Source organism: Sanguibacter sp. Z6_81 (genome assembly GCF_057180625.1).
In genome coordinates, this window is the sequence record NZ_JBXUFV010000001.1 from 619,330 (window position 1) to 676,054 (window position 56,725).

50 protein-coding genes, 3 tRNA genes and 1 pseudogene (2 of these 54 running past the window's edge) are annotated in these 56,725 nt (G+C 70.2%); 33 read left to right on the top strand and 21 right to left on the bottom strand.

Annotated features, from left to right (window positions below):
- From gyrB to AC2AXK_RS02985, 6 genes are all read left to right on the top strand, one after another.
- A protein-coding gene (gene gyrB, locus AC2AXK_RS02960; RefSeq protein WP_484343843.1) for a DNA topoisomerase (ATP-hydrolyzing) subunit B crosses the window boundary here: on the top strand, nt 1-1,935 show its 3' portion. 138 nt of this gene lie to the left of the window's left edge; the window shows 1,935 of its 2,073 coding nt (coding positions 139-2,073); its start codon lies beyond the left edge, outside the window; it ends in the stop codon at nt 1,933-1,935.
- A gap of 86 nt (nt 1,936-2,021) precedes the next feature.
- Complete coding sequence (gyrA, locus tag AC2AXK_RS02965) at nt 2,022-4,715, top strand: DNA gyrase subunit A (RefSeq protein WP_484343844.1); 2,694 nt, start codon at nt 2,022-2,024, stop codon at nt 4,713-4,715.
- Entirely contained in the window at nt 4,712-5,503 is a 792-nt protein-coding gene (locus AC2AXK_RS02970; protein WP_484343845.1) for a DUF3566 domain-containing protein, read from the top strand. Before gyrA ends, AC2AXK_RS02970 begins: the two co-directional genes overlap by 4 nt.
- Nucleotides 5,504-5,658: 155 nt before the next feature.
- Nucleotides 5,659-5,732: transfer RNA gene (locus tag AC2AXK_RS02975), tRNA-Ile, on the top strand.
- 27 nt (nt 5,733-5,759) lie between these two features.
- Complete coding sequence (locus AC2AXK_RS02980; RefSeq protein WP_484343846.1) at nt 5,760-5,879, top strand: DLW-39 family protein; 120 nt, start codon at nt 5,760-5,762, stop codon at nt 5,877-5,879.
- A 35-nt stretch (nt 5,880-5,914) separates the two neighbouring features.
- Nucleotides 5,915-5,990: transfer RNA gene (locus AC2AXK_RS02985), tRNA-Ala, on the top strand.
- Nucleotides 5,991-6,189: 199 nt separating this feature from the next.
- On the opposite strand, the gene AC2AXK_RS02990 is transcribed toward AC2AXK_RS02985, so the two are convergent.
- Entirely contained in the window at nt 6,190-7,308 is a 1,119-nt protein-coding gene (locus tag AC2AXK_RS02990) for a hypothetical protein (protein ID WP_484343847.1), read from the bottom strand.
- Between the two features lie 123 nt (nt 7,309-7,431).
- On the opposite strand from AC2AXK_RS02990, the gene AC2AXK_RS02995 reads away from it, so the two are divergent.
- Nucleotides 7,432-7,971, top strand: a complete 540-nt coding sequence (locus AC2AXK_RS02995; protein ID WP_484343848.1) for a peptidylprolyl isomerase — start codon at nt 7,432-7,434, stop codon at nt 7,969-7,971.
- A 285-nt stretch (nt 7,972-8,256) separates the two neighbouring features.
- On the opposite strand, the gene AC2AXK_RS03000 is transcribed toward AC2AXK_RS02995, so the two are convergent.
- Nucleotides 8,257-8,523: a cell division protein CrgA gene (locus tag AC2AXK_RS03000; protein WP_484343849.1), complete on the bottom strand. Its 267-nt coding sequence runs from the start codon at nt 8,521-8,523 to the stop codon at nt 8,257-8,259.
- Nucleotides 8,524-8,673: 150 nt separating this feature from the next.
- On the opposite strand from AC2AXK_RS03000, the gene AC2AXK_RS03005 reads away from it, so the two are divergent.
- From AC2AXK_RS03005 to AC2AXK_RS03020, 4 genes are read left to right on the top strand one after another with little or no spacing between them, the layout of a single operon-like run.
- Nucleotides 8,674-9,363, top strand: a complete 690-nt coding sequence (locus AC2AXK_RS03005; RefSeq protein ID WP_484343850.1) for a DUF881 domain-containing protein — start codon at nt 8,674-8,676, stop codon at nt 9,361-9,363.
- Nucleotides 9,360-10,115, top strand: a complete 756-nt coding sequence (locus AC2AXK_RS03010) for a class E sortase (protein WP_484343851.1) — start codon at nt 9,360-9,362, stop codon at nt 10,113-10,115. Before AC2AXK_RS03005 ends, AC2AXK_RS03010 begins: the two co-directional genes overlap by 4 nt.
- Entirely contained in the window at nt 10,115-10,273 is a 159-nt protein-coding gene (locus tag AC2AXK_RS03015; RefSeq protein ID WP_484343852.1) for a hypothetical protein, read from the top strand. The genes AC2AXK_RS03010 and AC2AXK_RS03015 overlap by 1 nt, the downstream gene beginning before the upstream one ends.
- Nucleotide 10,274: 1 nt before the next feature.
- Complete coding sequence (locus AC2AXK_RS03020) at nt 10,275-10,910, top strand: aminodeoxychorismate/anthranilate synthase component II (protein ID WP_484343853.1); 636 nt, start codon at nt 10,275-10,277, stop codon at nt 10,908-10,910.
- A 187-nt stretch (nt 10,911-11,097) separates the two neighbouring features.
- Here AC2AXK_RS03020 and pknB read toward each other — a convergent pair whose 3' ends face one another.
- The 7 genes from pknB to AC2AXK_RS03055 are packed head-to-tail and all read right to left on the bottom strand — an operon-like array spanning nt 11,098 to nt 20,566.
- A complete protein-coding gene (gene pknB / locus AC2AXK_RS03025) occupies nt 11,098-13,182 on the bottom strand; it encodes a Stk1 family PASTA domain-containing Ser/Thr kinase (protein WP_484343854.1) in 2,085 nt (694 codons plus the stop codon).
- Nucleotides 13,182-14,957, bottom strand: a complete 1,776-nt coding sequence (locus tag AC2AXK_RS03030) for a serine/threonine-protein kinase (RefSeq protein ID WP_484343855.1) — start codon at nt 14,955-14,957, stop codon at nt 13,182-13,184. Before AC2AXK_RS03030 ends, pknB begins: the two co-directional genes overlap by 1 nt.
- A complete protein-coding gene (locus AC2AXK_RS03035; protein WP_484343856.1) occupies nt 14,954-16,423 on the bottom strand; it encodes a peptidoglycan D,D-transpeptidase FtsI family protein in 1,470 nt (489 codons plus the stop codon). Before AC2AXK_RS03035 ends, AC2AXK_RS03030 begins: the two co-directional genes overlap by 4 nt.
- Nucleotides 16,420-17,940: an FtsW/RodA/SpoVE family cell cycle protein gene (locus AC2AXK_RS03040; protein WP_484343857.1), complete on the bottom strand. Its 1,521-nt coding sequence runs from the start codon at nt 17,938-17,940 to the stop codon at nt 16,420-16,422. Before AC2AXK_RS03040 ends, AC2AXK_RS03035 begins: the two co-directional genes overlap by 4 nt.
- The gene (locus tag AC2AXK_RS03045; protein WP_484343858.1) at nt 17,940-19,346 is read right to left on the bottom strand and encodes a PP2C family protein-serine/threonine phosphatase; all 1,407 of its coding nucleotides are present in this window, start codon (nt 19,344-19,346) and stop codon (nt 17,940-17,942) included. Before AC2AXK_RS03045 ends, AC2AXK_RS03040 begins: the two co-directional genes overlap by 1 nt.
- Nucleotides 19,347-19,352: 6 nt before the next feature.
- A complete protein-coding gene (locus tag AC2AXK_RS03050) occupies nt 19,353-19,838 on the bottom strand; it encodes an FHA domain-containing protein FhaB/FipA (protein ID WP_484343859.1) in 486 nt (161 codons plus the stop codon).
- 11 nt (nt 19,839-19,849) lie between these two features.
- Nucleotides 19,850-20,566 (bottom strand): FhaA domain-containing protein, encoded by a 717-nt coding sequence (locus AC2AXK_RS03055; RefSeq protein ID WP_484343860.1) that lies wholly within the window; start codon nt 20,564-20,566, stop codon nt 19,850-19,852.
- Nucleotides 20,567-20,705: 139 nt separating this feature from the next.
- On the opposite strand from AC2AXK_RS03055, the gene AC2AXK_RS03060 reads away from it, so the two are divergent.
- Both AC2AXK_RS03060 and AC2AXK_RS03065 read left to right on the top strand, forming a co-directional pair.
- A tRNA-Leu gene (locus tag AC2AXK_RS03060) sits at nt 20,706-20,788 on the top strand.
- Between the two features lie 125 nt (nt 20,789-20,913).
- A complete protein-coding gene (locus AC2AXK_RS03065) occupies nt 20,914-21,741 on the top strand; it encodes a hypothetical protein (RefSeq protein ID WP_484343861.1) in 828 nt (275 codons plus the stop codon).
- A gap of 302 nt (nt 21,742-22,043) precedes the next feature.
- On the opposite strand, the gene AC2AXK_RS03070 is transcribed toward AC2AXK_RS03065, so the two are convergent.
- The 3 genes from AC2AXK_RS03070 to AC2AXK_RS03080 are packed head-to-tail and all read right to left on the bottom strand — an operon-like array spanning nt 22,044 to nt 26,470.
- Nucleotides 22,044-22,349: a hypothetical protein gene (locus AC2AXK_RS03070; RefSeq protein WP_484343862.1), complete on the bottom strand. Its 306-nt coding sequence runs from the start codon at nt 22,347-22,349 to the stop codon at nt 22,044-22,046.
- The gene (locus tag AC2AXK_RS03075) at nt 22,282-24,918 is read right to left on the bottom strand and encodes a hypothetical protein (RefSeq protein ID WP_484343863.1); all 2,637 of its coding nucleotides are present in this window, start codon (nt 24,916-24,918) and stop codon (nt 22,282-22,284) included. Before AC2AXK_RS03075 ends, AC2AXK_RS03070 begins: the two co-directional genes overlap by 68 nt.
- Nucleotides 24,919-24,952: 34 nt before the next feature.
- Complete coding sequence (locus tag AC2AXK_RS03080) at nt 24,953-26,470, bottom strand: hypothetical protein (RefSeq protein ID WP_484343864.1); 1,518 nt, start codon at nt 26,468-26,470, stop codon at nt 24,953-24,955.
- A 111-nt stretch (nt 26,471-26,581) separates the two neighbouring features.
- Between AC2AXK_RS03080 and AC2AXK_RS03085 the strand changes: the two are divergent.
- Nucleotides 26,582-26,701, top strand: a pseudogene (locus AC2AXK_RS03085) (IS3 family transposase); the annotation flags it as partial.
- Between the two features lie 171 nt (nt 26,702-26,872).
- On the opposite strand, the gene AC2AXK_RS03090 reads toward AC2AXK_RS03085, so the two are convergent.
- Nucleotides 26,873-27,616, bottom strand: a complete 744-nt coding sequence (locus AC2AXK_RS03090) for a helix-turn-helix domain-containing protein (protein ID WP_484343865.1) — start codon at nt 27,614-27,616, stop codon at nt 26,873-26,875.
- 211 nt (nt 27,617-27,827) lie between these two features.
- On the opposite strand from AC2AXK_RS03090, the gene AC2AXK_RS03095 reads away from it, so the two are divergent.
- The 6 genes from AC2AXK_RS03095 to AC2AXK_RS03120 all read left to right on the top strand — a co-directional run bounded on the left by AC2AXK_RS03095 (nt 27,828) and on the right by AC2AXK_RS03120 (nt 37,018).
- Nucleotides 27,828-29,384 (top strand): amino acid permease, encoded by a 1,557-nt coding sequence (locus tag AC2AXK_RS03095; protein ID WP_484343866.1) that lies wholly within the window; start codon nt 27,828-27,830, stop codon nt 29,382-29,384.
- Entirely contained in the window at nt 29,381-30,319 is a 939-nt protein-coding gene (locus AC2AXK_RS03100; RefSeq protein ID WP_484343867.1) for an urea amidolyase associated protein UAAP1, read from the top strand. Before AC2AXK_RS03095 ends, AC2AXK_RS03100 begins: the two co-directional genes overlap by 4 nt.
- Nucleotides 30,316-30,996, top strand: coding sequence for an urea amidolyase associated protein UAAP2 (locus AC2AXK_RS03105; RefSeq protein WP_484343868.1), 681 nt, complete (start codon nt 30,316-30,318; stop codon nt 30,994-30,996). Before AC2AXK_RS03100 ends, AC2AXK_RS03105 begins: the two co-directional genes overlap by 4 nt.
- Entirely contained in the window at nt 30,993-34,706 is a 3,714-nt protein-coding gene (uca, locus tag AC2AXK_RS03110; RefSeq protein ID WP_484343869.1) for an urea carboxylase, read from the top strand. The genes AC2AXK_RS03105 and uca overlap by 4 nt, the downstream gene beginning before the upstream one ends.
- Before the next feature lie 10 nt (nt 34,707-34,716).
- Nucleotides 34,717-35,559 (top strand): GIY-YIG nuclease family protein, encoded by an 843-nt coding sequence (locus AC2AXK_RS03115; RefSeq protein ID WP_484343870.1) that lies wholly within the window; start codon nt 34,717-34,719, stop codon nt 35,557-35,559.
- Between the two features lie 274 nt (nt 35,560-35,833).
- Nucleotides 35,834-37,018 (top strand): hypothetical protein, encoded by a 1,185-nt coding sequence (locus AC2AXK_RS03120; protein WP_484343871.1) that lies wholly within the window; start codon nt 35,834-35,836, stop codon nt 37,016-37,018.
- Nucleotides 37,019-37,127: 109 nt separating this feature from the next.
- Here the strand turns inward: AC2AXK_RS03120 and AC2AXK_RS03125 are convergent, their stop codons facing one another.
- On the bottom strand, nt 37,128-38,075 hold the full coding sequence (locus AC2AXK_RS03125; protein WP_484343872.1) for a ketopantoate reductase family protein: 948 nt from the start codon (nt 38,073-38,075) through the stop codon (nt 37,128-37,130).
- Nucleotides 38,076-38,171: 96 nt separating this feature from the next.
- Between AC2AXK_RS03125 and AC2AXK_RS03130 the strand changes: the two genes are divergently transcribed.
- Nucleotides 38,172-38,744, top strand: a complete 573-nt coding sequence (locus tag AC2AXK_RS03130) for a TetR/AcrR family transcriptional regulator (protein ID WP_484343873.1) — start codon at nt 38,172-38,174, stop codon at nt 38,742-38,744.
- A gap of 196 nt (nt 38,745-38,940) precedes the next feature.
- Here the strand turns inward: AC2AXK_RS03130 and AC2AXK_RS03135 are convergent, their stop codons facing one another.
- Nucleotides 38,941-39,330, bottom strand: a complete 390-nt coding sequence (locus AC2AXK_RS03135; protein WP_484343874.1) for a VOC family protein — start codon at nt 39,328-39,330, stop codon at nt 38,941-38,943.
- Nucleotides 39,327-39,608: an ArsR/SmtB family transcription factor gene (locus AC2AXK_RS03140; RefSeq protein WP_484343875.1), complete on the bottom strand. Its 282-nt coding sequence runs from the start codon at nt 39,606-39,608 to the stop codon at nt 39,327-39,329. The genes AC2AXK_RS03135 and AC2AXK_RS03140 overlap by 4 nt, the downstream gene beginning before the upstream one ends.
- 150 nt (nt 39,609-39,758) lie before the next feature.
- On the opposite strand from AC2AXK_RS03140, the gene AC2AXK_RS03145 reads away from it, so the two are divergent.
- Nucleotides 39,759-40,280 (top strand): GNAT family N-acetyltransferase, encoded by a 522-nt coding sequence (locus AC2AXK_RS03145; protein ID WP_484343876.1) that lies wholly within the window; start codon nt 39,759-39,761, stop codon nt 40,278-40,280.
- A gap of 393 nt (nt 40,281-40,673) precedes the next feature.
- Here AC2AXK_RS03145 and AC2AXK_RS03150 read toward each other — a convergent pair whose 3' ends face one another.
- Together AC2AXK_RS03150 and AC2AXK_RS03155 are read right to left on the bottom strand one after the other, a co-directional pair.
- On the bottom strand, nt 40,674-41,195 hold the full coding sequence (locus AC2AXK_RS03150) for a glycosyl-4,4'-diaponeurosporenoate acyltransferase CrtO family protein (protein WP_484344244.1): 522 nt from the start codon (nt 41,193-41,195) through the stop codon (nt 40,674-40,676).
- 323 nt (nt 41,196-41,518) lie between these two features.
- A complete protein-coding gene (locus AC2AXK_RS03155; RefSeq protein ID WP_484343877.1) occupies nt 41,519-41,869 on the bottom strand; it encodes a VOC family protein in 351 nt (116 codons plus the stop codon).
- A 477-nt stretch (nt 41,870-42,346) separates the two neighbouring features.
- Between AC2AXK_RS03155 and AC2AXK_RS03160 the strand changes: the two genes are divergently transcribed.
- Together AC2AXK_RS03160 and AC2AXK_RS03165 are read left to right on the top strand one after the other, a co-directional pair.
- Nucleotides 42,347-43,264 carry a DUF2268 domain-containing putative Zn-dependent protease gene (locus AC2AXK_RS03160; RefSeq protein WP_484343878.1) on the top strand — a complete coding sequence of 306 codons (918 nt, stop codon included), beginning with the start codon at nt 42,347-42,349 and terminating at the stop codon, nt 43,262-43,264.
- Between the two features lie 35 nt (nt 43,265-43,299).
- A complete protein-coding gene (locus tag AC2AXK_RS03165) occupies nt 43,300-44,058 on the top strand; it encodes a MerR family transcriptional regulator (RefSeq protein WP_484343879.1) in 759 nt (252 codons plus the stop codon).
- Nucleotides 44,059-44,163: 105 nt separating this feature from the next.
- Here AC2AXK_RS03165 and AC2AXK_RS03170 read toward each other — a convergent pair whose 3' ends face one another.
- Complete coding sequence (locus tag AC2AXK_RS03170) at nt 44,164-44,640, bottom strand: hypothetical protein (protein ID WP_484343880.1); 477 nt, start codon at nt 44,638-44,640, stop codon at nt 44,164-44,166.
- A 212-nt stretch (nt 44,641-44,852) separates the two neighbouring features.
- On the opposite strand from AC2AXK_RS03170, the gene AC2AXK_RS03175 reads away from it, so the two are divergent.
- On the top strand, nt 44,853-46,100 hold the full coding sequence (locus AC2AXK_RS03175; RefSeq protein ID WP_484343881.1) for a PP2C family protein-serine/threonine phosphatase: 1,248 nt from the start codon (nt 44,853-44,855) through the stop codon (nt 46,098-46,100).
- 33 nt (nt 46,101-46,133) lie between these two features.
- On the opposite strand, the gene AC2AXK_RS03180 is transcribed toward AC2AXK_RS03175, so the two are convergent.
- On the bottom strand, nt 46,134-46,844 hold the full coding sequence (locus tag AC2AXK_RS03180) for an alpha/beta fold hydrolase (protein ID WP_484343882.1): 711 nt from the start codon (nt 46,842-46,844) through the stop codon (nt 46,134-46,136).
- Nucleotides 46,845-47,045: 201 nt separating this feature from the next.
- Between AC2AXK_RS03180 and AC2AXK_RS03185 the strand changes: the two genes are divergently transcribed.
- From AC2AXK_RS03185 to AC2AXK_RS03220, 8 genes are all read left to right on the top strand, one after another.
- On the top strand, nt 47,046-48,581 hold the full coding sequence (locus AC2AXK_RS03185; RefSeq protein WP_484343883.1) for an ABC transporter ATP-binding protein: 1,536 nt from the start codon (nt 47,046-47,048) through the stop codon (nt 48,579-48,581).
- Nucleotides 48,578-49,660 (top strand): ABC transporter permease, encoded by a 1,083-nt coding sequence (locus AC2AXK_RS03190; RefSeq protein WP_484343884.1) that lies wholly within the window; start codon nt 48,578-48,580, stop codon nt 49,658-49,660. Before AC2AXK_RS03185 ends, AC2AXK_RS03190 begins: the two co-directional genes overlap by 4 nt.
- Nucleotides 49,657-50,565, top strand: a complete 909-nt coding sequence (locus tag AC2AXK_RS03195) for an ABC transporter permease (RefSeq protein ID WP_484343885.1) — start codon at nt 49,657-49,659, stop codon at nt 50,563-50,565. The genes AC2AXK_RS03190 and AC2AXK_RS03195 overlap by 4 nt, the downstream gene beginning before the upstream one ends.
- A 68-nt stretch (nt 50,566-50,633) precedes the next feature.
- Nucleotides 50,634-51,815 carry a BMP family ABC transporter substrate-binding protein gene (locus AC2AXK_RS03200; RefSeq protein ID WP_484343886.1) on the top strand — a complete coding sequence of 394 codons (1,182 nt, stop codon included), beginning with the start codon at nt 50,634-50,636 and terminating at the stop codon, nt 51,813-51,815.
- A gap of 2 nt (nt 51,816-51,817) precedes the next feature.
- On the top strand, nt 51,818-52,543 hold the full coding sequence (locus AC2AXK_RS03205; protein ID WP_484343887.1) for a cysteine hydrolase family protein: 726 nt from the start codon (nt 51,818-51,820) through the stop codon (nt 52,541-52,543).
- A 1-nt stretch (nt 52,544) separates the two neighbouring features.
- Complete coding sequence (biuH, locus tag AC2AXK_RS03210; RefSeq protein ID WP_484343888.1) at nt 52,545-53,288, top strand: biuret amidohydrolase; 744 nt, start codon at nt 52,545-52,547, stop codon at nt 53,286-53,288.
- Nucleotides 53,285-54,298: a formamidase gene (locus AC2AXK_RS03215; protein WP_484343889.1), complete on the top strand. Its 1,014-nt coding sequence runs from the start codon at nt 53,285-53,287 to the stop codon at nt 54,296-54,298. The genes biuH and AC2AXK_RS03215 overlap by 4 nt, the downstream gene beginning before the upstream one ends.
- A 147-nt stretch (nt 54,299-54,445) precedes the next feature.
- Nucleotides 54,446-55,897 carry an amidase gene (locus tag AC2AXK_RS03220; RefSeq protein WP_484343890.1) on the top strand — a complete coding sequence of 484 codons (1,452 nt, stop codon included), beginning with the start codon at nt 54,446-54,448 and terminating at the stop codon, nt 55,895-55,897.
- Between the two features lie 59 nt (nt 55,898-55,956).
- Here AC2AXK_RS03220 and AC2AXK_RS03225 read toward each other — a convergent pair whose 3' ends face one another.
- Nucleotides 55,957-56,725, bottom strand: the 3' portion of a protein-coding gene (locus AC2AXK_RS03225; protein WP_484343891.1) for a serine hydrolase domain-containing protein. The gene runs 308 nt beyond the window's last position; the window shows 769 of its 1,077 coding nt (coding positions 309-1,077); the start codon falls outside the window, past its right edge; its stop codon occupies nt 55,957-55,959.

The window sequence follows — 56,725 nt, forward strand, 5'->3', positions numbered from 1 at the left end:
GGCTCCACCGGTGAGCGTGGCCTCCACCACCTCGTCTACGAGGTTGTGGACAACTCTGTGGACGAGGCCCTCGCGGGCCACTGCGACCACATCGAGGTCACCCTCCTGGCCGACGGCGGTGTCCGCGTCGTCGACAACGGCCGTGGCATCCCGGTGGGTATCCACCCGACCGAGGGCCGACCCACCGTCGAGGTGGTCATGACGATCCTGCACGCCGGTGGAAAGTTCGGCGGCTCCGGGTACGCGGTCTCCGGTGGTCTGCACGGCGTGGGCATCTCTGTCGTCAACGCGTTGTCCTACAAGGTCGAGACCGAGGTGCGACGCGAAGGTTTCACGTGGAACCAGTCGTTCCGCGACGGGGGCAAGCCGTACGGGCCCCTGCGCCAGGGTGCTGCGACCGACGAGACGGGCACGACACAGACGTTCTGGGCCGACCCCGAGATCTTCGAGACGACGGACTACGACTTCGAGACGCTGCGCGCCCGCTTCCAGCAGATGGCCTTCCTCAACAAGGGCCTGCAGATCACGCTCACGGACGAGCGCCCGGAGCACACGGGCACCGATGACGAGGTCACGGGCGACGAGATCGCCGGCGCGACTGCCGGGGACGACGTCGCGATGCCGGAGAAGTTCCGCTCGGTGACGTACAAGTACGAGCACGGGCTCCTCGACTACGTCGCGCACCTCAACTCCGCCAAGAAGGTCGAGGTCGTCCACCCGGAGATCATCGCGTTCGAGTCCGAGGACACCGACCGCCGCATCTCTCTCGAGATCGCGATGCAGTGGACGAACGCGTATTCCGAGTCCGTGCACACCTACGCCAACACGATCTCGACGACCGAGGGTGGGACGCACGAGGAGGGGTTCCGGGCAGCGATGACCGGGCTCATCAACCGGTACGCCCGCGCGAAGGGCATCATCAAGGAGAAGGACGAGAACCTCACGGGGGACGACATCCGTGAGGGCCTCACGGCCGTCATCTCGATCAAGCTCGGCGAGCCCCAGTTCGAGGGGCAGACGAAGACGAAGCTCGGCAACACCGAGGCCAAGACGTTCGTCCAGTCCGTCGTCAACGACCGGCTCGGCGACTGGCTCGACTCCCACCCGGGCGAGGCGAAGGACATCATCCGCAAGGCGATCCAGGCGTCCCAGGCCCGCCTCGCCGCCCGCAAGGCGCGCGAGGCGACCCGGCGCAAGGGTCTGCTGGACTCGGGCAGCATGCCTGGCAAGCTCCGCGACTGCCAGTCGAACAAGCCGGAGGAGTGCGAGGTCTACATCGTCGAGGGTGACTCGGCAGGGGGTTCCGCGGTCCGCGGACGCAACCCCCGGACCCAGGCGATCCTGCCCATCCGCGGAAAGATCCTCAACGTCGAGCGCGCACGACTCGACCGCGCCCTGGGCAACCAGGAGGTCCAGGCCCTCATCACCGCCTTCGGCACGGGCATCGGTGAGGACTTCGACATCGACAAGCTCCGCTACCACAAGATCGTGCTCATGGCCGACGCCGACGTCGACGGACAGCACATCTGCACCCTGCTCCTCACGCTGCTCTTCCGGTACATGCGCCCGCTCATCGAGCACGGCATGGTCTACCTGGCCCAGCCGCCCCTCTACCGGATCAAGTGGTCGAACGCGGACCACGACTACGTCTACTCCGACCGGGAGCGTGACGAGTACATCCGCGTGGGCACGGCCGCCGGCAAGCGTCTTCCCAAGGACAACGGCGTGCAGCGGTACAAGGGTCTCGGCGAGATGGACTACTCCGAGCTGTGGGACACGACCATGGACCCCGAGCACCGCACCCTGCTGCAGGTGACGCTCGACGACGCCATGGCTGCCGACGAGATCTTCGCGGTGCTCATGGGCGAGGACGTGGAGTCCCGACGCAACTTCATCCAACGCAACGCCAAGGACGTGCGGTTCCTGGACATCTGAGTGCCGGGAGCGGGCGCGAGCCCGTTCCCTCCCCGAGCCCCAGGACCCCCGACGGCGGACGCGCCGGACATCGAACGAGGTAGACCGTGACTGACGACCAGACTCCAGACCCCAGCACTCCCGCCCCCCGCCCCTGGACGGGCGCCGCGATCGAGCACGGCAACATCGAGCGTGTCGACCTGCAGCTCGAGATGCAGCGGTCGTACCTCGACTACGCGATGAGCGTCATCGTCGGGCGTGCTCTTCCGGACGTGCGCGACGGGCTCAAGCCCGTGCACCGCCGCGTCATCTACGCGATGTACGACGGCGGTTACCGTCCCGACCGGGCGTTCTCCAAGTGCAGCCGCGTCGTCGGTGACGTCATGGGCAAGTACCACCCGCACGGTGACACGGCGATCTACGACGCGCTCGTGCGCCTCGTGCAGGACTGGTCGCTGCGCTACCCGCTCGCCGCCGGGCAGGGGAACTTCGGCTCGCCGGGGAACGACCCCGCAGCCGCCCCCCGGTACACCGAGACACGCATGGCACCCATCGCCATGGAGATGGTCCGGGACATCGACAAGGACACCGTCGACTTCCGGGACAACTACGACGGCCGCACCCAGGAGCCGTCGATCCTGCCCTCGCGGTTCCCGAACCTGCTGGTCAACGGCTCGTCCGGCATCGCTGTCGGCATGGCGACGAACATCCCGCCGCACAACCTCCGCGAGGTCGCGGAGGGCGTGCAGTGGTACCTCGACCACCCCGACGCGTCCCGTGAGGAGCTCCTCGAGGCTCTCATGGCACGCATCAAGGGACCGGACTTCCCGACGGGTGCGACGATCCTCGGTCACCGGGGCATCGAGGACACCTACCGCACGGGTCGCGGTTCCATCACGATGCGGGCGGTCGTCAACGTCGAGGAGATCCAGAACCGGATCTGCCTCGTCATCACCGAGCTGCCCTACCAGGTCAACCCCGACAACCTCGCGGAGAAGATCGCGACCCTCGTCAAGGAGGGCCGCATGCAGGGGATCGCGGACATCCGCGACGAGACGTCCGGTCGGACCGGCCAGCGCCTGGTCATCGTGCTCAAGCGCGACGCCGTCGCGAAGGTCGTGCTCAACAACCTCTACAAGCACACGCAGCTGCAGGACAACTTCAGCGCGAACATGCTCGCGCTCGTCGACGGCGTGCCGCGCACCCTGAGCATCGACGCGTTCGTCCGGCACTGGGCGGTGCACCAGCTCGAGGTCATCGTGCGACGCACGGCGTACATGCTGCGCGAGGCCGAGGCGAAGATCCACATCTTCCGCGGGTACCTCAAGGCCCTCGACGCCCTCGACGAGGTCATCGCGCTCATCCGCCGCTCGCCCGACGCCGACCAGGCTCGCACGGGCCTCATGGAGTTCCTCGACATCGACGAGCTCCAGGCGACGGCGATCCTCAACATGCAGCTGCGCCGGCTCGCTGCGCTCCAGCGTCAGGAGATCATCAACGAGCACGACAAGCTCGAGCGGGAGATCCTCGAGTACCAGGACATCCTCGCCAAGCCGGAACGTCAGCGCACGATCGTCTCCGAGGAGCTCGCGGACATCGTCGCGCGGTACGGCGACGAGCGACGCACGACGATCGTGCCCTTCGACGGTGACGTGTCCATGGAGGACCTCATCGCCGAGGAGGAGGTCGTCGTGACGATCACCCGCGGCGGGTACGTCAAGCGCACGCGCAGCGACAGCTACCGTGCGCAGAAGCGTGGCGGCAAGGGGGTCCGCGGTGCTGCGCTGCGCGAGGACGACATCGTCGACCACTTCTTCGTCACGACGACCCACCACTGGCTGCTGTTCTTCACCAACCTCGGCCGGGTGTACCGGGCCAAGGCGTACGAGCTGCCCGAGGGTGGCCGTGACGCGAAGGGTCAGCACGTCGCCAACCTCCTCGCGTTCCAGCCGGGCGAGCAGATCGCGCAGGTCCTCGACATGCGCGACTACGACGCGGCGGAGTACCTCGTGCTCGCGACCCGGCGTGGGCTCGTGAAGAAGACCCGGCTGTCGGAGTACGACTCCAACCGCAGTGGCGGCGTCATCGCGATCAACCTGCGCCAGGACGAGGACGGCCGGTCCGACGAGCTCGTCTCCGCGCGGCTCGTCGACTCGACGGACGACCTCATCCTCGTCTCCCGCAAGGGCCAGTCCATCCGCTTCACGGCGAGCGACGAGGCGATGCGCCCGCTGGGCCGTGCGACGTCGGGTGTCACGGGCATGAAGTTCCGCGGCGACGACGAGCTGCTCGCCATGGACGTCGTGCGGGAGGACGCCAACCTCTTCGTCGTGACCGAGGGCGGTTTCGCGAAGCGCACCCGGGTGAGCGAGTACCGGGTCCAGGGCCGTGGCGGGCTGGGCATCAAGGTCGCCAACCTCGTCGAGGCACGCGGGGATCTCGTCGGAGCCCTCGTCACGGAGGAGGACGACGAGGTGCTCGTCATCATGGAACGCGGCAAGATCGTCCGTTCTGCGGTGTCGGAGGTCTCGCTGACCGGTCGCACCACGCAGGGCGTGACGTTCGCCAAGCCGGACAAGAACGACAAGATCATCGCCGTCGCGCGTAACGTGGAGCGCAACCTCGGTGCAGCGCTCGAGTCGGGCGAGGTCCCCGAGGCCGCTGACGAGACCGGTGCCGTACGCCCACCGGTCGATGCCAGCACCGAGCACGCCGAGCAGGACCCCGATGCCCCGGGCACGCACGACGAGGCCGGGGCGAACGAGACAGCTGACACTGCAGAGCCCGAGGAGACCCGATGAGCCGTGAGACGACCGAGAAGGTGAGCACCGCCGACGGGGCGAAGGGCAAGGCGACCATGCCTCCCGTGCCGGCTCCCGGGCGCTCCGACGCGCCTGAGGCTGCGACGCCGCCGAACGGCACGCCCGTCGTCCGCCAGCCGGAGCGTACGGGGACGCCACCCACGATCGCTCCGGCGTCGGGTCCCGCGGCACCGAAGACGGGGGCGACCAAGACGGGATCGACCACGACGGGGTCGACCACGACGGGGGCCGTCAAGACCACGGCCACGCAGAGCGAGCCCGCGGGCACGGCGACGTCGGTGAAGGCCGGGGACGGCTCTGGAGCTGCGACCAGCACGGGGACGAGCACTCCCCGCACGGCACGCCCGGTGGGCTCCTCGGCGGCGTCGGCGGCCACCACAGCGCCGAAGAAGCTTGCTGGCGCCCCCCGCAAGGTCCGGCTCTCGATCTCCCGCATCGACCCGTGGTCGGTGATGAAGCTCTCGTTCCTGCTGTCGATCGCCATGGGCATCATGCTCGTCGTCGCCGCGGTGGTCTTCTGGCTCGTCCTCGACAGCCTGCACGTGTTCACAGAGGTCAACGACATGATCGTGCAGATCCTGCAGAGCGACAGCCAGACGCCGGACATCCTCCAGTACGTCGAGCTCAGCAGGTTCGTGTCCGTCGCGACGATCATCGCGATCGTCGACGTCGTCATCTTCACGGCGCTCGGCACGATCGGGGCGTTCCTGTACAACATCGTGGCTGCGCTGGTCGGCGGGATCCACCTGACGATGACCGACGACTGACCCAGGTCCGGTCCCCGCGGGTCGGCACGCCGCAGCGTGCCGCCCCGCGCCCACGGATCTGTGAGAGGTCGCCAGTTTGAGCCCGACCGGATCCGTGGGGTAAGGTCAAGCGCTGCGTCAGGCACGGCCCCCGGGCCTGCACGGCCGGCGTGTTGGGGCCTTTAGCTCAGGCGGTTAGAGCGCTTCGCTGATAACGAAGAGGTCGGAGGTTCAAGTCCTCCAAGGCCCACTGCTGGAACCCACCGAGGGGGAACGTGTGAAGAAGCTCGTGCTCGTCCTGTGTGCTGCTGGCGCGGCTGTCGTCGCCTGGCGGAAGTACAGCGAGCAGAGCTCGGATCGCGACCTCTGGTCAGAGGTCACGGACTCCGTGGACTGACCCGGGTTGCCCGGCATCGTGCCGGGACAGCACGCGGGGCCATGGCGCAATTGGTAGCGCACCTGCTTTGCAAGCAGGGGGTTAGGGGTTCGAGTCCCCTTGGCTCCACCACAGCACGTACGAGAGAGCCCCGGTCGACGCAGTCGACCGGGGCTCTCTTCTTCTCTTTTCACGACTCTGTCTTTCGGTGACTCTGCCCTTCCGTGACTCTGCATGGCTCCGCCCGCTGCGCTGAGTCACCCCTCCCGGACATGACGAAGGGCCCGACCACACCGCGGCCGGACCCTTCGTTGGAACGAGCTGAGCAGCCCTACTTCGTGTCGCTGCTGTCGCTGCTGTCGGGGGCGACGTCCTCACCGACGACGTCGGACTCGAGGACGGCACCAGCCTCCGTGACGACGGCCTCGTCGGCCTTGTGCTTGGGTGCGTCGCCGGAGGTGAGGATGTCTGCGGGTGCGTCGACGAGCGGAGTCGCGACGTCGTCCGTGGCGAGCTCCGCCGAGACGCTCTCGCTGGAGGCGATGTCGGGGTCGATGCCCGTCGCCGCCGGGGTGTCCGACTTCTTCGTGCGCGGTCGGGTCGTGGCCTTCTTCGCGGTGGCCTTGGCGCCGGAGATCTTGTCCGAGACCTTCTCCGAGATGTCCTCGACAGACCCGGCGACCTTCCCGGAGACCTCGCGGCTCTTTGCGACGGCCGCGCCAGCGGCCTCCCCGACGGCCTCTGCGGCGTCACCCACGGCGCCCTTGGCGTCGTCGACGGCCTCGTCGAACACGCTCGCGTCGACCTTCTCCCACGGCTCGGCCCACGGGTCCGTCGTGGGCTGCGACCGCTTCCACAGGACGTACGCGCCACCAGCGGCGGCCACGCCGCCGACGATCCACCACGCCTTGCCGGACTTCTTGTGCTGCTTCTCCGCGAGCTTGGCCGCCTCGGCGAGCTTGAGCGGACCCTTCTGGGAGGCAGCCGCCAGGGAGTTCGCCAGGTGCGTCGCGCCAGAGGTCGTCTTCGCTCCGGCGACCTCCACCCCGCGCACGGTCGCCGAGGCGGACCTCTCGGCAGCAGCGTTGATGGCCGCCACGACCTTCGGGACGATCTCGTCGACGAAGCGCTCGTGCGCGGAGTCGATGACGGGCGCGGCCTTCTCCGCTACCCGCTCGACGCGGGGTGCGGTGGCCTTGAGGGTCTCGTTCCAGGCCTGCTCGATGCGCGGGGTGGCCCAGTCGACGACGGCGTCCACCTTGGGCGCCCCCCAGTCCTTCGCGTGCACGGCAGCGCCCTTGGCCTGGCCGGCGAGCATCCCCGCGGCGTCCGCCGCGTGGTGCGCTCCGACCGTGACAGCTGCGGCGACCTCGGCCGCCTGGTTCTTGAGCTTCTCGGCGTCGATCTTGTCTCCAGCACCGCGCGCGAGCTTCTTCATACCGTCCGACATCCGTACTCCCATGGTTCGAGGGGCATACACCTGCGCCCACTCTGCCACTTCTGCACCAGGTCCGCACCGATCTTGTCTGTGTACGGGCCCGCAGGCCGGCGGTGCCCGTGGAAGAATGACGGAATGTTCGCAACCCTGCACACCACCGCTGGTGACATCCGTATCGAGCTGTTCCCCTTCCAGACGCCGAAGACGGTCGAGAACTTCACGGGTCTCGCGACCGGCACGAAGGCCTGGACCGACCCCAAGACGGGCGCTGAGCGCAACGATCCGTTCTACGACGGGCTGATCTTCCACCGCGTGATCTCCGGCTTCATGATCCAGGGTGGCTGCCCGCTCGGGACCGGGACCGGCGACCCCGGCTACAAGTTCAACGACGAGATCCACCCCGAGCTCTCCTTCTCGAAGCCGTACCTCCTGGCGATGGCGAACGCCGGGACGCGACGCAACCCGGTCACGGGCGAGGCCGAGGGCACCAACGGGTCGCAGTTCTTCATCTCTGTCGCGGCCACGCCCTGGCTGACGGGCAAGCACACGATCTTCGGCGAGGTCGCCGACGATGCCAGCCGTGCTGTCGTCGACAAGATCGCTGCCGCGCCCACGCGTCCGGGCGACCGCCCGGTCGAGGACATCACGATCACCTCGGTGACCATCGAGGACTGAGCCTCACGGGGCACCCTGCGCAGGACGGCAGCACCGACGGAGAATCACACCGGTGTAGTTATCCACAGCTGGGGACAAGCTTGTGCACAAGCGGATCCACTGTGGATCCTGCGTCACAGGCGCTCCTGCCGCCCGTGCCCCACAGGGGGGCCCCACAGCGGGGCCCCTCAGCGGGACCCCGCAGCGGAGCCTCACGCGGCGAGACGACGAACGCCCTGCTCGCCACCTCCACGGAGGGGCGAGCAGGGCGTTCGTGTGTCCGGCGGGCCGTGCGGCCGGAACCGGCTACTTCCAGCGGGTGGCGAGGATGAAGCCGGAGAGGATGAGTGCGAAGCCGACCGCGATGTTCCACTGCCCGATGGCCGGCACCGGGAGCCGCAGGCCGCCGGACGTGAGGTAGAAGATCACGACCCACAGGATCCCCACGATGAACAGCGTGAGCATCGTCGGCACGAGCCACACCGGGTTGCCGGTCGTCGTCTTCGTGATCTTCGGCGTCGCGGTCTTCCCCGCCGCCTTCTCAGGCTTCTTGCGGGACTTCGATTCGGGCACGGAACCGGCTCCTGTCGATGGGGCGAGGACGTATTCTTGTCTAGCCTAGTGGCAGACGCACGTCAGACACATCACACGGTGGGGAACATGGGGCGACAGTCGCACGGCAGGAGGACTCCACTCAGAGCGACACTCTCCGTCGCCTCCGTGATGTTCATCGCCGGCATCATGTTCACCGCCAACGCCCGGCTCGCTGGCGGTGAGGACGAGAGGCAGCCCGAGAACTTCCGCGAGCTCGTCGAGCAGGAGAGTGCCCGCGGTGACGAGCTCCTGGCCGAGGTCGAGATGCTCCGGGCCGAGGTCGAGACCCTCGGGCAGGCAGCGACCGCCGGAGTGCCGCAGATCTCTCCGGACCGGGCAGTGCCCACCGGGATCCTCACGGGCCGTACCGCCGTGCGCGGGCCAGGCCTGCGCGTCACCGTGCAGGACGCACCCGCCGACGGGTTGCAAGCCCAGCAGTGGAAGCCGGACGACCTCGTCGTGCACCAGCAGGACCTCGAGGGCATCATCAACGCGTTGTGGGCCGGCGGCGCGGAGGCCATGACGCTCGAGGGACAACGGGTCAGCTCGCTCTCAGCCTTCCGCTGTGTGGGCAACGTACTATCTCTGCACGGGCGGGTGTACTCCCCGCCGTACGACGTCGTGGCGATCGGTGATCAACAGGAGATGGTCGACGCCCTCTACGCCTCGCGCTCGGTCGGTGCCTACCTCGACTTCGTCGAGGAGGTCGGCCTCGGGTGGGAGGTCGTCGAGATCGATGACGTGACGATGCCCGCCTACACCGGGACGTCGAGTCTCACGTACGCGCAGGTCCCCGAGGGAACGGACATCTATCAGTGAGTCGTGGCACCCGCACGAAGCAGCGCCCCCCGATGTGGCTGCGCCTCGTCGGGGTGCTCGGAGAGCTCCTCATCACGCTCGGTGTGCTCGTCGCTCTCTTCCTCGTGTGGCAGCTGTGGTGGACAGACGTCCAGGCCGGCCGGAAGCAGGCCGAGGTCACGGCGAGCCTGGGCTGGGAGGCGCCGCCCACGGAGGTGGTCACCGAGGAGGAGGACCCGCCCCAGGGGGATCCGCCGATCATCGCGCAACCTGCCGACGGTGACGTCTTCGCGACGATGTACGTGCCGCGCTTCGGTGCCGACTACTCCGTGAACATCGCCGAGGGCGTGGGCAAGAAGAAGATCCTCGACGCGGGGTTCGCCGGGCACTACCCCGAGACGGCCCTGCCGGGCGCGATCGGCAACTTCTCGCTCGCGGCGCACCGGACCACGTACGCGAAGCCGTTCAACCTCATCGCCGACCTGCAGCCGGGTGACCCGATCATCGTCCGGACGGAGGAGACGTGGTACGTCTACGCGGTGACCGAGTCGAGCGTCGTCACGCCGAGCCAGGTCGAGGTCATCGCCGCGATCCCGGGAACGCTCCCCGGCGACCCCGTGGTCGAACCCACGGAACGCTTCATCACTCTCACCAGCTGCCACCCGATGTTCTCGGCGCGGGAGCGGTACGTCGTGCACGGAACCCTCGTGCGGTGGATGCCCGTCTCGCAGGGTACGCCGGCCGAGATGCAACCCCCCGCGGAAGGACTGTGATGTACGGACTCCTCTGGCGCGCGCTGCCCGGACCCTTCTGGTTCCGTGCCCTCGTCATGATCGCCCTGGCGGTCGGCGTCGTCGTCCTGTGCTTCGAGATCGTCTTCCCGGCGATCGCCGACTACATGCCCTTCAACGAACAGACCGTGGGGGAATGACATGACGCGGATCCTCGTCGTCGACAACTACGACTCCTTCGTCTACACGATCGTCGGCTACCTCAACCAGCTCGGGGCGCAGACCGTCGTCGTCCGCAACGACGCCGTGCCGTCCGCTGACGAGCGGGCGCAGTACGACGGGGTCCTCGTCTCCCCCGGGCCCGGGACCCCCGCAGATGCCGGCCAGAGCCTCCAGGTGATCCGGGACTGTGCGCGGACCGCGACACCGCTCCTGGGCGTCTGCCTCGGCCACCAGGCGCTGGGTGAGGCGTTCGGTGCCACCGTCACCCACGCCCCCGAGCTCATGCACGGGAAGACGAGCGCCGTCGATCACACGGACCGCGGGGTGCTGGCGGGGCTCGCCCATCCGTTCACCGCCACCCGGTACCACTCTCTCGCGGTCGTCGCGGACACGGTCCCGCCCGAGCTGGAGGTCACGGCAGACGTCCAGACGCCGACGGGGCGCATCATCATGGGCCTGCAGCACCGCGAGCTCCCGCTGCACGGCGTGCAGTTCCACCCGGAGTCGGTGCTCACCGACGGCGGGCACCGCCTCCTGGCGAACTGGCTCGAGATCTGCGGGGCGACGGATGCGGTCGCGCGGTCCGAGGGCCTGGCACCGCTCATCCGCCGGTAGGACCGCGAGCCGGGCGCCGAGACACCAGCACCGACATCTCCAGCACCGGCATCTCAGCACGGAGACCTCCAGCACGGAGACCTCCAGTATCGGCATCTGCCGCCCAGCGGCGTCCTGAGACCTGGCACCGGACACAGCAGAGCCCCCGACGACAACCGTCGGGGGCTCTGCTCATCACACGGGGCTGCTAGCCGGACCGGCCGTTCCCGTTGCCGTTCCCCGGGTTCGTGCCGGGTCCCGCACCCGGGCTGGGTGGGGTGCCCTCACCCTCGTCCTCGTCCTCGTCAGGAACCGCCTTGGTGCCGTCCGACACGTAGACGGTCACGGCAGACCCGACGTCGACGAGGGCGCCCGCTCCGGGATCCGTGGCCTCGACGCGACCGGCGGGCATGGTGTTGGCCGTTCCGGGCTGGACGTTGGCGACAAGCCCGAGCTGGGAGAGCGTCGCCACGGCATCCGCCTGGGTGGCGTTCACGAGGCTGTTGGGGATCGGGACCTGCTGGATCTCCGGGGCTTCCGCGACGTACAGCACCACGGTGGCTCCCTGAGCCTGGCGTCCTGCCGCGGGTTCCTGGCGGAGCACGGTCCCGGGCTCCTGGGCGTCGCTCTCCTCCTTCTCGGTGTTGACGTTCAGCCCGAGCGCGTTGAGCGCCGCACGGGCCTCCTCGAGCGGGAGGGTGGAGACGTCAGGCACGTTCACCATCCCGGAGGAGACGTAGAGCGTCACCTGGGTGCCTCGTGGGTGGACCGTGTCCGCCGCAGGGTCCGTCCGGACCACGGAGTCCTTCGGGATGGTCGGGTCGTCCTCCGTCTGGTCGCCGTTGACGACCTTGAAGCCGGCCGCCTCCAGCGCGGCGATCGCCGCCGTCCTGGTCTGCCCGGCGACGTTCGGGATCGCGCTGGCGTCAGGTCCCTGGGAGATCCACACCGACACCTCGGTGTCCGCGGGAACCTCCTTGTCCGCGCTCGGTTCGCTGCGGACGGCCTGGCCCTCGGGGACGGTGTCGCTCATCTCGTAGAGGATGTCGGGGTCCGTCGTGAAGCCCGCGTCGGTCAGCGCGGCCTCCACCTCCTCGATCGTCAGGCCAGCGAGCTGCGGCACGGCGATCGTCGGTATCGCGGGCTCCTCGCCATCACCGCGCAGCAGGAGCATCGCGGCGATCGCGGCCACCGCGATGACAGCGATGGCTACCAGGGCCCAGATGAGGCCCTTGTTGCGCCGCGAGTGGTCGTCCTCGTCGTCCTCGTCAGGTGGCAGGATGCTCGACGAGTCGGAGGCCGGTGCCCATGCCGGAGCGATCTGCGTCTGGGTCGGAGGTCCGCCGTTGGCTGCACCCAGGATCTGGGTCGTGCCAGCGCCTGCGGCCCCCGCTGCTGCGGTGACGACGCCGAGCGACGGGGCAGCGATCGCGGTCCCCCGCACAGCGGCCTCGAGGTCGGAGCGGAACTCCGCCGCGCTGCTGTACCGGGCCGTGCGCTCCTTGGCGAGCGCCTTGAGCGTGATGCGGTCGAGCGTCTCAGGGACGTCGGAGGCGATGCTGCTCGGACTCACCGGAGCCTCGCGGACGTGCTGGTACGCGACCGAGACGGGCGAGTCCCCCACGAACGGCGGCCGACCGGTGAGCAGCTCGAAGAGCAGGCACCCGGTGGAGTACAGGTCGCTGCGCGCGTCGACGCTCTCGCCGCGCGCCTGCTCCGGGGAGAGGTACTGCGCGGTACCGATGACGGCCTGCGTCTGCGTCATGGTCGCGGCGGAGTCCGCCAGCGCCCGGGCGATGCCGAAGTCCATGACCTTCACCGCACCCGTGGGGGTGAGCATGACGTTCGCCGGCTTGATGTCGCGGTGGACGATGCCGGCGTGGTGGGAGTACTCGAGCGCGGAGAGCACCCCGGAGGTGATCTCGACGGCCTCCTCGATGGGCACCGCGTTGCCGTCACGCAGGATCTCGCGGACGGTGTGCCCCTCGACGTACTCCATGACGATGAAGGGCACGTGCGCCATGGCGCCGCCGTGCTCCTGCATCATGTCCTCGCCGGTGTCGTAGACGGCGACGATCGAGGGGTGGTTGAGCGCAGCCGCGGACTGCGCCTCCCGGCGGAACCGCGCCTGGAAGGACGGGTCGCGTGCGAGGTCCGAGCGCAGGATCTTGATCGCCACGGTACGGCCGAGCCTGTTGTCGTGTCCGATGTGAACCTCGGCCATGCCCCCACGGCCGATGAGCTCACCGACCTCGTAACGGCCCGCGAGAATACGGGGTGCGTCGTCAGCCACTACGCGTCCTTAGGTGTTGTCGGTCCTGCGGCGTCGAGCATGTTCGGCGCCATCTCTGGGTAGATCATCCCATCCACGGCGGTCCTCGTGGTGAATGGCTGTGCGGAGGAGCTGTCAGGGTGCTGTGCGGATGCGTTCTCGTCGTCCCGCGTGACGATCGCTCGCACGAGGGTCGCGAGGAGGATGACGACGAGGAAGAGCGCGAGCGCGATGGTGGGCCAGCCGAGCGACCCGATCCGGCGTCCCGTCGTCGTGGAGGTGCGGTGCGGCGTCGCGGTGCGGTGCGTCGCGCCGCCGGACCGTGCACCCGACGAGGAGCGGTTCCGGTCGGCGCGAGTCGCCGGGTTCCGGCTGGCGGCCCGCTGACCAGCAGAGCTCCCACCAGCAGAGCTCCCACCAGCCGAGCTCCTAGCAGCAGGACTCCCCCCGGTCGAGCTCCGGCCGGCGGATGTGCGTCCGGCGGCCGCTGCCCGTGTTCCGTGCGACTGCGCGGCCGGAGGTGGGGGTGGCGGCGGTGGTGGGGGCGGGACCGGGCTTCCGGTTGACGGTGCACCCCTGCCTGCGGGCGCCTTGGTCAGCACGGGCGTGGGCGGGTCCGTCGGCCGGACGGGAGTCGCTGGCGTGTCGGTCCGGCGCCCGGCCGCCTCGCCCCGGGGCCGCATGGCCGGGCGGTCCTCGTCGGTGCTGCGGCGTCCCTCGGCGGCGCGCCGCTCGCTGGAGTGGCGGTGGAGCTCGGGGTTCTGTGGCTCCACGTGCTGCCCCGCGCGGGTGACGGCTGAGGGCTCCCGGGTCGCGGTCGCGTCCTTGAGGTGCGCGCCGGGGCTGCGTGCGGGATCTGCGAGCATCTCCTCCGCGCGCGCCCGCACGGCGCGGCGCTCGGAGGCGGTCGTCGCGCGGCGCGGGGAGCCCGACGACGCACCTGCGCGACGCAGGCCGCTGCCCCACGGGTCCGCCGCGATCTCTTCCGCGAGCAGGTCGAAGCTCCGCGCGAGGACCGCTCCGCTGCGCGGGCGGTCGAGCGGGTCCTTGCTGAGCATCCTTGTGATGAGGTCGGCGAGCCCGGGGTGCACCGATCGCGGCAGCTCAGGGACGGGCTCGTTGACGTGTGCGACGGCGATGTCCACCGGAGTGGCGCCGGTGAAGGGGCGGTTGCCGACGATCGACTCGAACGCGACGATCCCGAGCGAGTACAGGTCTGAGGCGCCTGTGGCCGCCTTGCCGATGGCCTGCTCCGGGGAGAGGTACTGGGCCGTGCCCATGACCATGCCCGCGGCCGTCATCGGCACCTGGTTCGCGGCGAGCGACACACCGAAATCGGTGATCTTCACCTCGCCCGTGCGCTCGAGCAGGATGTTCCCGGGCTTGACGTCGCGGTGCACCACCCCGGCGACGTGCGCGGCGTGCAGCGCCCGAGACGTCTGGGACAGGATGGACAGCAGGCGCAGCACGGGCAGGATCGGCTCGCGCTCGAGGAGGTCGGACATGGGCTCGCCGACGACGAGCTCCATGACGAGGTAGCCGGAGCCCTCCTGCTCCCCGTAGTCGTAGAGCTGGGCGATCCCGGAGTGGGACAGCGCAGCGCTGTTGCGGGCCTCGGTGCGCAGCCGCTCGAGGAAGTCGGCGTTGCCGGCGAACTCCTCGCGGAGGACCTTCGCGGCGACGTCGCGGGCGAGCGACTCGTCGTGCGCGACCCAGACCTCCCCCATCCCGCCGACGGCGATCTGCCGGACCAGGCGGTACCGGCCGCCGAGCGCGATCCCTGCTGCCGGCCTCATCGGTCGATCCCCGCCTGCATCACGGCGCGAGCGATCGGTGCTGCGACGCGACCTCCGGTGGCCTCGTTGGCGAGGTTCCCGCCGTTCTCGACGACGACGGCGACGACCACCTGGGGGTCGTCGGCGGGGGCGAACCCGGTGAACCAGGCGTGCGGCGCCTGGCTCTTGTCCGCACCGTGCTCGGCCGTGCCCGTCTTGCCGGCGACCTGGACCCCCTGGATCTGGGCGGAGGTCCCCGTCCCGGACTGCACGACGCCGACCATCATGTCGCGCAGCGCGTTCGCTGTGCTCTTCGAGATCGGCGTGCTGAGCACGGACGACTCGGCGCGGAACGCCACGTCGAGGTCCGGGGTGCGCACCTGCTGGATGAGGTAGGGGGTCATGAGGTCTCCCCCGTTGGCGATCGCCGCGGAGACCATCGCCACCTGCAGCGGAGTGGTGCGGACGCTCGCCTGACCGATGGCGGCCAGCGCCGTCTCGGCCTCGCTGATGCCGTCCTCGCCCGTCGGGAAGCGGCTGGGGGTCACGGGCATGGGGACCGACAGGTCCGTCTCGAAGCCGAAGGCGGTGGCCTGCTCGGCGAGGACGTCGTCACCGAGGTCGATGCCGAGCTGGCCGAACGCCGTGTTGCACGAGGTCCGCAGTGCGTCGGCGAGGGTCGTCGTCCCGGTGCTCGAGCACTCCGACCCGCCGAAGTTGCCGAGCACCGAGCTCGACTGCGGGAGGGGCAGCTCGGTGGGTGCCGCGATCTCGGTGTCGGGCTGCGCGGCGCCGGTCTCGAGAGCAGCGGCGGCGGTGACGAGCTTGAACGTCGACCCGGGCGGGTAGGTGTCGCCGCCGATCGTCCGGTTGTAGAGCGGGTGGGCGGGGTCCGCCTCGAGGGCCGAGTAGGCCGCGCTCGCCTCGCTCGAGCTGTGCACGGCGAGGAGGTTGGGGTCATAGCTGGGCTTGGAGACCATCGCGAGGATCGCCCCGGTCGAGGGGTCGAGGGCCACGACGGCGCCGCGCTGGTCGCCGAGGGCGTCCCAGGCGGCCTGCTGCATGGCGGGCACGATCGTCAGCTCGACGGCGGAACCCTGGGGGTCCTCGCCGGAGATGAGGTTCTGCAGGCGGCTCCACCACAGGGAGTCCGAGCTGCCGTTGAGGTAGTCGTTGGCGTACCGCTCGATGCCCGTCGCGGGAGAGACGACGGAGTAGTAGCCGGTGACGTGCCCGTAGAGCGCTCCGTCGGGGTACGAGCGCTGGTACCCGAAGGCGTCGTCGACCGGGGTGGAGACGGCCACGGCCTCGCCGCCGATGACGATGGGCCCGCGGTCCGTGCCGTACTCCCGGTAGAGGGTGCGCACGTTGCGCCCGTCGGCGTTGAGGCTCGGAGCCTGGACGAACTGGATCCACGTGGCCGCGACCATGAGGACGAGGAACATCGCGAGCGTGACCACGGCGACGCGCCGGATGGGGACGTTCACCGGTCCACCGTCCCGATGATCTCGGTGCGCTCGTCGGCCCCGTCACCGTATCCGCCCCGGCTGCGGTCGCCGGGACGGACGATCTCGGTCTCGTCGTCCTCGTCGTACCGGCGGGCCGGGGCGTCGTCGGGGTCCTGCCGGTCCTGCGCCGGGGCTGCCGGCACCCCGCGCAGCGGGAGCGGCGTGGGGCGGCGTGCGTTGTCGGAGATCCGGACGAGCAGCGCGACGATGATCCAGTTGGCGAGGAGGGACGATCCTCCGTAGGCGAGGAACGGCGTGGTGAGCCCGGTGAGGGGGATGACGCGGGTGACGCCGCCGACGACGACGAACACCTGCCAGGCGATGACGAACGCGAGGCCGCCCGCGAGCAGCTTGCCGAACCCGTCACGGGTGCCGATCGCGATGCGCATGCCACGCTCGACGAGCAGGAGGTAGAGGGTGAGGATCGCGAGCAGACCGGTGAGACCGAGCTCCTCACCGAGGGACGTGATGATGAAGTCGGACTCGGCGTACGAGACGAGGTCGGGACGGCCGTCGCCCCAGCCCGTCCCGAAGAGCCCACCGTTCGCGAGCCCGAACAGGCCGCGGACGAGCTGCCCGGAGCCACCGAACGCCTGGTCGTACACGTCGGGGTCCATCGCGTTGAGCCAGGCGTTGAAGCGGCCCTGGACGTGGCTGAAGTACCGGGCGGCCGCGAGGGCCCCGCCGGCGAACAGCGTGAGACCGATGATCACCCAGCTGATCCGCTCCGTCGCGATGTAGAGCATCGCGACGAAGAGACCGAAGAACAGCAGCGACGTACCGAGGTCGCGTTCGGCGACGAGGACGACGAGGGAGGCGCCCCACACGAGGAGGATCGGCAGCATGTCCCTCATGCGGGGGAGCTGGAGGCCGAGGATCTTGGGGCCCGCGAGGGTGAGGGTGTCCCGGTTGGTGACGAGGTATCCGGCGAAGAACACGGCGAACGCGATCTTGGCGAACTCCCCCGGCTGTAGGGAGAACGGACCGATCCCCACCCAGATCCGGGCACCGTTGATCTGCGTGCCGATCCCCGGGACGAGCGGCAGCGCGACGAGCACGAGACCGACGACCATCGCCGTGTAGGTGTAGCGGCGCAGCGTCCGGTGGTCGCGCAGCACCCAGACGACGGCGACGGCGGCGACCATGCCGAGGGCGGTCCAGCCGAGCTGGCGCGTGGCGAGCTCGGCGGTGTTGCCCTTGAGCTGGGCCGCGAGGTCGAGGCGGTGGATCATCGCGAGCCCCAGCCCGTTGAGGGCGAGGGCGATGGGCAGCAGCACCGGGTCGGCGTACGGGGCGCGCCACCGGACGACGAGGTGGAGGCCGAGTCCGAGGACGGCCATGCCACCGGTGAGGACGTAGAAGTTCGCCGGGAGGGTGCCCTCCATCGAGAGGCTGACGAGCGCGTACGCGCCGCCGCCGATGAGCAGCGCGACGAGCAGGAGACCGAGCTCGCTGGCGCGGCCACCGCGGACCCGGCTGGGCTCGACCGTCGCCATCAGGACGTGCCCTCCGCGTCCTCGACGAGGTTCTCGACGCGTGCTCGGGCGTCGTCGAGCGAGGAGGCGCGCAACGTCCGTTCGACCTGCTGGGCGACGAAGCCCTCGAGCTCGCTGACGCGCAGGTCCGAGACCTCGACGACGGACGAGAGGTGCAGCGGTCCGGCGCTCTGCGGGATGCCTCGGAAGATCGCGACCTTCCCGTCCTGCGCGCCGACGTAGTACTGGGTCTGTGTCCAGCGGTAGCCCCACCAGCCCCCGGCGCCGAGGAGGGCGACGAGGAGCACGACGACGAGGAGGGTGCGGACCCAGCGGCGGCGGGGCTCCTCGTCTGCCTTGGCCTCGTCCGCCTCCTTGCGTGCGCGGGCGCGCTCGGCGCGTGCGGCGCGGCGGCGCGCGCGGCGGCCGGGTCGGGGTCCGGGGACCTCATCGTCCGCGTCGTCCGGAGGGTCCGACGCCATCGGTGCGAGGTCGTCCGGCGCGTCGTCGTCGTGGGACGGCCGGCCCTCCGCGGTCGTCGCGTCGGCCAGGGCCTCGACGCGGGCTCGTGCGTCGGCGAGGAGGGCGGCGGCGCGGGCGGCCGGACCGTCCGCGGCGACGGTCGGGGCATCCCGGCTCACGGCGACCGACCCGACGACCTGCACGCCCGAGTAGGGGCCGGCGCCGTCGGGGAGGTCGTCGAGGTCGAGGACGTCCGCGACGATGCACGTGATGTTGTCGGAGCCTCCGGCGCGCAGCGCCAGCTGGATGAGGCGCTCGGCGCACTCGTCGATGTCGTCGATGTCGTGGAGCGTGCGTTCGAGGGTCTCGAGGCTGACGAACCCGCTGAGGCCGTCGGAGCACAGCAGCCAGCGGTCGCCGACGCGCGCCTCGCGGACCGACAGGTCGGGGTTGAGGTCGAGGTCGAAATCACCGAGGACCCGCATGACGACGGAGCGCTGCGGGTGGTGCTCGGCCTCCTCCGGGGTGATCTTGCCCGTGTCGACGAGGTGCTGGACGAACGTGTGGTCCTTCGTCACCTGGCTGAGCCGGCCGTCCCGGAGCACGTAGGCCCGGGAGTCGCCCATGTGTGCCATCGCGAGCTTGTTGCCCGAGCGCAGGAGTGCGGTGACCGTGGTCCCCATGCCGCCGAGCTCGGCGTCCTCGCGGGACCGGCGCACGAGCTCCAGGCGGGCTTCCTCGATGGCTTCCCCGAGCCGTTCGAGGATCTCGTGGGAGCCGAACGCCTCGCCGTCGAGCGGCGCGAGGGACGCGACGGTGAGCGAGGACGCGATGTCCCCGCCGGCGTGACCGCCCATGCCGTCCGCGACGAGCAGCAGGTGCGGGCCGGCGTACGCGGAGTCCTGGTTGTTGGAGCGCACGAGACCCACGTCGGAGCGCGCAGCGTAACGCAGGGCGATGGTCACGGGCGGCTACCTCTGCAGCTCGACGACGCTCTGCCCCACCCGGACCTGCACACCCGGGGAGAGGGGTGTCGGAGAGGTGACCTTCTGGGTGCCGATGAAGGTGCCGTTCGTGGACCCGAGGTCCTCGAGGATCCACTGGTCGCCCGACGGGAAGATCCGGGCGTGCCGGGACGACGAGTAGTCGTCGTCGAGGACGAGCGTGCAGCTCGGGGCGCGGCCGATGAGGATCGCCGACGTGGTGAGCGGGAGGGTCGTGCCGCGCAGCGGGCCGGACGTGACGACGAGGCGCGAGGGCTTCGCGCGCGGCTTGGGTGCGGGGGCTGCCCCGGACGCGTGGGGCACGCCGGCAACGGCTTCACGGGTGGCGTTCTTGCGGGAGGTGATCCGCGTGCCGTAGAGATCCCGACGCAGGACGCGGATGATCGAGAAGACGAACGCCCACAACAGGACCAGGTAGCCCAGCCGCAGCAGGGTCATCGTCAGTTCGCTCATGGGCGCGCCGGTCACCACTCCCCGCGTGAGGGGTCGTCCGAGACACCCGTCCAGAACATGATGCGCGTGCGCCCGATGGTCAGTGAGTTGCCGTCCAGCAGCGTCGCCGCGGGGACCTGGTGCCCCTCGACGAACAAGCCGTTGGTCGAGCCGAGGTCGGTGGCGATGACGCCGTCCGGGGTGACCCGGATCTCGAGGTGCCTGCGGGACACCCCGGGGTCGTCGACGACGATGTCCGCTTCGGCGCCGCGTCCGATGACGGTGACGGGGCCGGTGAGGAGGTACCGCTGGCCGTCGATGTCGACGAGCGGGTGCCGAGAGCTCGGGGCGGCGCTCGTCGAGGGCGCCACCGCGCCGCGCACCGTCGAGGAGTGCACCTCGAAGCGGCTGTTCTCCAGGTCCTCGGTCTCGAGGAACGACACGGTCACGGGGCCGACGAAGGCGTAGTGCTGGGAGGCTGCGTGCTGGGTGACGTTGGCGGCGAGCTCGTCCGCGATCGTCTCGGCGCCCCACCCCTCGACCTGCGCGAAGTCCTCGACGGAGAGGTAGATGAGGAACTCGTTGGGCACGACCGTGCGGTCGCGGTCCACGACGGCGGCGCGGTCGTCGACCTCGCGTCGCAGGGCGCTGGCGAGCTCCACGGGCTTGAGCTCGCTGCGGAACACGCGTGCGAACGTGTTGTTGACGGCACGCTCGACGCCCTTCTCGAACCTGTCCAGAACTCCCATGCCGCCTCCTTCCGTCCTGCGTGCGCTGCTCCGGGACCGTGGAGGCCTGCTGCCCCCCGACGATCATCGTATAGACCAAACGGTGTGATGAGGGGCATGCGTGCAACACGCACCCTGCATGCTAATCTTCCTCAGTCACGCGTGAGTGGCGGAATGGCAGACGCGCTGGCTTCAGGTGCCAGTGCCCGCAAGGGCGTGGGGGTTCAAGTCCCCCCTCACGCACAGGTCCGCGGAAGCGGATGGAAGGCCCCGACCGGGAGAACTTGTCGGGGCCTTTCGTGTGTCCGGACCCGACTCAGTCGGCGATGACGAGATCACCCGACCGGGCGTTCAAAGAGGTGTCCGCGGTGGCCGATTCGCTCCATGTGACCACTCAGGCTGAACGTGACCAACTGGAAGTTCTCGCGGGGATCTGGGCCGGCAACGCACGGGCCAGCTCCGACGACTTCTTTGATCTCTACGAGAGCGATCCCCTCGCGAGACGTCTTGCCCAGTTCCCCGCTGCCGACTTGCGGAGTGCGGCGACGAAGGTGGCGGGGAACTGGGCATCGTTGGCTATGCGGCTGCCGCTGGACAAGTGGATGAATCGCGTCGAGCTCGACGCCGAGGACAAGCAGGAGTCGATCCAGACTTCACGGAAGATCGATCGGCTGATCCGGGTCGGTCGTATCGCACAGCCGGTCGTCTCCGGTTTCCCCGCGCATGTGCTCCGGGAAGCGGTCGAGCGCCTGGAGGAGCGCAACATCCGCCTGTCCGGTCTGACTCATCGCCCCCCTCGCCCGGTGCGATGGCGGCAGGCGCCATCCGGCAAGCTGCCTTGGGCGCCTGTCATCGCGGCTGACGACGCCGAAGTCGCAATCGTCGCCATCCTTTCCGCGACCCGCGGCGAGTGGGCCTTTTCGCTGTCGAGCAAGAGCCGCATGTTCACGCACGAGCGCCACGGCTGGGCGAAACACGATGAGGACCGTACGTATGTCGCGGGCCTGTCCGAGATCGTGGACACCGTTGCGGCTGTCATCGAGTCGCATCGTGGCGGAGGCCGGGGCGGACGCGTGTATCTCACGCCCCATGTGGTGACGTGCGCGGACTGCAAGCTCGTCATCGCATCGATCGAGGAGCCGTACACAGCCGCGCCGAAAACCGTAGGGCGATGCGCTGCGACTCGGCGGCCATAGCGGCTTGCGCACGTTCTCCGCGAAGCGTGACATGAAGCCTCGAGCGGAGACCCGTTCGGCGCTTTTCCTGTGCCTGCACCGTTCGCGCTTCGAACTGGGCCTGACGAGATTGGCGCATCCATCAAGCGGGTAGGAGCTCGGTTGAGTGAAGGCCAGCTCTCGCGCCTCGGATGGTTCTAGGCGCAGGCGTCTATGGCGGGGCTTTGGACGGGGCGGTCGGAAATCCGCGACACCCTGGTGGGACGCTGGACGTGCGTCGAGTGCGGGGGCGGAACTCGTGAGGCTAGGGTCAGCCGGCGCTATCAGGCGGCTCCCTGCTCGTAGGTCGAACGGAAGACCGCGTCGGTCAGCCAAGACTTGGAGTCCTCATTGTCGACGAACTGCTTGAACAGCTGCGTCTCGTCACGGAGCATGCCCTGCATGACCTTCGCCAAGGCAGCGGTCATGGCTAGCTTGGCGTTGTCCGCGTCGTTGTTGGCGCGTGCGTTCGCGTAGTCCTCGTCGGCGAGGACCTTCTCGGGGATCTCGATCGCGATGCGGTCACGGATGCGATTGTCGTCGTCCCAGTTGATCGCTGAGGCCCGCCGCCTGCCAGGCCTCGTGGGCATGCGTGGACGGCGTGCGCCACATCGCTGCGGGGTCGAGACGAGCGCGTTGCTCCGCATCACCGCCGTCAGCGATCGCAGCCGGGCTGAGCATGGGTGTCAGCCGGTACGTCTTCCACGGGCCGCCACCGGCAGGGGTGTGAACCACCAGCACGTCACCGTTGAGCACGACGGTCGTCGTCTGAGGCCTGTTGGTCGGTCGGACGCGCACGGCCGCGGTGCGACCGGACGGGAGGAACGCAAGCGCCTGTGCGGCGACCCGCACCGCGTTCGCGAACTTCCCCTCGATGGTGATCAGGCCGTCACGCTCCAGGTGCACGGACCAGTCAGGGTGCTCACGCTGTAGCAGCCGCTCGGCCTCGGTCCACGGGTTGGCCTTCAACAAGGCGCTCACGTTGTCCAGGACGCCCTCGGTGCTGAGGGCACCGGAGGCCCCTTGCATCTCGTGCAGGATGCGATCGACACGCTGACTGTCCACATCTTCAAGCAGCGGCAGGAGAGCGGTGGACGTCTCGGAGTAGATCCGGCCGCTGCCCGCACGGCGGTCGGGAGACGCTCCCTGGTCGAGGCGATACAGGCACACGGCAGCAAGTGCGGCGAGCTCTGGGCGAAGCTGTGCAGGGATACCAGCGCCGTCGAGCTGCTTCGCGGCGCCGGCCAGCAGGTCGAACCAGGGCGCGGTACCCCGATCCCAGATACGAGCGAACGTCCCGATAAGAGCAAGGCGGACGAAAGCCGCCCGGTCGATGGCGGGTGTCTCGCTCATGTCATCGGTGAGGCGCCCCAGCCACTGCCGCACGGCCGCCTGCTGCCGTGGTGTCACGTCTCGTGCGACGGGCGGTTCCTCGCTCGAGGTCTCGGCGCTCTCGTCCTGCTCCTCGGCTGTGTGCTCATCATCGAACGACGACTCGTCCACCTCGAAGCGGTCCGCCCAGATCGGCTCGCTGACACTGTTCACGGGTGTGGACGCACCCAGCAGCGGCAGGATGAGCCGCCCAGAGGCGTGACTGGCGAGCGTCGGTCCCAGTCGAGCGACTGCGTCGTCGGCGTATCTGGCCCAGGCTTCCGCGTCGTCCAGCGTGCGCCAGCCCGCGGCTGGTTCCAGGCCGCTGGAGACCGAGGCCGATGCACCGTCTGACGCGCGCGGCAGCGGGACCACACGCTGTTCACGCATGACACGGGTCAGATGGCGGTGCCAGTCGTTCATCAAGTCGACGTCCCCCAGCAGGTCCGACCAGTGCAGATCGGTGTTCGACTCCGATCGGCTCATGGACGTGATCCGGTGCTGTACGCACTGCGCGTCGTCGACGAACCGGGGCGAACCCCACAGGGTGGTGCCATCATGCGACCACGCGGGGCGCACCCGGCTGCTGGACCGGATTTGGTCCGAGACCGCGACGTCCCACAGGTGTTCACCGGCGGGCAGTTGCGCTACCTCCTGGTACTGCTCAGGCAGATCGGCGAAGGCGCTCACCTGGATCGCGACATCGAAGGGATACGTATGGGCGAACTCGACGCGTAGATGTCCCTTGACCAGCGTGGCGCCGAGGATCAGCGGGACGGCGACGTCCGGGCGAAGTGCCTGACCGGGAGCCGTCGATATCGCTCTGGCCGGAACCTGCTGCGTCGACAGCGGTTCGCCCGAGCCGGGGTACAGCGAAGAGCCGGCAGTGTGCACGACGCCGACTTCGACGTTCCCCCCGGACGCGACCGAGCGCCGAAGAGCGGCCCCGGTCAGGTTCGCTGACCCCGTCAGCGACCACTGGACGCTGCCGCCCTGGACAGCCTCGATGAGCTTCCCGTGCCGGTAGTCGGTTCCCGCGTCCTGCCAGACCATCTCGACGTCGGCGCCGGCGGCGACTGCGGCGAGCACCTGCGGTTGCAGGATCGTCCGGTCAGGTTGCACAGCGATCGTGACGCGGCGCGGCCGGTACCGGTCGATCAGGGCGGTGAGTGCGGCACCCCGCGGGTCGTGGAACGGCGCGTGCAGGCGAAGCTCGTCGACATGCCCGGCAGGGAGCTGGTCGATGATGGCGTCGTTCGCTGTGCTCACCAGGGTGTGCGGTGTCGCGATGGGTGCACTGCTGGCCACGAAGCGGTCCAGGGCGACGGCCACCCGCTGGGTGCTGCTGCGGGCTAGAGCGCCCATGCGCACCCTGTCCAGCGAGTGCAGCCAGTCGGCGACCTGTCCGATGAGAGCAGGAGAGCCGTCCTGGAGGGTTCCGTGCGCGACCGTGAGGGTCTCGTCGTTGCGGACCAGGCCGCCGGACGTCATGTTGCCTGACCCGATCGCGACCATCGCCTGCTGCGGACCGACCAACACGCTGACCTTGGGGTGGAACGCGGCCGACATCGAGGCCAGGCCGACGAGATAGGACGTGCCGGCTGCCTTCACTGCGCGCGGATCAGGATCAAACATCGCTGCGTCGGCCAGGACCGTCACAGCCGCACCGGAGGCGCGCACGATACCGAGCACCCGGTCCTCGAAGAAGCCGAGATCCACGTTGAAGGTGGTGAACAGTGCCTCAGTGAATGGGCGCTCGGATGTGGGCACGGCGAACAGGTGCGACATGAGAGACCCCGACTGGGTCAATGCAGGCCCCCCGTCAGTCAAGGAGTGCCCCCCGAGGCCCGCGCGTCCATGTGCCGTTCTCGTCCCGGGCAAGCAGACCGACCTGACGGCCCATCGACATCAGCTGTGCCCACCGCAGGCTAGGCGCACGGGCCACATCCCCGTGGACGCGGTAGACCAGCCCGTCATCAAGGACCACGCGAACCGGCATGACGAACCGCTGATCCGAGCGCCGGAAGTAGGACTTGGCCATCGTCACGCGATGTGCACGGTTGGCCATCACTTCCGCGAGGTGAACAACCAGGTCGTGGACGGACCGGTCTGCCCAGGAGCGTGTCGTGGCTGCCACCCAGTGCGGTGAGAGTTCCTCGACCCCGAGCCGGTGACCTGCAGGCCCCTCGAATCCACGACGTTCGGGTGTGTCCGGTCCGGCTTTCAGGGCATCGTGTCGTTGGCCGCCAAGAAGGAGAGTCGCGACCCAGCGATCGACGTCCGTGCGCCCAACCACCGTCGCGTCGCGCTCCGCCGGGAGTGGTTGACCGACGGCGTCTGTCACCGCGGGCAGGTCATCGACGTACGCCCGGACTGGGCCGGTGGGCATCTGGTCGGCAAGTCGCTCACCGAGCTGGGCCGGTGTCATTGCTCCGGTGGTTATCAGCGCGTCGCACATGTGCGCCCACAGCAGCCGCCAGGCGTGAACCGACTCCGCGCGTGTGCGCAGACCGCGCCAGCGACGCCAGACGTCGCCGTTGCCAGCATGCTCGTGGGTCAGCATCTGCGGGTCGTACATGACGAATCGTGCGAGATCCTCGAGGTTCTCCACCGGAGCCGCCTGGAGCGCGGCAGCGATCATCTGCTGGGTCTGGCCCAGCACGCTGGCGACGGTGCCGACGTCGTGCGGACGGCCTGCGAACAGGCGCGCCAGCCACTCACCATCGGCACTGAACCGTGCCTGGCACAGGCACACGTCAGCCAAGCCTGCGACGTCCTCGAGCGACACGGCGGTGGCCTTGCGCGCCAAATCCACCACGGCGCGCAGCGCGCTGCTCACGGGCGCAGCGTCGAACGCGTCACCGGTGCTGAAACTGTCCGTCGACAGGATCCCGAGTGTCATCTCCGACCCGCGGTACGCACTGAGGAACCCCCACGAGGAGTTGGAGTACCGCCCAGTGCCGTGCCCGGCGGCGACTGTGAGATCAACCGCCCCGGACTCCAAAGGGCTGCGCAGCTTGCCCTCGCCGTGCGGTGCAGGCCACTCACCGACGTGCTCAGGGCTGTCGCGGTGAGCCATGCACGCCAGAGCGTAGACAACCTCGGACCTGCGCAGCAGGTCCCTAGTCGCGGTGTCGTCGAGGTCGCGACTCACCGCTTCGTGAGCGACCAGCCCATGCAGCGCGAAGTAGCGCGCCGTCGTCGTCACGGTTGTCACGCCGGGGGCGTGCACCGCCACTGCGGAGTTCAGGTACTGCTCGACGGCGATCGGGAACAGACCCATGATCGGGCTCGTGCGCTGGTCGACCCAGCCAGGCCCATCCACGCGCGTCATCGTCACGAGCCAAAGCATCGCAGACTCGTGGCGAGCGGACGCCGGATTCCCCGCGGGGTGCGCCTGTCCCGACTTGCGAAGACTTGCTCGGCTCGATGGGCTGATCGCCTCCGCCGGGACAACGGGGCCAGCCAGAGCCTCTTCTCGCTCCTGCAGAAGAACGAGCCGAACCGTCGCCGTTGGTCCACGCGCGAGGACCTGCGGATCGCGATGGTCACCTGGATTAAGAGGACCTACGCCAAGCCCGACTCTGACGCGGAAACCAACGTGGCTCGGCTTTGGAAGGAGTAGAGCTGAATCTAGCGCGGGGGCTCGTCTCCGGTGAGGTCGCGGTCGACGCTACGAGGCTCGGCTGTCAACCTGCGCGTAGGCGCTGGCCAGGGGGCGCGGTGGTCATGGTCGGGGAGGCTACTGGACGGCGGCACCCGGAGCCAGGGACCGCAGGAGCCGGTCGCTGTCGGCGCGGACGCGCTCGACGTCGGCTCCGGGTGCGGCGAGCCGCAGGCACGCGTCGGCGACGTCGAGCGGCGAGCGGGCGTCCGCGTCACCGTCGGCCCGGAGGTTGATGAGGGACTCGACGAGGCGGAAGGTCAGCTCCCCGAGGTCCGGGACGGCGGGTGCTGCGGCTGTCGCCAGGTCGACGGCACGTCCCAGCTCGCGGTAGATGCCGCGCAGGGCGGCGCGGTCCTCGAGGAACGGGCGGAAGCGCTCGCCGCGGGCCTCGGGCAGGTGGTAGAGGATCCCGAGGTTCCAGCGGTGGGCGCACAGCTGCGTGCCGTCGTACGCCGCGAGGGCGTGCAGGTACGCGGCTGGTTCCGGGCGGGCCGGGCCGTCGCCCGACCCGGTCGCGGGGTCGTTCGCCCCCGCGGCGAGGTCCGCGAGGAGTGCCCGGCCGAGGCGCAGCGGGCCGCCGACGGTCCGGCCGAGCATCTCCGCGAGGAGGTCGTCCTTCGTCGCGAAGTGGTGGTAGAGCGACGCCTGGCGGATGCCGACGGCGTCGGCGATGGCGCGGGTGGACGTCGTCGCGAAGCCGCGGGTGGTGAAGAGCTCGGCGGCGGCGTCGAGGATCTCCTCGCGGGCGGACGCGCCCGGACGGGTCTGGGCCTTGAGGCGGGGGCGCCCGGGGCCGGGTGTCGTCGCGGAAAGAGCCACGCGGACATCCTCCCACCGGCTGCAGCGGGCACGGCCTCTCGTCCCCACGTCGGGCGGTGCGAGGAGGTGTTTACCGATCGGAAACGTCGGAAACCCACTTTTCACACAGGGGTGACGCAGCGAACACACCGGACATAAAAACTGTCAGGTGAAAGGTACTTGTGACCCGGCCGCTCGGGCCGAGCCGCTCCCGGCTGCTACGGAGAACACGATGACTGCTTCTGTGGTGACACCACCCGGTCACACCGACCACGTCGACGACGCCGACCTCACCTCCCTCGGGTACGAGCCCACCCTGCACCGCAAGCTCGGGCGGTACGCGTCGTTCGCGGCGGGGTTCTCGTTCGTCTCGATCCTCACGACGATCTTCCAGCTCTTCGCGTTCGGCTACTCCTTCGGTGGGCCCGCCTTCTTCTGGACGTGGCCGCTTGTCCTCGGCGGGCAGCTGCTCGTCGCCCTGAACTTCGCCGAGCTCGCGGCGCGGTACCCGCTCTCCGGCGCCGTGTACCAGTGGGCACGGCGCGTCGGCGGAACCACCGCGGGCTGGTACGCGGGCTGGGTCATGGCATTCGCGCAGGTCATCACGGCGTCTGCGGCCGCCATCGCGTTGCAGGTCGTCCTGCCGCAGCTGTGGACCGGGTTCCAGGTCGTCGGCGGAGACCCTGCCCTCAACACGGTGAGCGGCGCCTCGAACGCCGTCGTGCTCGGTGCGCTCCTGCTCGTGGTCACCACGGCCATCAACTGCGCGGGCGTGAAGATCATGTCCCACATCAACTCCATCGGGGTGACGTGCGAGCTCGTCGGGGTCGCCGCCGTCGTCCTCGCCCTGTTCACCGCCGCACGGCGTGGACCGGACGTCGTCGGGGACACGAGCGCGCTGCAGGGCTCCGACCTCGGCATGACGGGGGCGTTCCTCGTCTCCGGCCTCATGGCCGCGTACGTCATGGTGGGCTTCAACTCGGCCGGCGAGCTGTCCGAGGAGACGCGCAACCCGCGCCGCGTCGCCCCCCGCACCATCCTCTCCGCGCTGCTCATCTCCGGGCTCGGCGGCGGTCTCATGATCCTCGCCGCTCTCATGGCCGCACCGAGCCTCACCGACGGCCGCCTCGCTGCGGAAGGCCTGCCGTACGTCCTCACCGCGGTGCTCGGGACGTTCTGGGGCAAGGTCCTGCTCGTCGACGTCGCCATCGCCGTCGTCGTCTGCACGCTCGCCATCCAGACGGCCGGCTCCCGCCTCGTCTACTCGATGGCGCGTGACGGCCAGCTCCCCGCCGCGGGCCGCCTCTCGGCCGTGCACCCCACCCGCGGCACCCCGGTGTGGCCGTCGATCGTCGTCGGGGCGCTCGCCGTCGTCGTCCTCGCCATCAACGTCGGCAACGCGGCGCTGTTCACCACGCTGACGAGCGTCTGCATCGTCATGATCTACCTCGCCTACCTGCTCGTCACCGTGCCGCTGCTCCTCAACCGGCTTCGCGGCGACTGGGCCCGCACCGGGCGCACCATGCCCGACGGTCTGTTCTCCCTCGGCCGCTGGGGCGTCCCGGTGAACATCCTCGCCGTGCTCTACGGCGCCGCGATGATCGTCAACCTCTCGTGGCCCCGCTCGGAGGTCTACGACCCGACCGGGGAGAACCCCTGGTTCCTGTGGTCCGCGCCGGTGCTCGTCGGTGTCCTGCTCCTCGCGGGCCTGCCGATCCAGCGCCGCATCGCCGCACGCGCGGCGCGCGCCACCACGCCCACCGCCCTCGACACGGAAGCACTCTCATGACCACGACCGCACCCGCGGACCTCGCCGCGACCGCACTCACGGCGGACGTCGTCCCGGCCGGCGCCGGGACGGCGACGACCGCCGGCGCCCGGGCGCACGCCCGCGCACAGCACGACCAGCTCGCCGAGACGATGCGCCACGTCCCGGCGTCGTCGGCACCGGACCGTCTCGTCGCGCTCGCCCCTGAGGGGACGGACGACCTCGTGTGGGCGGAGTCCGTGGCGTTCGGCCGCTACACGACGGCGACGCTCGCCCGCGGGACGCGCGTGCGGTTCGTCGACACCGTCGGTGACGCGTGCCTGCACCTGCTGCTGTACCGGGCCGGGGACCTGCACGAGCGCCTCAACGTCGCGGACACCGTCAAGGTGCCGTGGCAGGCGTACCCGAGCACCGGGCACCCACTGCTCTCCGGTGCGGGGCGGCTCCTCGCGACCGTCGTCGCCGACACCTCCGGCCACCACGACGCGCTCACCGGCACGACGACGCGCGCCGGCAACGAGGCGCGGTACGGCAGCGGCAGCGCGCACTCGGCGGCGCCCGCCGGCCGGGAGCTGCTCACGCTGGGCGCGCTCAAGCACGGGCTCGACCGTCGGGACGTCCCGCCGTCCGTGACGCTGTTCAAGGGCAGCCGGGTCGAGCCGGACGGGTCCATCCGGTTCATCGGGGGCGCCGGGGAGGGTGGGGTCGTGGACCTCCTCGTGCAGACCGCTGTCGTCCTCGTCGTCGCGAACACCGCGCACCCGCTCGACGACCGCGAGGAGTTCACCGGGACCGCCGTCGACGTCGTCGCATGGTCGGCGCCGGACGACCTCGCGGCGCTGCGCGACGGCCGCCTGCCGAGCGACGGCACCACTGCCGGTGCGGAGCTCGGACCCGAGCACCGCCAGGCGCTGCACAACACCGAGAGCGACCTGCGAGCGAGGACCCAGCGATGACGACGACCACCACGGCACCCAGCGCCACCCCCACCGCGGCGGACGTCGCGCTCGCCCCCGGGGAGGTCGTGCTCGACGAGCTCGTCGCGGCCCGCGGCCCCTGGTCGGCCGTCGTCCGTGCCGGTGACGTCCTGACGATCGTCGACCTCGAGGGCAACCAGGCCGTCGACTGCCTCCTCTACGCCGCCGGCGACACGTCGGTGCGGTACTCCGCGGCCGAGACCGTCACGCGGCAGCGGTCCATCGTGCTCACCACCGGGTCCGTGCTGCGCGCGGACACCGGCGAGGCGCTCATGACGGTCCTCGCCGACGAGGTCGGGGTGCACGACACCATCGGCGGTGCGTGCTCGCAGGAGTCGAACACCCTGCGCTACGGCCAGCACACCCGCGAGCAGCACGCGTGCGTCGAGAACTTCCTCGCCGAGGGGTCCCGCTGGGGCCTGGGTGCCCGGGACCTCGTCTCGAACATCAACTGGTTCATGAACGTGCCCGTCGACCCGGACGGCGCCCTCGGGATCGTCGACGGCCTGTCCGGACCGGGCAAGCGCGTCGCCCTGCGGGCGGACCAGGACACCCTCGTCCTCGTCTCCAACTGCCCCCAGATCAACAACCCGTGCAACGGGTTCGACCCGACGCCGGTCCGCATGATCGTCACCCGCCCGGAGGCCGCAGCATGACCAGCACGAGCACCACGACCGCCACGTCCACCACCGCGCGCCGCTTCGACACCGTCCTCGTCGCCAACCGCGGCGAGATCGCGTGCCGGGTCATCCGGACCGCCCGCGAGATGGGGCTGCGGACCGTCGCGGTGTTCTCCGAGGCGGACCGCGGGGCCGCGCACGTGCGGCTCGCGGACGAGGCCGTGCTCCTCGGCCCGGCCCCGGCGAAGCAGTCCTACCTCGATGTCGACGCGATCCTCGCCGCCGCGGCGTCGACCGGCGCGGGCGCGATCCACCCGGGCTACGGGTTCCTCTCCGAGGACGCCGCCTTCGCGGAGTCCGTCGAGGCGGCGGGCCTCGCGTTCGTCGGCCCGACGCCCGCCCAGCTGCGCGTCTTCGGCACGAAGCACACGGCCCGCGAGGTCGCCCGGGCCGCGGGCGTCCCGATGATCGCGGGCACGGACCTGCTGCCCGACATCGATGCGGCGCTCGCGGCGGCCGAGGTCATCGGCTTCCCGCTCATGCTCAAGGCCACCGGCGGTGGTGGCGGCATCGGGATGACCGTGTGCCGCTCGGAGGCCGAGCTCGCGGACTCGTTCGAGCGCGTGGCGCGCCTCGCGGCCGTGAGCTTCTCGACCGTCGGGGTGTTCGCGGAGCGGTACGTCGAGCACGCCCGGCACGTCGAGGTGCAGGTCTTCGGTGACGGCACCGGCCGCGTCGTGAGCCTCGGGGACCGCGACTGCTCGTTGCAGCGCCGCCACCAGAAGGTCCTCGAGGAGGCGCCCGCGCCGGGGCTCCCGGACGACCTGCGCGCCGAGCTGCACCGGGCGTCGCGTGCGCTGTGCGCGTCGGTGGGCTACCGCTCGGCCGGGACCGTGGAGTTCGTCTACGACCCTGTGCGCCAGGAGGCGTCGTTCCTCGAGGTCAACGCCCGGCTCCAGGTGGAGCACCCCGTGACGGAGGCCGTCACCGGCGTCGACCTCGTCGAGTGGATGCTGCGACTCGCGCTCGAGGGCACGTCGGGCGAGGAGCTCCCCGCAGCTCCGACCGTGCTCGACGGCATCCCCGACGCACTCCCCCTCGCCGGTCACGCCGTCGAGGCCCGCGTCTACGCGGAGGACCCGGCGACGGGCTTCCGACCGAGCGCCGGGACCCTCACCCATGTGCGCTACCCGGAGCTCGACGGCATCCGTGTCGACGCCTGGGCGGAGACGGGCAGCGAGGTCTCGACCCACTACGACCCCCTGCTCGCCAAGGTCATCGCCCACGCGGGCACCCGCGACGAGGCGCTGGCGCTGCTCGGCGACGGGCTGGCTGGCACGCGCATCGACGGCATCGAGACGAACCTCGGGATGCTGCGCGCCGTCGCCACCCTCGACACCGTCCGCGACGTCACGCACTCCACCGACACGCTCAACACCCTCGGTGACCCGGAGCCCCGCATCACCGTCGAACGCCCCGGCATGCAGACGACCGTCCAGGACTGGCCCGGCCGCACAGGGTTGTGGAAGGTCGGCGTGCCGCCGAGCGGCCCGATGGACGACCTCTCCTTCCGCCTCGGAAACGTCGCGCTCGGCAACGCCGAGGGCGCCCCGGGCCTGGAGTTCACCGTCGGCGGCCCGGCCCTGCGCTTCACTCACGAGACGACCGTGTGCGTCACGGGCGCGGACGTCGAGCTCCTCCTTGACGGCGTCCCTGCTCCGCTGTGGGAGCCGGTCACCATCCCCGCGGGCGGTCTGCTCGACGTCGGCTCGGCCACCGGTGCCGGGCTGCGCGGGTACGTGCTCGTCGCGGGCGGGCTCGACGTCGTGCCGTACCTGGGGAGCGCGTCGACGTTCACGCTCGGGCAGTTCGGTGGGCACGCGGGGCGCGCGCTGCGCCCCGGGGACGTGCTGCGGGCCGCCGTCGTGCAGGACGGCGAGGGAGCGGTTCAAGGGGCCGTGCCGCTCGACGCCCGGCCCGCGCTCACCACGACGTGGGAGCTCGCCGTGACGGAGGGCCCGCACGCGGCGCCCGAGTTCTTCACGCGCGAGGACATCGACGACCTCTACGCGACGAGCTACGAGGTGCACTTCAACTCTGCGCGCACCGGGGTCCGGCTCATCGGCCCCAAGCCGCGCTGGACGCGGTCCGACGGCGGGGAGGCGGGACTGCACCCGTCGAACATCCACGACACCCCGTACTCCGTGGGCGCGCTCGACTTCACGGGCGACACCCCGATCCTCCTCGGGCCGGACGGGCCGAGCCTCGGCGGGTTCGTCTGCCCGGTGACCGTGGTGACGGGCGAGCGGTGGAAGCTCGGGCAGCTGCGTCCCGGTGACACCGTGCGGTTCGTGCCGGTGCGGACGTCCGACGCGCCGTCGGTCCGTGAGCTCGGTGCCGCGCGGCGGGCGAGCGGCGTGCTGCTCACCCCGCAGGGCCGCGACGGCGACGACGGCGTCATCGTCCGGACGCCCGCCAGCGCGGGCGGGCCCGAGGTGACGTACCGGCGCTCGGGTGACGACAACCTGCTCGTCGAGTACGGGGACATGGTGCTCGACCTCGGGCTGCGGGCCCGTGTGCACGCCCTGCACCAGCGGATCGTCGCGGAGGCACTGCCCGGCGTCGTCGACCTCACCCCCGGCATCCGGTCGTTGCAGATCAAGGTGGACCCGGACGTGCTGCCCACGGCGCGCCTGCTCGGCCTCGTGCGCGAGCTGGAGACGGACCTGCCGGCGACGTCGGAGCTCGTCGTGCCGAGCCGCAGCGTCCGCCTGCCGCTCTCCTGGGACGACCCGGCGACGCGGGAGGCGATCGAGCGGTACATGGCGGGGGTGCGCGACGACGCCCCGTGGTGCCCCTGGAACATCGAGTTCATCCGACGCGTCAACGGTCTCGGGTCGGTGGACGACGTCTTCGACACGGTGTTCGGGGCGCAGTACCTCGTCCTCGGGCTCGGCGACGTGTACCTCGGGGCGCCGGTCGCCACTCCCCTGGACCCGCGTCACCGGCTCGTGACGACGAAGTACAACCCCGCGCGGACGTGGACGCCGGAGAACGCCGTCGGCATCGGCGGGGCGTACCTGTGCATCTACGGCATGGAGGGCCCGGGCGGGTACCAGTTCGTCGGGCGCACCACCCAGGTGTGGTCCCGGTACTCCGAGGCGGCGCCGTTCGAGCCCGGGTCACCGTGGTTGCTGCGGTTCTTCGACAGGATCTCCTGGTACCCGGTGTCGCCCGAGGAGCTGCTCGACCTGCGCGCCGACATGGCGGCCGGGCGCGGGCACGTGGAGATCGAGGACGGGACGTTCTCCCTCGCGGAGCACGAGCAGTTCCTCACAGACAACGCGGACTCGATCGAGGAGTTCCGGGTGCGGCAGACGACGGCGTTCTCCGCGGAGCGTGACGCGTGGGAGGAGGCCGGGGAGTTCGACCGCGCCGAGGCGGCCGCGGCCGTCGCGCCGGCTCCGGAGTTCACGGTGCCTGACGGCGGGACCGTCGTCGCGGCGCCGTTCGCGGCGAGCGTGTGGAAGACGGACGTGGTTGCGGGTGCGCGCGTCGTGGCTGGTCAGGCGCTCGTGACGCTCGAGGCGATGAAGATGGAGTCGGCCGTCGTCGCCCCGTGCGACGGGGTGGTGCACGAGGTGCTCGTCGCACCCGGTGGACAGGTCGTGGCGGGGGATGCGCTCGTGGTGCTCGTCGAGGCGGGGAGGGCTGCGGCCGACGGTGAGGAGGAGGTGGCGGCCTAGATTGGTGGGTATGACTACTGCCCCGTCGCCCGATGGCCGCCTCTTCCTGGGCCACATCTTTCAAGCGGCGGGAGTCGACACCAACCGCGTGGTGGTACTGCGCCATACATACCAGTCCGACGGTCTGATGCCCGGAGAGCTCTCTCCCGCCAGCGTCCTTGAGTACACACGCAGGCAGGGTCACGGCAACAAGCTCGGAAAGGAACCCGCGCCCTTGTGGCTGTGCTTCATGGCCGACGGTCAGCGGCGCTCCCGACTCCTTGTGGCGTACGAGAACCACGGCGAGGTGCAGTCCGAACGCACCGAAGAACACCGGTGCTTCGACCTGCGTCCCTCGTCCGCTCTCGCCGCGCTGACAGACCGGCTCGTGGTCGAGTGGTCACGCGATGCCGTGAACTGGGCGAAGAGCGGTGCGAGCGCGGCTGCGTTCCCGGTCGTGGAGATCGCCGATCCGCACGCCGTGGCCTTCCCGGGGTTCGACAGGTTGGTCGTGTCGTACAGCGAGCTCCTCGCTCTTGTCGAGGACTCGCGCTATGGGGCGTGGCGCACAGCGTTGGGGTCCGTTCAAGGGATCTACCTCATCGCGGACTCCAGCACGGGACGGCTCTACGTCGGCAAGGCCGACGGTGCGGAGCGGATCCTCGGCCGGTGGACCGCATACGCGCGAGACGGTCACGGCGGGAACGTGGCACTCAGGGAGCTATCGGGGCTCGATCCCGCACACCGGCACCACTTCGTGTTCAGCATCTTGCGGGTGTTCGGCCCGGCGACACCGACAAGCGACGTGGACGAGGCGGAGGCCCACTACAAGCGTGCCCTGCTGACACGGGAGCACGGACTTAATCGCAACTAGTGCGATGAGGGCCCGAGCATCTCCCGCACTCACGTAACCGTCGTCTCGCCACGAGGCACCGGAAGGCTGTGGCCTGAGCTCTCCGTTGGCCACCCATATAGGGGGGGAGGCTAACGGACCCGTTCCCGCTCCAGGCCGGACGGGTAAAAGAGTTGGCCGCACTGCTTGTGGTCGGTCCGCTGGGCGATGCAGAAGGAACGCGAGATCGGAACCTGCAGCATGGTGTTGGCGGTTGATGCTCATTTGTTGGCCTTGCTCCGTGGGACCCTGAACCGTGGTCAAACGAGAGATGATCTTCGGCGACGTCGAGCAGTCGGAGACGGGCCCTGCCGACTTCGAAGAGTCGACGTTCGCCTTTATGAACCGTGTGGCTAGCGACTACTGGTCCTACCCGCGTGCGCTCATTCAGACGTGGGCAGACCACCTGCGTGTTGATGAGGACTACTCGGATGTCCGAAGCAGGCTACGGTCCGGCGACGACTATCAGTTTCGGAGCGCGTTCTTTGAGCTGTACCTCCACGAGGTTCTCCTCCGCACAGGACACCAGGTGACAGTCCATCCCGCCTCGACGACGACGCAACGTCGCCCCGACTTCCATGCAGAGCGGGATGGCCACAGCTTCTACGTCGAAGCCGTTGTCCCCGGGGTGAGCCCGGAAGTTCGGGCCGCTGCCAGGAGAAGAGACCGACTCCTCGATGTGGTCAACGGTCTCCCGACACCCAACTTCACTCTGGTGCTACGAGAGCTCAACGAGGACTCGTCATCGCCAGCAGCAGTGAAATTCCGGCGGAAGATTGCGCACTGGCTCAACTCGCTGGATCCGGACGACTACCCCTCGTACGAGTCGGCGCCGAGCCGTACCTTCAGGGAGGGTGGCTGGTCGATGACGCTCGGAGCCCTGCCACGGCCGCGAGACAGGCGATGCGCCATCCCCGGCGATCGGGCAATTGGTGTCTACGCGCATCTGCCTGCGTCTGTTGTTGATGATGTTCCTCTGATTCATAAAGCACTCAAGTCAAAGACCAGCGCTTACGGCGACCTGGAGAGCCCATATGTGATCGCCGTAGGCACCTACTTGTTCGACAGCGACCGATCGCAAGCTCAGAGTGCGATGTACGGCACGCAGGTTCTACGTGACGAGAGCCTGAATGATGCCCATCTGGTGCGGCTTCGAGACGGGTACTTCGGCTCCCCGCCGGCCTGGCGGAGGTCGCACGTCTCGGCAGTCTTACTCGTCAACCAACTGATGCCTTACCGGCCCCACCAGGCGGAGTCCGCCCTGTGGGTGCACCCTGCGCCAGATTGGGATGCGCCGGTCGATGTGTTTCCCGGCGATCGGGTCGAGCTCAATGGAAGCGAACTCAGGACGACATCATCGCCGGTCACGCCAAGCGCCCTGTTCGGACTTGATGCGGCCTGGCCTCCAGGCGAGCCATTTCCCCGCAATGGTCGTGCGTAATCGGCGGGGTAGATGGAGGCGCCTGCTACTACCCGCTAGTTTCTGCAGAGTGCAGCTCTAGTCCGGGCAGCGACCGCCGTGCGCCATACAACGAGAGGTAGTCGCTCGGTCAGAGTCTGATGTGAGAGCCCGCCGCGTCGAGCCGGGGCGTCGGCACCCCGAGGCGCCGGGCCTCGCGCAGGACGTCCCGCACGACGCTGCGTGGCTCCTGCGCACGGGGGTCGGTGTGTGCCGCGAGGCTTGCGCGGGCGAGGGGGACGCGTGCAGTCAGGGCGGTCATCAGCGGGGCAGTCAGGGGCGTGGGGGCGCGGAAGAGGGCCGTGCTCGTGCGGTGACGTCGCAGATCCACACCCCGGGCGGCCAGCAGGGGCAGGAGCTCACGGCTGGTGAGCAGGGCCTCCCGGAAGCTGTGGCGATCGCCGAGCATGTCGGAGAGGGATCCCAGGCGCAGGCCTTGGGAGTGCATCCCGGCGTCGGCGATGACGTGGGTCCAGAGCCAGCCCCGGAAGTCGGGTTGCTCGGAGACCACCAGGCCGGCGCTCGCGAACGCCTCGCGCACGCTGGTCTCCCGGCTCGTCGGAGCGGTGCCGAAGGTGCCGAGCACGACCCTGCGCATGAGTGCTCCGCGCAGGACGCCGTCCTCGTCGAACCCGCCGCCCGCCTGTGGGAAGCCCCATGCGAGCTGGTGCCCCGGGAGCGGGGCGACGGCGTCGACCGGCTCGTCCCAGACGTTCCCGAACACGAGCACGGTCGCGGTCCCGATGCGGGGTGCCAGGAACACGGCGGCGTCGGACAGGTGGTGGTGGCCGACGCTGACGACGATGAGGTCGATGTCGTGACCCGGTTCCAGCTCCTCGCGCAGCCTGACCGGCCATGTCCCGCCGACGCGCTCGCCCCAGGGGCGGCGTCGCGCATCGAGCAGGTCGAGGTCGACGGTGTCGCCGTACTGGGCCGCGCGGCCCGGGCGCACGAGGAACTCGACGTCGTGGCCCGCCTGTCCCAGCGCCCACCCGTAGATCGTGGCGATCGCGCCCCGACCGAGCATGAGGATCTTCACGGAGCAGCACCTCGTATCGGCGGGGGATCAAGTGGAGATGGTCTCCACTTGGAGGCTAGGGAGGTAGTCTCCCCCGTGTCAAGGAAGGGGGGCGACGTGCCCGCAGCCCGGCGCGCCGACGCCGTCCGCAACCGCCAGGCGATCATCGCGGCAGCACGCGCCGCCTTCGAGCGCGGCGAGATCGACCGCCGCTTCGACGACTTCGCGTCCCTCGCCGGCGTCGGTGTGGGAACGCTCTACCGTCACTTCCCGACCCGCGACGCGCTCGCGGCCGCGGTCTACGCCGACGAGGTCGAGGCGCTGTGCGAGCACGCCCGACATCTCCTGAGCGAGCTTCCGCCGCGTGAGGCCCTCGCGGCGTTCCTGCGTGACTTCGTGCGCCGGGTGGCCGCACAGCCGGCGTTCGCGCGGACTCTTGGCGCGCTCGTGCGCCCCCAGGTCGACACGCAGGCCGACGGGGGGCGAGCGCTCGAAGCGGCGGTCGCCGACCTCGTGGCCGCAGCCGTCCGGGGCGGTGAGGTCGATGACGGTCTGACGTCGGGTGCCGTGATGATGGCGTTGCACGGGATCGGCGCGTCCTGCGGGCGGCCGGGATGGCAGGACGACGCCGAGGCGCTCACCGCCGCGCTGGTGCGGCCGACAGCACCCAGTCCGGCAGCTGGCACCTAGAGGATCACCCCGGGGTACTGCCTGATGCGCGATTCGTCCGTAGGGCTCCCCTCGTCGCATCCCGGCGGCACGCCCGATCGGCGTCCGTTCGCGGCGCCCTCAGGCAAGGGCTCGATCGCCATGGAGCACTCGTCCACTCACCCTCCCGAGCCCGTCGTCGGGGTCGCCGTCGTCCTGGTCCTCACCGCACCTCGGCTCACGCGACCCACTGGGCGAGCTGCAGGAGGTTGCCGCACGTGTCGTCGAGCACGGCGGTGATGACCGGGCCCATGGGGGTGGGCGGCTGGGTGAAGGTCTCACCCAGCGCGACGAGGCGGTCGTACTCGGCCTGCACGTCGTCGACGCCGAGGACGCAGAACGGGATGCCGTCGCTGACGAGGGCGTCGGTGAACGGGACGACCGCGGGGTGCCCCTTCGGTTCGAGCGAGATCTGCGTTCCGTCGGGCCGCTCGGGGTCGACGATGGTGAGCCACCGGTGCTCCCCCAGCGGGACGTCGTCATTGACGACGAAGCCCAGCCGGGACGTGTAGAAGTCGAGGGCACGCTGCTGGTCGTCGACGAAGATGCTCACGGTCTGGAGCTTCATGGTCTCGCCTCTCTCGGGGGCCATCGGGTCGAGATCTCCGACAGCGGTGTCGTGTCGATGGTGTGGAGCTTGTACCGGCCACGGCGTTCGGTGCGGACCAGGCCGGCCTGTTCCAGCACGTCGAGATGCTGCGAGACGGCCTGCCGCGAGGGCGTCAGGTCGTGCTTCATCGCGAGCTTCGAGCAGAGCTCGAACAGTGTCTGCTCGTCGCGCTCGAGGAGCTCGTCGAGCAGTGCGCGTCGCGTCTCGTCACTGATCGCTCGGTAGACGTCCGCCACCCGTCCAGAATAGGCAAGTTCTCGCTTGCATATCAAGGGAGGGAGCGGAGAGGTTGAACCAGGTGAGCTAGCTCTTCTCGTCCGGGAGTCGGGACATGAGCGGGTCCAGCGGTGGTCGGTGCTGGTCGGGGTGCCTGCAAAACTAGGAGAATGCCCCGCATCCGTCGGATCACCCGTGCCGACGCCGCTGACCTCGCGCGCCTGCAGGAGCGCAATCGCACCTTTCTGGCTCCGTGGGAGCCGGTGCGCGGCGAGGAGTACTTCACTGTCGGCGGGCAGGCCGCGGACATCGAGGCGGCGCTGGCCCGTCATGCGGCAGGGGAAGCGGTGCCGTTCGTCATCCTCGACGACGAGGGCGCTGTCGCTGGACGACTGACGCTCAGCGGTGTGGTGAGGGGTGCGTTCCAGTCGTGCAGCATGAGCTACTGGCTGGCGGAGGAGCGGACCGGTCAGGGTCTCGCGACCCAGGCCGTCGCCGCCGCGCTCGAGCACGCCTTCTCCGAGCTCCACCTGCACCGCGTGCAGGCAGAGACGCTCCTCAACAACGTCGCGTCCCAAGCGGTCCTGCGGCGGAACGGCTTCGACGAGTACGGACTCGCCCCCCGCTACCTGAAGATCGCTGGTGCGTGGCAGGACCACCTCCTGTTCCAGCGGCTGGCCGAGGACGGGTGAGCCCGGGGAGGGAGTTCGACGCTCTCACCGTCGGTTACGGCGGCCAGCAGGACGCGTGACGTCTGACATCGACGAGCAGGACAGTCGCGCCATCTCCTGACGGACGCATTCTCCTGAGCCACATCGTTCAGGCTGCGAACCTCGACCCGCGACGGGTGGTGGTGCTGCGCCACACCTACCAAGCGGATGGTCTGACCCCGGGAGCGCTCACTCCCGCGAGCATCCTCCAGTACACGCGACAGCAGGGCATCGGCAACAGGCTGGGAAAGGACCCCGCGCTGGTGTGGCTGTATTTCATGGCTGACGGCCAGAGGCGCTCACGATTCCTTCTGGCATCTGAGAACCATGGTGAGGGGGGTACAGCGAACTCCTCTCGGTGGTCGAGGACTCGCGCTATTCGGCATGGCGCACACTGAAGCGGACGATGCGCTGGATCATGACGGGATACACATGAAGGATTATCCCGAGAAACAGAATCTGTGCAGCGCCTCGAGGGTGTGATGTAGCCGCGGCAATGATGGCCAGTGCTGCGGTAGCGGAGAAGCCGAGAAGGTGACCGGTTTCGGACAGCTCGGTCCCTCTAAGCAACCGGTCGGTCCCTGACGCTCCTTGCTCTGTTCGACGCATCTGCTTGATTATCCTGTTCCAGCCGACGAGGCCGAGTAAACGTCGGAGTGCCTCCGCTCCCAGCAGCGTGTAGATCCGTGGCTCGAATGGTCTGACCCGGTAGCGGTCGCGGGCAACATCCACCAGTGCAGGACCCGCCAGGAGCGCCATGAAGAGAAAGGCGCACTGCACAACGACCGCGTAGACGAGGTGATCGGGTCCGATGGCGAACCAGCCAGCGACCGCTAGTCCGAGACCGACCACCAGACCCGCAATCGCCGAGCCACGTTGTCCACTGGGCGCTGCCATCACTTCACCCGGATACCGCGAGCGGGGCGATTATCGGCTGCGGTCGAACGGAAGAGGACGACTGTCTGCGCGATGAAGGCCGCGGGGGCTGCTGCCCTTGTTCGTCGATCCCCCATTGCCATGCCCGCGATTCTAGCCAAGCCTTCTTCCGGGCTGTCCCTGAGGGCGATGGCGAGTGCGACAACTTTGGGCGCTCTGCCATTGCTGATCGTTTTGAGTTTCGAGGAGAATGTCACCTGTGATTGGGCAGGCTCCGAGTTGGTGATGGCTCGGAACAGACGCCTGGTCCTGGCTGAGCCAAGCCCGCCACTTTTAACACCCGGTCAGCCGATCTCGGTGACGAAGCCGATCTTGTTGCCGTCGGGATCGACGAGCTCGAAGAACTCGACGACCCCGTCATACCTCTGCATCTCGGTCACCTCGAGGCCGAGGTCGACGAGCCGCGCACGCTCCGCGGATGCATCGTCCACGCTGATGTTGACGGAGATCCCGTCGTTGCCGGCGGTCTCGGGGGAGAGGGCGAGCTGGAGCCAGAAGCGACCGAGGTTGAACTCGACGAGCCCGTCGAGCGGCTCGAGATCAGGTGCGTTCAACCCGAGCGCTGATCGGTACCACGACGTTGCCGCGGCGAGGTCGCGAACGGGGATGCCGACTGTGAACGCTAAGGGCTTCATCGTGGCAATCTAGCGCCGCCGGCCGCTCGCGAGAAGAAGGTGCTGTCCGTGCCTCACGCGAGGGTGAGGAACGCCTTCTCCAGCTCGTCGACCATGAGTCGGGAGGGGGGGTCGGCTGGCTGGGGTTCATGCGATCCCTCCGATGACGCCGTCGTCACGTGGACCGCAGCATACCCCCGGGGGTATGTTATCGCTCGTGCCGGTGCTCGATCGGCACGCCCACGGGAAGAAGGCGACACATGTGCAGGGCAACAACGTGCAAGCAGTGCGGCAAGACGACCTGGGCCGGGTGCGGACAGCACGTGGACCAGGTGATGAAGGGAGTCCCCGGCCCGCAGCGCTGCCCGGGACACGAGACCGCAGCCAAGAAGCCGGGCATCTTCGCCCGCTTCCTCGGCCGATAACCGTCCCCGCGCGTACCCTCGGCCGGGGTGCGGCCTTGACCTTGCCGCTACGGCAACGTCGAGGATCGGCGACATGACCATCACAGTGATCGACAGCGCTGCGGGTATGCGACGCGTCCTCGAGGCCGAGCCCGCATGCCGGGCCGATGAGGTCCGCGCACTCTGGGCGCCCATGGCAGGCATGTACCGCTTCATCCCCGGCGGGGTCGACCTCGCCACCATCCACCAGCAGGGCTTCGGGTTCCCGGTGGGAGCGTCGGCGGACGTGGACGAGCGGGTCCGTGAGGGGATCGACGCCCTCGTCGCAGCAGATGCGTGGATGCGTGTCGAGGCCGCCCTCGACGAGGGCGCCGCGGCACTGGTCGCCGCCGAGCCCGGGCTCGTCGTGCCGGATCTCCGGGTGCTCCTCGTCCTCGGTGACCCGACCAACGCGCACTTCATGAGCGAGGTCCAGGGCCTGTCGGGCTTCGGCGGCATCAGCGGGTACATCGTCCTCACCGTGTGGCCCACCGCCCGGGTCCTCGACCGCCTGGAGGCGATCGTCGTCCACGAGCTGCACCACAACCTCCGCTACTCGCCCGGGGGTGTCGTGTGGGACCCCGCCACGGTGACCGTCGGCGAGCACGTCATCTCCGAGGGCCTCGCCGACACCTTCGCCACCGAGCTGTACGGGCCGGCTGGCTCCACGCACTTCGTCAGCGACCAGACCCGGGGCGACGACGCGGTGCTCGCGAAGGTCGCCACCGGGCTCGGCGTCACCGGCATGTCCGACTTCGCGTCGTGGGTACTGGGGGACAGCAGCGCCGAGCTGTTCGGCGCCCAGCCGGTCGGCCTCCCGACGGGCGCGGGCTACGCCGCGGGCGCCCGTCTCGTCCGCGCCTACCTCGACGCGACCGGGAGGACAGCAGCCCAGAGCGTCCACACCCCGGTGTCCGACATCCTCGACGTCGCCCTGCCTGCGCTCGGACTGTCAGCGGAGGCGGCACACTGACGACGTCCGAGTACGTCGACGGGGTGGGGGCAGCGGTGGAGTGGACGGTGCACGAGGTGGCCGCGCGCGCCGGGATCAGCGGCCGGGCGTTGCGCCACTACCACCGCATCGGCCTGCTCGAGCCCGACCGCGTCGGGTCCAACGGCTACCGGTACTACGGAGCGGATGCGGTCGCACGGCTGCAGCGCATCCTCCTGCTGCGCGACACGGGCATGCCTCTGGCGCAGATCGCGACGGTGCTCGACGCCTCGGCGGGCGCGGAGGTCGACGCGCTGCTCGAGCACCTGGAGCAGCTGACCAAGGACCGCGACGCTCTCGATCGTCGGATCCGAGCCGTCGAGCACACGGTGCAGATGCGCCGGGAAGGTCGCGAACCCCGGATGGACGTCATGCTCGACGGCTTCAACGACCGCTACGAGGACGAGGTCGTCCGCCGGTGGGGCCGAGAGGCGTTCGACGCGTCGAACACGTGGTGGCACACGAAGACCCTCAGCGAGCAGCGTGACTGGAAGGCGCGGTCCGAGGCGATCCTGCGCCGCTGGGCCGAGCTCCATGCCTCTGGCGAGGTCCCCGACTCCCTGGCGGCGCAGGAGCACGCGACCGCGCACGTGGCCTGGTTCGCCGAGATCCCCGGCACCCCCACCCACGCAGGCGACCGCGAGACCTCCGCCGCGATGATCTGCGGCGTCGCCACCATGTACGAGACGAGCCCTGACTTCCACGACGTCTTCGGTGGCCCCGAGCCCGCGCGCCTCGCTGCTGCCGCTCTGCGCATCCAGGCTCAGAGGCTGTGACGTGACGATGCCCGCCCTCCGCGAGAGGAGGGCGGGCATCGTCGTGCGCGACGGTCGTCGCTCAGGTCACGCTGCGGGACGCCGGGCAGGTGTCCCGTGCGGGGATCAGCGCGTCGTGGTCGTGTGGTGCTCGTCGTCGCCCTCGGTCTCCTTGGCGAACATGAAGGAACCGATGGTCCAGACGATCGCGCCGATGAGGCCGACCCAGACGCCGATGTCCGTCGCGAGGTCGTCGCCGCGCTCGAGGCCGCCCATCGGGTTGAGGCCGAAGGCGAGGCACTGGATGGTGGCGGCGATGCCGACCGCCCCGGAGACGAGCGTCAGGCCGCGGTGCTGGCCACGACGGGCGCGCTTGCCGGCGTAGACCATCGCGACGAGCAGGCCGAGCCCGAGGTAGGCGATGAAGGGGATGAGGGAGTCGGTCTCGTAACCGGTGCGCGGGTCGGCGCCGTCTTCCGGGTTGACCCAGTTGAGCAGGGGCGAGACGTTGAAAACGATGATGCCGGCTGCGGCGACTGCGAGGCCGGTGCTCCGTGCGCGGAGGGTGTCGTGCGTCGCCGGGCGGGTGTTCGTTGCGCTCATGAAAGGGTGCTCCGTTGTGTGTGTGGGGGTGGCCCACCACTTTTCTCGAGCGTGCCGTCGGCAACAGTGACACCGTTCCGGGGGGCCCGCCACCGCTGACGGGGTGCGCACCGCCCGCACGTCTCCGGGTGCACCATCCTGGGGCGCTTCCCAATCAACCCGTGGATCGATGCCGCGGTGCGACGTCCGTGCCGCTATGCCATGCTGCGGTGATGCCAGCTACCCCCGCTGTCGATGTCGGTGCCCTGCTCACGGCTGCTGAGAACGTGTCGCCGGCCAACGCCCTTTCCGCCGCCGTCGATGCGCTGCGCCGGTCGTTGGGCGTCGAGTCGGCCACGTTCCTCATCGCCGACGCGGCGGGCAACGCGCTCATCGACCACGCCGACCCGAAGGCCCGATTCACGCTGTCCGACTCCGACCCGGGCCGCGCCTGGCGTGAGCAGCAGACGGTGTCCGTCGGCGGGGGGCGGGTGTACGCGCCGGTCACGGTGCGGGGTGACGCCCTCGGGGTGCTGGCGGTGCAGATGCCCGACCGCGGGTCCAGGTCCGATTCCGACGATGGCCAGGGCGCCGAGCTCGATCCCGAGGAAGCGCAGCAGCTGGCGACGGTCGCGCACGCCCTCGGGTACGTCATGGTCGCCAACCAGCGCCACACGGACACGTACGAGACGGCGATGCGGTCCGCGGAGTTCACGCTGCCCCGCGAGATCCAGCGGCGGCTGCTGCCGCTCGGCTACGTGTGCGAGGGCGGCTCCTTCACGATCGCCGGTTGGCTCGAGCCGTCGGCCAGCGCAGCGGGCGACACCTTCGACTACGTGGCGTCCGCGGAGCGCCTCACAGCCTCGCTCACCGACGCGGTGGGGCACGACCTGCGCGCCGCCCTGCTGTCGACGCTGACCGTCAACGCGCTGCGTCATGCCCGGCGCGCGGGGAAGTCCTTGGTCGAGCAGGCAGACGCTGCCAACGCGGCACTGCTCGGCACGGACGACCGGGGGAATCTCGTCACCGGCATGCTCCTGGAGATCGACCTCCCGTCCGCGGGCGCGGAGAGCGACGGCGAGGGCGAGGAGCGCACCCTCGCGCGGATCATCAACGCCGGGCACCCCGGCGCCCTCCTCCTCCACGACGGGCACGTCACCCGCGTAGCGACGGCCGACAACCCCGTGTTCGGTCTGCGGGAGCACGAGTACGCGGTGCAGGAGATCGAGCTCTCGCCGGGAGACCGCCTGCTGCTGATGACGGACGGCATGTTCGAGCGCAGCGCCGCCAACTTCGACCTCTCCGGTGCCCTGCGGGACACCGCTGACCAGCACCCCCGCAACGTGGCGCAGGACATCTCGGGCGCGTTCCTCGAGACCATCGAGAACGTCGTGCAGGACGACGCAGCCCTCCTGCTGCTCGAATGGCACGGTGGCACGACGAACCGCTCGACCACGCACGGGTCCGACGGCCAGAGGTAGGTGGGTCGGGACGATGATCCCGACGATGGAGACCTAGGTGGCCGTGCTGGTCGTGCTCGCGCTGTGCGTCGCCATGGTGTGAGCCACGAGGGCCGCAAGCTCCGCCGGTGCCTCGTGCTGGACGAGGTGCGCGCACCCGTCGATCACGTGGTGAGGGATCCCGAAAGTCTCCTCGAGCATCCGAGCTGCGTCGTACCGGGCGGGCGGGGACTGTGACCCCACGGTGACGAGTACCCGGCCCTGCCCCTCCGTCGGCGCAGCCGGCTCGAACGCCCGGAACATCGCGAGGTCCCGCCCGACGGCGCCGGTGTCGGCGGGTGCCATCTCGGGTGACCACAGCGGCCCGTAGAGCGTCCGACCGAACCCGGCCACCCCGCCCTCGGCGTACGCGGCGGCCACGGGCCCCAGCAGCCCGGGCAGGAGGCTGCCGACGGCGGGCTCGTGGAGGATCGCGCCGGCGAGCCGGACGTCGCTCGCCGCGAGGGCGAGGCCGAGCGTCGCGCCGCCGCTCACCCCGACGACGAGCGCTCCCTCGGCGAGGGGAGCGAGGTCGGCGACCTCCTCGGCGAGGTCCCCGCTCGACCGGCGGTCCGGTGCGTGCACGGTGAGCCCCGGGGCGAGGGTCGCCAGCGCCGCGCGCACCGGGTCCCAGATGCGTGACGTGGTGCCCGCGCCGTGCACGAGCAGGACCGGCAGGAGCCCGGTCGTGGGCAGCCCCGAGAGGGCCTCGTCGAGAGGGGTCATCGGAGCACCATATGCCCCTGACCAGCGAGGACGTGCCGTCCTGACCGGGAATGTCCGGCTGCTCAACATGATCGAAACATTGGGCGCCGATAAGAAACGCCCTCGTTACCGGGCGACGGTTCAGGGGAAACGCCGTCTCCCTACTGTCGTCGTCGTGGATACAACGACACATACACCTGTGTATACAGCCGGGGGTGCAGGATGAAGGCGTCACCAGACGTACGGTCGCCGAGTCGCATCGGCGAGACGCAGGCACTGCTCGACGTCGTCGGGTTCACCAAGTCCTTCGGTGACGTCCACGCCAACACGGACGTCGACCTCACCGTCCTGCACGGCGAGGTGCACGCCCTCGCCGGTGAGAACGGCGCAGGCAAGAGCACCCTGCTGAAGATGATCTTCGGGGTGTACGAGCCCGACGCCGGCCGCATGTTCGTCGACGGCCAGCCCGTCACCCCCGGAAACCCGGCCCACGCGCGGGCGCTCGGCATCGGGATGGTCTTCCAGGACCTGCGCCTCGTGCCCGCGCTCACCGTCGCCGAGAACGTCGCCCTCTCGCTGCCGACCGGGTTCCGGCTCCGGATGGACCGCCTCGTCGCCCGCATCGAGGAGGCGAGCCGTTCCTACGGCCTGGACGTCGACCCCCGCGCCCAGGTGCGCCAGCTGTCCATCGGGGAGCGCCAGCGCGTCGAGATCCTCAAGGTGCTCATGGCCGGCGCCCGCCTCGTCATCCTCGACGAGCCGACGAGCGTCCTCGCGCCCCAGGAGGTCCAGTCGTTGTTCGACGTCGTCGGTCGCCTCACGGCCGAGGGCCTCGGCGTCGTCATCGTCACCCACAAGCTCAACGAGGTCCGCGCCATCGCGGACCGGCTCACCATCCTGCGCGGCGGGCACGTCGTGCTCAACGCCGTGACGCCCGCCGACTACACCGACCCCGAGCTCATCGAGGCCATGGTCGGCCGAGCCGTCGCAGCCCTGCCGCGCGAGCACGGGCCCGTGGACCCCGACGCCCCCACCCTCCTCACCCTCACCGACGTGCGCGCCGACGGGGACCGTGGGCACGAGGCGCTCAAGGGCATCGACCTCCACGTCCGCGCCGGAGAGCTCGTCGGCATCGCCGGCGTCGCCGGGAGCGGGCAGAAGGAGCTGTGCGAGGTCGTCCTCGGCATCCGACCCGTGACCTCCGGGCACGTCGAGATCGTCGACGCCGACGGCAAGCCCGCTGGCCTCGGCGCCGTCGCCGCCATCCCTGAGGACCCCGTCGCCGACTCCGTCGTCCCCGGCCTCACCGTCCTGCAGCACATGGTGCTCGACGGGCGCGAGGTCCCCCGCAAGGGCGTCGGCATCGACTGGCAGAAGGTCGCGCTGCGCACGAGCGAGGCAGACGCCGCTGTCGGGCTGCACATCGCTGCACCGCAGCGCGTGCTGTCCAGCCTGTCCGGCGGGAACATCCAGCGCGTCGTCCTCACCCGCGAGCTGAGCACCTCCTCGCCCGTCGTCGTCGCCGCCTACCCGAGCCGCGGGCTCGACATCGCCAACGCCCGACGCACCCAGGAGGTGCTGCTCGAGCAACGTGCCGCCGGAGCCGCCGTGCTCATGGTGTCCGAGGACCTGGAGGAGCTCATCGCCATGGCAGACCGCATCGTCGTCATGCACGACGGCCACGTCGCGGGCGTCGTGCCCGCCGCCGACGCCGACCGGATGGCGCTCGGGCGCCTCATGCTGGGCGGTGCCGCATGACCGGCACCGTCGTGGGCACCAAGGACGTCATCGAAGGCACCGTCGTCGGATCCCCGCGGCTCACGTCGGCAGCAGGGACCGCCGCACGGTGGATCACCGCGCTCGTCGCGTCCCTCGTCATCTTCAGCGCCTTCATCGCCACCCAGGGCGTCGACCCGCTCGCCGTCTTCGGCACCATCTGGTCCTCGGTGCTCACCGAACCCCGCCAGATCGAGCGGATCCTCGTGCGCGCCACACCCTTCGCGCTCGCGGCGCTCGCCGTCGTCGTGCCCGGCCGGGCGGGGCTCGTCAACGTCGGTGGTGAGGGCCAGGTCATCGTCGGGGCCGTCGCCGCCGCCGGGGTCGGCATGTGGATCGGGGTCGACGCCGCACCCGCGGTGGCCGTCACCGCCATGGTCGTCGCGGCCGTCGTCGCCGGTGGCCTGTGGGCCGGGATCGCCGCGGCGCTGCGCCTGTTCGGCAACGTCAACGAGGCCGTCACCACGGTCCTGCTGAACTTCGTCGCCCTGTACCTCATGCTCTTCCTCATCCTCGGCAGCTGGCGGGACAAGGCGGCGATGGGGCAGGCGACGAGCCCGGAGATCGGGCCCGGTGCCAAGCTCCCGCTGCTCGGCACCTCCGGCGTGCACGTCGGCATCGTCGTCGCCGTCGTCGCCGCGGTCGTCATCTGGTTCGCGTTCACCCGCACCACGTGGGGCTTCCGCCTCACCGTCGTCGGCGGCAACCCCGAGGCGGCACGCCGCGCAGGGCTCCCCGTCACCACGCTCCTGCTCTCCGCGCTCGTCCTCGGCGGCGTCCTCGCCGGCCTCGCCGGGTACCTCCACCTCGCGGGGGCCGAGTACAAGCTCCGCCCGACGTTCGGCGCGAACATCGGCTACATCGGGTTCCTCGCCAGCTGGCTCGCCCGGCACCGGCCCCTCGCGGTGCTCGTCTCCGCCGTCGCCGTCGCCGCGATCGCCATCACCGGCAACACGCTCCAGATCTCGTCCGGGCTGCCCGCAGCCTCCGTGAACATCCTCATGGGGCTCGTCCTCGTCGCGGTGCTCGGCTGGACGTCCTCACGGAAGGCCAACGCATGATCATCGACATCCTCTCCGGAGGCGTCCGCGGCGGCACGTCCCTGCTGTTCGCGGGCCTGGGCGAGACCATCTCTGAGCGAGCCGGCGTCATCAACCTCGGTACCGAGGGCTCCATGCTCGTCGGGGCGCTCGGCGGCTACGCGGTGACCTACCACACGGGCAGCCCGTGGCTCGGGGTCCTCGGCGGCGCCGCGGCCGGCGCGCTGCTCTCCCTCATCCACGCGATCCTCGTCGTGAGCCGCGGCGCCAACCAGTACGCGAGCGGCCTCACGCTGTTCTTCCTGTCCCTCGGCCTCACCGCCCTGTTCGGCGTCGACTACGTCAGCCGCCAGATCACCGCCTTCACCACCGTGAAGATCCCGGTCCTCGGCGACATCCCCCTCATCGGGCCCGTGCTGTTCAACCACGACCCGCTCGTCTACGCGGGCTACATCGTGGTCCCGCTCGTCGCCTGGGTCATGTTCCGCACCCGGGCCGGGCTGCTCCTGCGCTCCGCAGGGGAGCGGGCCGACGCCCTCGGCGTCAACGGCTACTCCGTCAAGGCCGTCCGGTACGTCGCCGTCGTCGCCGGCGGGGCGCTCGCCGGCATCGGTGGGGCGCACATCTCCATCGCCTACGCCAACAGCTGGTTCGAGAACATGATCGCCGGCCGCGGGTTCATCGCCGTGTCCCTCGTGATCTTCGCGATGTGGCACCCCGTGAACGTCCTCCTCGGCGCGTACCTCTTCGGCGCCGCACTGTCCCTCGCCTCGGTCCTCCAGGCGAACGGCGTGGACGTCAACCAGTTCGCCCTCAACGCCATCCCGTTCCTCATGACCCTCGTCGTCCTCACCGTCCTCGGCAAACGCACCCTCCGCAAGGCTCCCGACGAGCTGCTCAAGGTCCTCGACACCGCCAAGGCCTGACCGGGCGGGCGCACCACCTCCGGCGCCCGTCCACCCGAAGCCCCCACCTCACGCACCGAAGGATCACCATGACCCTCTCCGCACGCCGCACACCGACCACCCGCCAGCGACTCGTCTCCGTGCTCGCCGGTGCATCGATCCTCACCCTCGCCCTGAGCGCCTGCACGAGCGCCACCGAGTCCAGCGCCGGCGAGTCCTCGTCCGACGGCGCACCCGGTGAGGACGCCACGACGATCGGCTTCATCGCCGTCGGCCCCAAGGACGACTTCGGCTACAACCAGGCCGTCTACGACGGCATCCAGGCCGTCGCCGAGGCCAACCCGGACCTCGAGATCCTCGAGGCGTACAACATCCCCGAGAACGACCAGGCCGTCGAGGCCCTGCAGACGATGGTCGACCAGGGCGCCACCGTCCTGTTCGCGACGAGCTTCGGGCACCTCGACGCCGCGCGTCAGGTCGCCGAAGCCAACCCCGACGTGGCCGTCATGCACCAGGGCGGGCTCATCGACGACTCCTCGCCGGAGAACCTCGGCACGTACTACGGCACCGTGTACGAGCCCGTGTACCTCGCCGGGATCGCCGCCGGTGCGGCCACGGAGACCGGCGTCCTCGGCTTCGTCTACGGCTACCCCGTGCCCCAGGTGCTCGCCAACATCAACGCCTTCACGCTCGGCGCGCAGTCCGTCAACCCGGACGTGAAGACCATCGCGGTCTCCACGACGAGCTGGTGCGACCCCGCGACGCAGGCCGACCGTGCAGCGTCGCTCATCAGCCAGGGCGCCGATGTCCTCACCCAGCACCAGGACTGCACCAAGACGATCATCGAGGCGGCCGAGGCCGCGGGCGTCTACAGCGTCGGGTTCCACGCGGACGCGTCCGAGCTCGCACCCGAGGGCTGGCTCGCCGGCTCGCAGTGGGACTGGACGGGCCTGTACCCGTCGATCGTCGAGACGATCATCGACGGTGACTTCATCGGCAGCGAGTACAACGCGAACTTCCGCGGCGGCGCCGCGGACGGCAACAGCCCGTTCGTCCCGTCGCCCCTCGGCGCGTCGGTGACCCCGGACACGAAAGCGCTCATCGACGCAGCCCAGGCGCAGCTCTCCGACGGCTGGACCCCCTTCACCGGCCCGATCCTGGGCCAGGACGGCGTCACGCCCGTCATCCCCGAGGGCACGACCCTCACCCCCGCCGACGCCGACCAGATGGACTACTTCGTCGCGGGCGTGACCGGGAACCTGGCCGGCTGAGCATGCACGTCGCCGACACCACTCCCTACCCGTGGCCGTACGACGGCCTGTTCGGCGAGGCAGGCACCGCGTTGCTCCTCGTCGAGCGGGGCGGGCATGGCGGAACAGACGTGGCGTCGGCCACGGGCGGGGCGGCGCGGGACGCCGTCGCCGCCCTGGTCGGGGCCGCGGCCGCGGCCGGAGCCCCGATCATCCACGTCACCACGACCCTGCCCGCCGTCGCGCTCCGGCGCGGCGCGGGCGGGGCCCGCCCGGAGTCGGCGGGCGCGTCCGCGCTGTCCGACGACGCCGCTCCGAGCAACGACCGCACGACGTACCACCTCATCACCCACCGACTCGCTGCGCGGGGCGTGGACGCCTTCTACGAGTCCGACCTCGAGCTCGTCCTCACCGGGGCCCGCATCCGGCGTCTCGTCCTCGCGGGGTCGCCCCTCGAGGCGGAGGTGCACTCGACGATGCGGGCCGCGAACGACCGCGGGTACGAGGTCCTCCTCGTCATCGACGCCTGCACCGCCGCGGACCCGGCGCTCGCGGCCGCGTCCCGCGGGATGGTCGAGACGTCCGGCGGGATCTTCGGCGCCGTCGGCACCACGGCCGAGGTCGTCGCCGCGTGGGCGGCGTCGTCCGGAGCCGTCGCCCCGCCCGTCGCACCACGTCCCGACCAGGCCCTTCTCGCCGCAGCCTCGGCGCTCGTCGCCACCTCTTCCACCGCACCCAAGGAGCACTGACATGGACCAGCACCCGGGCGCCGCACACTTCCCCGCGGTCGACGCCGAGCCCTACACGTGGCCGTTCGACGGCACCTTCTCCGCGGCCACGACGGCCGTGGTGAACATCGACTGGCAGGTCGACTTCTGCGGCGAGGGCGGTTACGTCGACGCCATGGGCTACGACCTCGAGCTCACCCGCGCGGGCCTCGCGCCGACCGCCGCGATGCTCGAGGTGGCGCGTGCGGCGGGGCTGCTCATCATCCACACCCGTGAGGGCCACCGCCCCGACCTCGCGGACCTGCCGGCCAACAAGCTGTGGCGGTCCAAGCGAATCAACGCGGGCATCGGCGACGCCGGCCCGTGCGGCCGCATCCTCACCCGTGGGGAACCGGGCTGGGAGATCGTCCCCGAGGTCGCGCCCCTCCCGGGCGAACCGATCATCGACAAGCCCGGCAAGGGCTCGTTCTACGCCACGGACTTCGACCTCATCCTGCGCAACCGCGGCATCACGCACCTCATCTTCACGGGCATCACCACGGACGTCTGCGTCCACACGACGATGCGCGACGCCAACGACCGCGGGTACGAGTGCCTCCTGCTGTCCGACTGCACGGGCGCGACCGTCTACGAGAACTACCTCGCGGCGCTCGAGATGATCAAGATGCAGGGCGGCGTGTTCGGCGCCGTCGCGACGTCGGAGGCGTTCATCGCGTCGCTGAAGAACCCCGTCACGGACCTCGCTCTCGACGGGGTGTCCGCATGAACGGGCTCGGTGGTCTCAACCCGGCGCCCGACGCGCTCGTCCTCGGGCTCGTGCAGTTCGCCGTCCCGCACATCGCGACCCGCGAGGACGTGCTCAGCACGGTCGACCGGATCGCGGGGATGGTCCGCGGCGCCAAGCGCGGCATGCCGACGCTCGACCTCCTCGTCTTCCCGGAGTACAGCACCATCGGGCTCGCTCCCGAGAACTGGCTGAACGACGAGCTGCTGCTCGACGTCGACGGCCCCGAGGTCGCGACCCTCGCTGCCGCCTGCGCGGAGGCGTCGATGTGGGGCTGCTTCTCCGTCATGGAGCGCAACCCCGGCGGTGCGCCCTTCAACATGGGGATCATCGTCGACGACGCCGGCACCGTGCAGCTCGTCTACCGCAAGCTGCACCCGTGGGTGCCGCTCGAGCCGTGGGCCCCCGGCGACACCGGCATCCCGGTGTGCGACGGGCCCAAGGGGTCCAAGCTCGGGCTCATCATCTGCCACGACGGCCAGCTGCCCGAGGTCGCGCGGGAGGCCGCGTACCGCGGGGCCAACGTCATCCTCCGCACCGCGGGGTACACGTACCCGATCAAGCACAGCTGGCGTGCGACGAACATCGTCAACGCGTTCACCAACCTCGCGTTCACGGCCTCGGTGTGCCTCGCCGGGCCCGACGAGGCCGGCATCTGGTCGCAGGGCGAGGCCATGGTGTGCGGGTTCGACGGGTCGATCATCGAGGAGGGCGACGGGCTGCCCGACCGCATCGTCACCGCCGCGGTCGTCCCCGCCCAGGCCGACGAGGCCCGCCGCACGTGGGGCGTGGAGAACAACATCTACCAGCTCGGCCACCGGGGGTACGTGTCCGTCGAGGGCGGCGCGACCGACAACCCGTACACGTACATGCGTGACCTCGTCGCCGGTGAGTACCGCGTGCCGTGGGAGGACGAGGTGCAGCACACCGACGGGACGCGGGTGGGGTATCCGGAGCCTGCGGGGGTGCGGGTTCGGGCGCAGCCGAAGTAGGGGAACTGCAGGGGGCCGCGACCAAGGGACGGTCGCGGCCCGTCCCAGCCAATGGTGCCGACCCCACGGGGGACGAACAGGACCCTCGACCCACGGCGGTCGTGGGATCGTCACCGGCCGGAAACACCGCGTTCGTACCGTCACCCCGTGCCACTGACACCGACGACGACGATCGATCCCAACGACACCTCGGGACCTCTCACCTCCTGGTCCGCCACGTCCCTGAGCCGCGCCCTGCGCGCCGGGGAGCTCTCAGCACGGGAGGTGATGACTGCTCACCTCGACCGCATCGACGAGCTCAATCCGCAGGTCAACGCTGTCGTCTCCCAGCTCGAGCGGGCCAGCGCCGTCGCTCTCGCGGACCGCGCGGACGCTCGTCGGGCAGCAGGTGAGCCAGTGGGTCCGCTCCACGGCCTCCCCGTCGCCGTCAAGGACCTCTCGGACGCAGCCGGGCTACGCACGACGCTGGGATCGCGGGCGTTCACCACTGCACCCCCCGCGGCGCATGACGCCCCCTTCGTCGCGCACATGCGCCGCGCCGGGGCGATCGTCATCGGCAAGACCAACACGGCGGAGTACGGGGTCGGCGCACTCGCCGCGAACGAGGTCTTCGGTGTCACGCGCAACCCCTACGACCTCGCACGTCACTCGGGCGGGTCCACCGGAGGGGCGGCCGCCGTCGCGAGCGGCATGCTGCCCTTCTCCGACGGCTCCGACCCCGGTGGGAGCATCCGGGTGCCCACCGGGTTCTGCAACGTCGTCGGGCTGCGCACGACCCCCGGCCTGGTGCCCAGCCAGGGGCACGGGAACGTCTGGGAGCCGCACGCCATGCAGGGGCCCGTGGCGAGGGACTCCCGTGATGCTGCGCTGCTCCTGTCCGCGATGTCCGGGGCGGACGTGGGCGACCCGGGCTCGTGGGGGCGGACGGCGACGGCGCCGATCGCCTCCGGGGAGTGGGGAGACGCACCCGTCAGGCTGGCCTGGAGCGCTGACCTGGGAGGAGTCCCGGTGTCACGAGAGGTCCGGGCCGTGATGAACGGTGCGCGGGTGGAGCTGGAGCGCCACGGGATCGAGGTCGTCGACGTCCCACTCGATCTCAGCGAGGGCGACGCCGCCTGGCAGGTGATCGAGAAGCTCGACCTCTTCGGTTGGGGTGGACCGGGCGTGGCCGAGCACCCGGAGCTGTACGGCGCAGAGATGGTGCGCAACTCTCGCGAGGGCGGCGCGCTCACCGCTACCGAGATCGGCGCGGCGAAGCAGACGCGCTACGCGCTGTACCTGCGGATGGCAGCAGCGTTGCAGGGATTCGACGGTCTCGTCGCGCCTGCCGCTCCCGTCATCGCCCCGCCCGCCGAAGAGACGTCGGTGTGGCAGGTCGACGAGGTGCGCTTCGAGCGGTACTACGAGTGGCAGTCGCTCGCGACGCGCTTGGCGATGACCGCGCACCCCGTCCTCGTGACCGGCGCGGGCTTCACTCCTGGCGGGCTTCCGGTCGGGATGCAGATCGTCGGAGCCATGGGCTCGGACCGCCGTCTGCTCGCGCTGGGCGAGCGGATCGAGTCGCTCACGTCGTGGAACCGGGTGCGGCCGGTGCTCTGAGGACCGCTGCTCGTGACGGACGCCCAGCGTCGGCGCGCGCCGGGCGTGCTCTCGCGGACCTAGGTGCTGAGCGCCCTGAGCAGGTCCATTCCCACCCGGTCGACGCCGCGCACGTCGTTGGCCAGGGCGACGACCCCGACGCCGGTGGCCGGGACGAAGCCGGCGAACGCCCGGAAGCCGCCGGTGCCGCCGTTGTGCCAGAGCAGGACGTGCCCGCCCGGGAGTGGCACCCGGAGCCAGCCGAGGCCGATGCCGAGCCGCGTGCCGGGCCGACGCTCGGCGTGGGTGAGAGCGATGGCCCGGCCGAGCGGGCTGTCCTGCGGCCGGAGCTGCGCGTGCAGGAACGTGAGCATGTCGGTGGCTGTGGACCGCAGCGCGCCGGCGCCCGGCAGGCCGGCGACCCGCCAGTGGCCGGTGGGTCGCCGGCGACCGCGATGACCGGTGGCCTCGCGCTCGCTCTGCTCGCGGTCCGGGAGGAGCCCGGTGTCCGTCATCCCGAGCGGTTCGCAGACCCGTGCTCGAACCACCGTGTCGTAGTCGGGCGCCCCCGCTGCTGCGACCAGCGCGTGGCCCAGCACGCCCACGCCGAGGTTGGAGTAGGCGACGCCGCCGGTGCCGGGCGTGCGACGCAGGGTGGTCGCGGACAGGGCGGCCAGCAGGGCGGCGCGGTCGAACGCCTCCCACGGGTCGCCGGCACGGGCCTTCCACTGGGCGAGCACGGCGGCCGGGAGCGACATGGGGTTGTTGGGCAGACCCGCGGTGTGGGTCGCCAGGTGCTCGAGGGTGATCGCCACGCCGTCACGCGTGGGCACGGTCACCTCTGGCAAC

Coding starts and splice junctions, on each gene's coding strand:
- AC2AXK_RS03150 (WP_484344244.1), bottom strand. CDS start 41,195: ATGGCAGCGCCCAGTGGACAACGTGGCTCGGCGATTGCGGGTCTGGTG.
- AC2AXK_RS03205 (WP_484343887.1), top strand. CDS start 51,818: ATGCACGTCGCCGACACCACTCCCTACCCGTGGCCGTACGACGGCCTG.
- AC2AXK_RS03160 (WP_484343878.1), top strand. CDS start 42,347: ATGACCATCACAGTGATCGACAGCGCTGCGGGTATGCGACGCGTCCTC.
- AC2AXK_RS03200 (WP_484343886.1), top strand. CDS start 50,634: ATGACCCTCTCCGCACGCCGCACACCGACCACCCGCCAGCGACTCGTC.
- AC2AXK_RS03195 (WP_484343885.1), top strand. CDS start 49,657: ATGATCATCGACATCCTCTCCGGAGGCGTCCGCGGCGGCACGTCCCTG.
- AC2AXK_RS03075 (WP_484343863.1), bottom strand. CDS start 24,918: ATGTCGCACCTGTTCGCCGTGCCCACATCCGAGCGCCCATTCACTGAG.
- AC2AXK_RS03170 (WP_484343880.1), bottom strand. CDS start 44,640: ATGAGCGCAACGAACACCCGCCCGGCGACGCACGACACCCTCCGCGCA.
- AC2AXK_RS03040 (WP_484343857.1), bottom strand. CDS start 17,940: ATGGCGACGGTCGAGCCCAGCCGGGTCCGCGGTGGCCGCGCCAGCGAG.
- AC2AXK_RS03030 (WP_484343855.1), bottom strand. CDS start 14,957: ATGAGGCCGGCAGCAGGGATCGCGCTCGGCGGCCGGTACCGCCTGGTC.
- AC2AXK_RS02970 (WP_484343845.1), top strand. CDS start 4,712: ATGAGCCGTGAGACGACCGAGAAGGTGAGCACCGCCGACGGGGCGAAG.
- AC2AXK_RS03175 (WP_484343881.1), top strand. CDS start 44,853: ATGCCAGCTACCCCCGCTGTCGATGTCGGTGCCCTGCTCACGGCTGCT.
- AC2AXK_RS03215 (WP_484343889.1), top strand. CDS start 53,285: ATGAACGGGCTCGGTGGTCTCAACCCGGCGCCCGACGCGCTCGTCCTC.
- AC2AXK_RS02990 (WP_484343847.1), bottom strand. CDS start 7,308: ATGTCGGACGGTATGAAGAAGCTCGCGCGCGGTGCTGGAGACAAGATC.
- AC2AXK_RS02995 (WP_484343848.1), top strand. CDS start 7,432: ATGTTCGCAACCCTGCACACCACCGCTGGTGACATCCGTATCGAGCTG.
- AC2AXK_RS03155 (WP_484343877.1), bottom strand. CDS start 41,869: ATGAAGCCCTTAGCGTTCACAGTCGGCATCCCCGTTCGCGACCTCGCC.
- AC2AXK_RS03020 (WP_484343853.1), top strand. CDS start 10,275: ATGACGCGGATCCTCGTCGTCGACAACTACGACTCCTTCGTCTACACG.
- AC2AXK_RS03190 (WP_484343884.1), top strand. CDS start 48,578: ATGACCGGCACCGTCGTGGGCACCAAGGACGTCATCGAAGGCACCGTC.
- AC2AXK_RS03005 (WP_484343850.1), top strand. CDS start 8,674: ATGTTCATCGCCGGCATCATGTTCACCGCCAACGCCCGGCTCGCTGGC.
- biuH (WP_484343888.1), top strand. CDS start 52,545: ATGGACCAGCACCCGGGCGCCGCACACTTCCCCGCGGTCGACGCCGAG.
- AC2AXK_RS03115 (WP_484343870.1), top strand. CDS start 34,717: ATGACTACTGCCCCGTCGCCCGATGGCCGCCTCTTCCTGGGCCACATC.
- AC2AXK_RS03135 (WP_484343874.1), bottom strand. CDS start 39,330: ATGAAGCTCCAGACCGTGAGCATCTTCGTCGACGACCAGCAGCGTGCC.
- AC2AXK_RS03070 (WP_484343862.1), bottom strand. CDS start 22,349: ATGCCCACGAGGCCTGGCAGGCGGCGGGCCTCAGCGATCAACTGGGAC.
- AC2AXK_RS03105 (WP_484343868.1), top strand. CDS start 30,316: ATGACGACGACCACCACGGCACCCAGCGCCACCCCCACCGCGGCGGAC.
- AC2AXK_RS03180 (WP_484343882.1), bottom strand. CDS start 46,844: ATGACCCCTCTCGACGAGGCCCTCTCGGGGCTGCCCACGACCGGGCTC.
- AC2AXK_RS03185 (WP_484343883.1), top strand. CDS start 47,046: ATGAAGGCGTCACCAGACGTACGGTCGCCGAGTCGCATCGGCGAGACG.
- AC2AXK_RS03055 (WP_484343860.1), bottom strand. CDS start 20,566: ATGGGAGTTCTGGACAGGTTCGAGAAGGGCGTCGAGCGTGCCGTCAAC.
- uca (WP_484343869.1), top strand. CDS start 30,993: ATGACCAGCACGAGCACCACGACCGCCACGTCCACCACCGCGCGCCGC.
- AC2AXK_RS03015 (WP_484343852.1), top strand. CDS start 10,115: ATGTACGGACTCCTCTGGCGCGCGCTGCCCGGACCCTTCTGGTTCCGT.
- AC2AXK_RS03095 (WP_484343866.1), top strand. CDS start 27,828: ATGACTGCTTCTGTGGTGACACCACCCGGTCACACCGACCACGTCGAC.
- AC2AXK_RS03145 (WP_484343876.1), top strand. CDS start 39,759: ATGCCCCGCATCCGTCGGATCACCCGTGCCGACGCCGCTGACCTCGCG.
- AC2AXK_RS03050 (WP_484343859.1), bottom strand. CDS start 19,838: ATGAGCGAACTGACGATGACCCTGCTGCGGCTGGGCTACCTGGTCCTG.
- AC2AXK_RS03100 (WP_484343867.1), top strand. CDS start 29,381: ATGACCACGACCGCACCCGCGGACCTCGCCGCGACCGCACTCACGGCG.